Source organism: Halorubrum sp. CGM4_25_10-8A, from assembly GCF_005435025.1.
In the GTDB taxonomy this organism is placed as follows: Archaea; Halobacteriota; Halobacteria; order Halobacteriales; family Haloferacaceae; genus Halorubrum; species Halorubrum ezzemoulense.
The window spans coordinates 163,684-218,217 of record NZ_SGTX01000003.1 but is presented as its reverse complement, the minus strand read 5'-3'; the positions used below and the strand labels follow the sequence as shown (position 1 = coordinate 218,217).

Sequence of the window (54,534 nt, the reverse complement as noted above, 5' to 3'; positions counted from 1 at the left end):
CCCTTGCGGGGGCCGGCCCGCGGTTCTCGATGTCGACCGCGACCGTCAGGGGCTCGCCAGGCGCGACCTCCTCGTCGGAGAGGTTCGTCTCGGTCGGGGCCAGCGCCGGGCGCTCGGCCGCGACCGCGAACGCGGAGAACTCCTCGGTGGCGGCCCGCAGCCTGACCGTCTCGCTCCCCTCGTCGACGACGCGCATCTCGGCGCGCTCCCAGCCCGTCTCGGTCTCGCGGTAGGCGGCGACCCGCTCGGGGGCGACCCCGGCCGCGGCGAGCCGGTCGCGGTCCACGACGATCTCGGCGGTCGCCTCCGCGACCGGCTGGCCGGGCTCCGCGAACTCGACCGCGTAGTACCCGAGGGGGTCGACGCCAGGCGGTGGCGGCGGCGCCTCCGCAGGCCGGTCGCTCAGTCCCCGCACCGCGAACTCGACGTCGCCGGGCGACTCCCGGACGAACGTCAGCCGGTCGAGCCGGATCGCGGGGTCGCCGACGCGGAGCCCCCGCAGGTCGACCGCGGTCTCGTCCCCGCCGACGACCGACCGGAGCGTCACCTCTCGGACGCTCGGGGACGCGCGAGCGACCGAGACGATCGGGTCGGTGGTGAGGCTCGGGTCGTCGCCTTCGTCGCCGTCGTCGCTCGAGTCCTCCCCGCCGGACGGTTCCTCCGGCTCCGCGACTCTGGCGTGGACCGCAATCTCGTCGATGAGTCGGTCGCCCGGCGCGATCTCGGCGATACGGGTGTCGATTTCGACGCCCACCGGCACCGCGTCGTTCTCGGGCGTGAGCCGCGCGGCCCGCTCGGGGCTCTCGACCGACTCGCCGTCGACGACGAAGGTGACGCCCGTGCCCTCGTGTTCGATCCACGCCTCGGCGGTCGCGTTCCCGTCGTAGGTGATATAGAAGAGGCCGTCTTGGATGGCGACAGCGTCGACGTTGATGCCCTCGTGTTCGATCCGGGGGTTGTCCTCGGTGATGTCGATCGCCAGTTCGCCGTTCTCGTCGAGGTAGGCGTAGGGGTTGTCGCCGGGCTGGAGGGCGACGTCGTCGGTGATGGGGTCGGTGGGCTGGTCGACAAATGCGGCTCCTGTGGAGAGAATTAGGGCGATCGCTGTAATCCCGGCGAGCGTCACTAGCGTCGTCGCCGAACCCCGAGTCGTCATCACAGAGAGATAGAGGGATTATAGACACCAAAGTAATCTGTCCTCGATAGCGTATTGAGGATCGATTGTTCTCAAATAAGACACTAAGCTCCTGTTGAAATTTTCAACAGTGATAATTCTTGCCTCGGTGTTGTCAATACAGCATATGCGATGATTACTTGTCGTGTGGTGGCACGCCTTCAAGCGCCCAGTAGGGTTTGAGGAGTCCGCGAGAGACGCGACGACCGAAAGTGAGCCGCGACGCGTGGGGGCTTTGCGCCGCGGGATGGGATTCAAAATGGATGTTGATATCGGCTACTTGAGGCGAGTAATGCCTTACTGTCACGAGGAGCACACAGGCGACAGAAAGGTCGCAGGAAGCGAGCAACGCGAGTGACTGAGGGGACCAAAGCGAGCGTGTACGCTCCTCGCGACGGAGTATTAGAATCCTCAGCGACTAACCTCTGTGTCGTAGTACCGAGCGGCTGGGCTCTGGTTTCTGTCCTGAGCCTGCGGCGGTATTAACATAAGGTCGCAGAATGAGGCGGTAAAAAGATCAAGTGGTTCATGCGCTCGTTCGACCGCATCAAGAAGGGAGATTGATTGTACCGGTTTAGATTTTCTGGAGCGAGAAGCGACGCCCGAGCCGGTGATGAGGCTCGGTATCCAGCTCCATGTGGTTGGACTACCACTTCGGCATACCGTTTCCGTTTACGGCGCTAGACTGGAGATGTTTGTCTGTGCCTCAAGCGTCGTCGCATCCTGCTCACTGTACGCTTCGACAGCCAAGAACTGGCCAGAGAAAAGTTCATTTTCCTTCTCTGGACCGCTGAGTTCATACAATTCGCTGTTCACAATAACGCGTGCAATGACTTCGATGCTTTCACCAGCCCCAAGCAGGAGATGGCCCGTCTTGCTATCATCGCCGAGTGTGTTATAATTGCCTGCGTAGCTCGGGATCTTTGTCCGTGCTGAAACGTTACCTGACGGATCATTGAAATTACCGCTGTTGAAATTCGGTGCAGTGTCTCGATCGATGAGCGCCACACTGCCTCCCGAACTGTTTGGATCAATAAAATCGGAAGTAGCTGCAATGAACTGTACGTCAACTCCTGCAGGAACATCAACTTCTCGGTTGCCGCTTTGGCCCGTAAACGCGTCGTTAGTAGCAGGACTGGTGTATTCCGGGTTCCGGAGTGGGTTGGCGACCTCAACGTAGAGGTCATTGGTCGTCTGATTCTTTAGCGTGTACGCCGGGCGGGCTGACGTAACTCCGTCAGTGTTGACGCCTTTACCCCCGTTGTGGTCGCTAGCGAAATCAAGTCTGACTTGACCGTTGGTATTGACCGTGTCGACGAACTCGGAATCCGTGTTCGGAATAATACCGAGGTACGCTGCTCCGTCTCCTGCGACATCGACTGCCATCCCCCGTTCGGTACGGACGGTATCCAGCGCACCAGTCCCCGTTGCAGCTGCCCCGCCGGCAGCGAGCGATCCCATACCGATCAGGAATTTGCGTCGTTCCATGTCGTATCTCACCTGTGTTCGCGCACCCCCGCAACCCGGTCGTCCGGGCCGGGAGCGCTCGGATAATCCATACGGGGCATGGTACTTCGTTATGAAATTCTCGACACGATCACGCACCGGGCTCGATAACGCGACGTGAGCGCCTCAATACGGGTCGACCGCTCCTCGCGGCCCGTATCGAGCCGCGCTTGAACCCGACGTGGAGACGCTGAAGCCGGCACCTGAAGCGCTCGCCGCGTCTCAAACACTCCCTGAAAACCCGCGACGACCCCGCTCCGCGGTTCAACTGTCTCTCGAGGAACCGACGAGCCGAACGTTTTCTCATCACGTTTCTTAAATTAACAGGTTAATTATCCAACCTATTTATGATAGACACAATCACACATTATAAGCGAAAATCGCCGGTTCACGGGAGGGGGACCCGCCGGCGCGGAACCAGGTGATCACATCGATGCTCTCCACAGCGACAACGACCTACGGGGCGGGGCGAAACGGCGGCGGCGAACTGTCCGAAGACGAGATCTTCAAACTGCTGTCGAACAGGCGCCGCCGGTTCGTCATCCACGCGCTCAAGCGCGCGGACGAGCCGGTCGAGGTCTCGGATCTCTCCACGCACGTCACCGCGTGGGAGCGTGGCGTCGATCCGGAGGAGGTCCGGTACGAGGACCGACGGAACGTGTATAGCACCCTCCAGCGGACGCACCTGCCGAAACTGGAGGAGAAGAACGTGGTCACGATCGACGACGAGGAGAACCTCGTCGCGCCGACGCCCGAACTCGAGGAGCTCGACATCTACGTCGAGGTACTCCGGAGCAGAGAGATCCCGTGGAGCCTCTACTACGTCGGGCTCGCGGGCCTCGCCGCTTCGCTCCTGCTCGCCGTCGCTACGGGAACGCCGGGGTTCGCCGGGCTCGAAGCGATCGACGTGGGAGTGTTCACTGCAACCGTCTTCGGAATCTCTTCGGTCGCTCACCACGTGATCGGCCGCCAAGCACGCCTCGGAAACACGGAGAAACCACCCGAAATCCGCCGGCGAGAATGAGTATCCCGGCCCGGATGTCGTCGACCCGCGTGCGGCCCCTCCGCGCGCTGAGCCTCGTGCTCGCGTTCACCGCTGCGGTCGGACTGGTCTTCGGCACCGCCGGATTCACCGCGATGGAGGCCGAGCGGGGGCTCGCGGTCACCGTGACGAACGACACGAGCGCGTACCTCGGCTACGCGCCGCTCAGCGACGAGGTCCGCGACGGAGAGCTGACGGCAGTCGTCGAGTACCGCAACCGGTTCGGGAGCGGCCTCGACGACATCGACGTCGACGTATCGATCGCGCCGTCCGGATCGCCACGTGCGACGATCGAGTCAGTCGACTCCCCCTCGTCGCTCGACGAGGGCGCCGCCGCCGCGGTCGACGTCACCCTGCGCTGCCCGGTGCGGGAGCGAGTCCCGCTCGTCTTCGAGGTCGACGGGAACGGCGGCGGGGTGAGCGTCTCGCTCAGCCGCGTCCACACCGTCACCTGCGTCCCGACGAGCTCGATGGTGACCGGCGTCCGGTACGCGGGCGTCGGGAACGCCTTCGTCGAGGCGGGCGGGGAACGCGCGACCGTCGAGGCGACCGTTTGGCTCACCGACTCCGTCCCGGGTGCGAACGGTTCCGAGGGGAGTCTCCGGTCTGAAACTGTCGCGAGCCTGAATCCGTCGAGTCCAGTGCGGCCGCAGCTATCGACTAACGCGTCGAACGAGCGGATCGTCGGCGTCGCGTTCCCCGAGCAGGGGGTCGCGTACTTCCACCCGGGGTGGAACGGAGCGAACCACGTCGCTCCGAGAGAGGGCCCCGGCGTCAGACGAACGGGGGTTCCGCTCGACGCCGAAACCGTCCGGAACACGTCCGTCGTCGAGGACGAGTGACCCCGTTCACAGCTCGATTCGCTCGCCGACCTCGGGCGCGCTCGCGTCGACCCCGTCCGCGCGCAGGTCCGCGGCGAACGCCTCGCAGCGGTCGCCGTGGTTCACCAGCACGCGCGCGTCCCGGTACGCGTCGAGGAACGACTCCAGCCCCTCGCGGTCGGCGTGCGCGGAGAAGTCGTACGACGCCACCCGCGCGCTCACGGGCCTGACCTGCCCGTTCAGCTCCAACTGCCCGCGCTCCTGTAGCTCGCGGCCGGGCGTCCCCTCCACCTGATACCCCGTGAGCGTCACGAGGTTCGTCGGGCTCGTCCTGATCTCCGGGAGGTACGTCTGGACCGGGCCGCCCGCGAGCATCCCGGAGGTGGTGACGATCAGCGCGCTCTCGGCGGCGACCCGCTTCCGCTGGCCGTCGCGGCCCGTGACGACGCGCGCCTGCCCGACCGCCTCCCCGAACGCGTCGGCGTCACGGAGGAACGACGGGTACCGCCGGAGCGTTTCCGTCACCCCGACGCCCATCCCGTCCACGTACGGCGTGAGGTCGTTCGCGGCCGCGACGAGGAGCATCTCCTGCGTCCGGCCGATGGCGAACGCGGGCGCGACGACGGTGCCGCCCTCCCAGAGGGTCCGCTCGACGCGCTCGGCCCACGCCGACTCCACCGCGGCGCGGTCCTCGTGCGTCACGTCCGCGTAGGTGGACTCACAGATCACCGCGTCGGCGTCGGGGCGCGCCGTCGTCCCCGCGACCAGCCGCTGGTCGTCGGTGTGGAAGTCGCCGGTGTACAGCAGCCGAGTGTCTCCGTCGTCGACGAGGACGTGCGCCGAGCCCGGAATGTGCCCGGCCGAGAACAGCGTCACCTCGTAGCCGCCGCCGTCGATCCCGCCCGCGACCGGGAAGGGGTCGCCGTAGCCGTGTCGCACCTCCACTTCGCCCAACCGCGCGACGTGCTCGGCGCCGAACGGGCACAGCGGGCTGTTCCCGTGGAGCTTCAGCGTGTCCTCGGCGAGCGTCCGCGCGAGCTCCCCGGTCGGCGGCGTCCAGTGGATCGGCGGGCGGCGGTCGCCCTTCAGCAGCGCGGGGACCGCGCCGACGTGGTCGAGGTGTCCGTGCGAGACGACGACCGCGTCGGGCTCGGGATCGCGAACCGGGTACTGCGGCGGCTCCGCGGTCATCAGTCCGTAGTCCACGAGCAGCGCGTCGTCGACGAGGAGGGCGCTCCGCCCCACCTCGCGGGCGCCGCCGAGGAACTCGATCTCCATCGAGGGACCGTAGCGGCCGCTGGCGTTAGTGTCCGTCGGTCGGCCGAGCGGCGCTGTCGACCGCAGTGAGTCACTCACTTGGGCGACCGACCTCGCCGACCGCGGTCAGTCGATCCGCTCGGCGGCGTCGCGCTGGACGAGCGGATCGACGTTCTCGACGGGCAGTGAGACCACGTCCTCGCTCGCGAGCTCGTACTCCCGCTCGTCGACGCCGAAGATCGCTCCCACGTCGCGGGTGATCCGCACCGTGGCTCGCTCGGTGGGCCGGTCAGGCTTCGAACCGGCACCCGGCTCCGCAGCCGCGTCCGATCCGCCCCCTGCCGGCGACTCGGGGATCGCTCCCCCGTCCGTCGTCGCGCCGGGGTCGGCCCCCTCGTCCGTGTCTCCCGCGGGGCGATCGCCCGGGACCGTGCCGCTGTCGCCAATCGCGCTGTCGCCGATCGTGTCGTCGGCGTCGGCCGCGTCGTCGGCCCCGACCGCTCCCGGAGGCGCCGGTTCGGGGGGCACCGGCGTCGGACCCTCGCCGCCGTTGGACGCGGACTCGGGGTCGGGCGCCGGGCGGTCCTCGTTCGGCTCCGGCTCGGCGTCGGCGGAGGAGTCTCCCCCGTCGCCGCCCATCGCGCCGGCGAGGGCGCCGGCGTCGCCCGACGCCGTAGCGGCGTCCGACGGCTCGGGTTCCGGGTCGGCGGGAGCCGCGTCCGCGTCCGACGGCTCGGGGCCACCGTCGGGTGAGTCGGTGTCTGCCCGACTCGGGTCCGGCGTCCTCGCTTCGGGGGCCGAGGACCCCTCCTCGGTCCTGAGCGGCCGGTCGTCGCCGTCCGCGGTCGCGGACTCGTCCGGGACCGGCGACTCGCCCGCGAGCACGTCGAGCACCGCTGACTTGTTCGCGCTGATGCGCTCGACGAGGTCGTCGAACAGCCGCCGCTCCTCGGACGTCATTCCCTCCTCGTCGACGGACATGTCGGCCGCGGCGAAGGAGGCGAGCTTGACGACCTTCCCGACCCGGCGCTCGTAGAGCGCCTCGGCGACCTCCTCCGCGGTCTCCACCTCGTCGGAGAGCCGGCGGACGTCGTCGTCGGAGAACGGGTTCTCGACCTGCTCGGCGCGGCGGTCGCGCGCGGCGCGCAGGTCCGCGACGTACGCGCCCACGTCGTCGTAAAACGAGTCCCGCAGGTGCTGGAGGCTGTCCTTCCGGCGCTCCTTCGCCTGCGCGGATCGGAGTTCGTCGAGGTTCATTTGTCGTCGGTCATCGTTCGGGAGCTTTCCGCGCCTCGCCGCGGGCCATCAGGAAGGCTCCCGCGAACTCGGGCACGGTGTTTCTACCGGATTCAACTCTGACGCGCTCGCCGTTTAATTCTACCGTCCGATCCGCGTCCGTCTCGATCCGGATCTCGCGGCCGACGAACCGGTCCGGGACCGCGTCCCGGAGCGGGTCGAAGTCGGCGAGCTCGTCGCGGTCGAGCGGCGTGACGACGAGCGCGGAGCCGCCGTGGAGCGTCCCCGGGAGCCGGATGAGCCGCCGGGTATCGGTCGTCACCGGCTCGTCGATCGGCGCGGCGTCGGTCGCGGCGACGCGCGCGGCGAGCGCGGAGACGAGCCGGCGGACGCCCGGCCCGCCGGCCTCCACGTTGCCCTCGCGCACGGCGGTCGGGTTCCGGTCAAACGCGCCGCGGATCGTCTCCGCGCGCCCCTCGCCGATCCCGTCGAGTTCCATGAGGCGCTCGCGCGCGGCCTCGTCGCCCATCTCGCGGAGGTCGTCGGCGTACTCGACCAGCGCGTCGTGAACGCGCGCGCCCCACCCGCCCTCGGTGCGGAGGACGCGCTTCGTTGTCCCCCGGTCGGAGACCGTCCGGATCAGTCCGTCGCTGTCGAGGTCGATGGCGCGCACGTAGTCGACGATCTCGCGGCGCGCCTCGCTGTCCAACTCCCGCACGCTCTCGTCCCGGACGTGGACGTGGTAGCCCCGCCCGCCGGAGAAGACGACCGTCACGTCTTCGAACGCGAAGTCGTCGTCGATGAAGTCCAGCAGCCGCACGAGCGCGTCCTTACACGCCGCCAGCATCTCCGGGTAGGAGGTGGTCTCGGGGTCGACGCCGGGGAGGTGGTCGGCGTCCAGGTCGAAGACGAGGTCGGCGTTCCGCCACCCCTTCTGCCCCATCGTCGTCGCTCCGGGGTCGTCGTAGCGCGCGGCCGAGAAGTAGGCGTGCCGGGGCGCGTTGTCGGCGAAGAAGGTGTCCACGTCGCCGAGGTCGTACAGCGACTGGTGACGGACCATCGTCGTCCCCGACCCGGGGGTCCACGGGATGTGCCCCCACTCGCGGAGGTTCGCGTCGGGGGGGAGCGACAGCGACACCGACCGGTAGTAGTCGCCGAACCGCCCCCGGAGGTACTCGCGAGTCCGGTCGTCCATTCGTCTCCTCTTGTACCCGCGGTCGACGTATCAACGTTACCGTTCGCCGGTGTCCGCGACAGCACTCATCGAAAAGACGCGGCGGCGCGTGGCGACGAGCGCTCGAAGAGCGCGAGCCGCGAGGCTGGGGAGGCGTGGGGCGCTGCGCGGTACGGGCGCGGCCCCGCGGCTGGGAATTTGCGGTGTCCTCTGTCGAACTACGATCCATATGTGTAACCAGGCGGCCGTGATTTGGCCTCAGGCCCTCTCCTCGTCACTGACCGTCGACAGCATTTAGTCCGGCACCGTCGTCGGCCGAACACGGCCGGTCCCCATGCTCGACGAGACACTCGACCTGCTCATCGACGAGGTCGCAAAGCTGGTCCCCGATGTCGTGTTGGGCGCGATATTTCTGGTGACCGGTCTCCTGACGGCGATGCTCGGTGTGGCGACGCTTCTCGGCGTGGCGACGGTCGGGTGGTCACCGCGGTTCGGCGGGGTACTGACCGCCGTCGGCGCACTCCTCGTGGTCGGCGTGGTCGTCTGGTGGTATCGATGACCCTCCGGATCCGGTGAGCCCTCAGTCAGTCGCGAGAGTCTCGGCGACGGCGCCCCGTCAACCGCTCGACACCCTTCCGGCCACAACACTATCCGGGACCGCTCCGTACCGAGTGGTATGCGTTCGGAAGAGGAGATCAGAGAGCAGTACGAGTTCCTGCGCGAGCAGTTGGACGACGAAGAGATGAACCACCGCGGCGTCGAGGAGCTGTTCGCGCACTACAAGCGCGCGCTCGGCTGGGTGTTAGAAGAAGAACACATGTGAGCGGCGTACAACACGTTTATTACGCTCTACCTGCTATCGTCAGGTGACGCTTCGTCTGGAGGGCCGAAGCGTCAGCGGGGACCAATCGGCAGGCTCGACGCGGCTTTTTTCCGCGTCGGGCGTGCCTTCTTCGAGCGCGAATCCGACAGCGTCCGGCATATCCTGCTTCGATAGCGCCTCGCACGCCCTGATCCGATCGCGCCTCGCCTCCGTCTCGTCGCGCCCGATCGGAGCCGCTCGGTTTCTCTCCGATCGGCGCCCTGCTCCGACAGCCAGTCGTTCCTGTGAGCCGCGGGTTCCGGGCACGTATCAGGTAACCGTAACGACTTCCCATCGCCGAATACCCGCTCTATTTCGGATGACAGTTACGGAGTTGACAGAACGAACCCGTCGGTTACGGAGGCGTAGGTGCCGCCGGCTGGTCGTATGAGGACAGATGTAACGGTATATTTATTTATTTTCGGATAATATGTCTAAGCAGTCGTATGTATGACCTCACAGGTTTTCAGCGAGACCTGCTCTACGTGATCGCGGGGCTCGACGAGCCGCACGGGCTGGCCATCAAGGAGGAACTCGAAGAGTACTACGAAAAGGAGATCCACCACGGCCGCCTCTACCCGAACCTCGACACGCTCGTCGAGAAGGGGCTCGTCGAGAAGGGCCAGCGCGACCGCCGCACCAACTACTACACGCTGACCCGCCGCGGCCGCCGCGAGATCGAGGCCCGGACCGACTGGGAAGCCGAGTACATCGAGCACTGACCCGGCCGCCCGCCGCTCCCGCACTCGGTCGATAGCCGTCGGCCTCTCTTCTTCCTCGCCGTTTTTGCGATGCTCCTGTCGCGCCGCCTCGAACGGTTGGATTCAAGTCCGCCCCGGCGGAAGCGGAGCGTATGCAACCGGGAGATCGCGTCCGCGTCGAGCGCGGGGGCGTCACCAACGAGGGCGTACTGCTCCCCTCCACGACGCGCGACCACCTCGTCGTCAAGCTGGACGGCGGCTACAACGTCGGCATCGACCGCGAGGCGGCCGATGTCGAGGTGCTGGACTCCGCCGCCCGCGAGGTCGACCCTGCGGCCGAGACCGACGACGAAGCCGACGCCACCTCCGAGATCACCTTCGACGAGGACCTCCCCACCGTCTCGCTCATCTCCACCGGCGGGACGATCGCCTCCACCGTCGACTACCGGACCGGCGCCGTCACCGCGCAGTTCGACGCCGAGGACGTCCTCCGCGCCGTCCCAGAACTCGCCGGGCGCGCGAACTACCGCGGGCGCGTCGTCGCGAACATCCTCTCGGAGAACATGGAGCCGTCCATCTGGCGCGACCTCGCCGACGCGGTCGCCGAGGAGATCGAGGCCGGCGCCGACGGCGTCGTCGTGATGCACGGCACCGACACGATGCAGTACTCCGCGTCCGCGCTATCCTTTATGCTCGACTCGCCCGTCCCGGTCGTGTTCACGGGGAGCCAGCGCTCCGCGGACCGGCCCTCGTCGGACAACGTGATGAACGCGGTGTGCGCCGTCGAGGCCGTGAAGGCCGAGCATAGCGAGACCCTCGTCTGTATGCACGCCGACCCCTCCGACGACGCCTGCGCGCTCCACCGCGGCACGCGCGTCCGCAAGAATCACACCTCGCGCCGGGACGCCTTCGAGACGGTCGGCGCCGCGCCCCTCGGGCTGATCGACTACGAGCGCGCCGCGGAGGCGGGCGCCGACGGTGACACGGCCGACGCTGCGATCGAGTGGAACCGCGAGCCGCGCTCGCGGGGCGGAACCGACGGGAGCGACGCGGCCGACGGCGACGCGATCGCGCTTGAGCCCTACCTCGACGGCGACGTGGAGCTGGTGAAGTTCACGCCCGGAATGGACCCGGCCGCGTGGGCGTACCTCGACGACAAGGACGGCGTCGTGATCGAGGGCACCGGGCTCGGCCACGTCCACACCGACCTCATCCCGCGGATCGAGGAGCTGGTCGAGGGCGGGACTGTCGTCGCGATGACGAGCCAGTGCCTCGAAGGTCGGGTCTGCGACCGCGTGTACGACACCGGCCGCGACCTGCTGGACGCCGGCGTCGTCGAGGCGGGCGACACCCTCCCCGGAACCGCGAAGGTGAAGCTGATGTGGGCGCTCGCGAACCGCGCGGACCCCGCCGACGCGATGACGCGTGACCTCGCGGGCGAGCTGACAGAGGAGTCGCGGCCCTGGCGATGAGCGAGGCAGCCGACGACGCCGACGAGGCCGACGCAGCGCCGACCGTCGTCGTCCGCGAGGCGCGCCCGGCCGACGCCGACGCGGTCGCGGCGTTCACCCGCGACACGTGGGGCGAGCGCCACGAGGACTACATCCCTCGCGTGTTCCCGGAGTGGGCCGCGTCCGACGACCCGGACCGCGGCACCTTCGTGGCGACGCTCCCCCCGGACGCCGCCGACGTGGGCGACCTCGACGGCAGAGACGCGGGCGACACGCACGTCACGGGCGACGGCGACGGCGCCGCCGACGCGGGCGACCCCGAGGCGGTCGTCGGCTGTATCCAGGGCGCGCTCCTCAGCGAGTGGGAGGCGTGGGGACAGGGGATCCGCGTCGACCCCGCCGCGCGCGGCCACGGCGTCGGGACCGCCCTCTCGGAGGCGGTGCTCGACTGGGCGCGCGGACGCGGCGCGACCGTCTGCCGCAACATGGTGTTCTCGTGGAACGTCATGGGACTCGGCCAGTCGCGCGCGGTCGGCTTCGACCCCGCGACGGAGTTCCGGTTCGCGGAGCCGGCGCCCGACCCGGACGCAATCGACCGCGACGCCGCCGGTCTCGACCGTCTCCCCGACCCCGACCCGAACGCGGCGTGGGCGTTCTGGAGCGACAGCGCCGCCCGCGACCGCCTGCGCGGCCTCGCGCTCGACCCGGACGAGTCGTGGGCCTGCTCCCGGCTCACCCGCGACGAGCTCGCGACAGCGGCCGCCGAGGACCGACTGCTCGCGGTTGCCGACGCCGACGCGCTCGCCGGCTTCGCGGTCCGGACCCGCGTGACGGAGCGCGAGGTCGACGGCGAGCCCACGCGGACCGCGGTCTACGGCGTCGCCGCGTGGCGCGACGTCGGCGCGGCGGGCGCGCTGTACGACGCGATCGCCGCCGACGCCGCGGCGGCGGACGCCGACCGCGCTCGCGTGCTGATCCCCGAGACGGTCGAGCACGTCAGCGACACCGGCGCGAACCGCGTGCCGGTCGCGGCGGAGCCGGACTTCGTCATGTGCGCCGACCTCACCGGTGGAGACGGATGACCCTCTTCGGTCTCGCTCTCCCGTGGTCGCTGCCGCTCACGCTCGTGATCTACGGCGTCGTCGTCGCCGCCGCGGTGTGGATCTACCGCGACGCGAGGGCGCGCGGGAGCCGCTACGCGGTCGTTTGGGCCGCCTCGACGCTCCTCTTCACGATCGTTCCGGTGCTGGCGTACCTCTATCTCCACCGCGACGCCGGTCCGGCGCGCTAAATTGGTCGCGCGCGGCACCGGTCCGAGCCCCCCGCCGAACCCCCGGCCGCTTATGTACGCCGACCCGGAACGACCGACGGATGCCCTCCTCTCGCCCGCCCGACGGGTTGCGCGCGCTGGCCCGCGGCCGTCGTCCCCGAGTCCTCTCGGTCGCGCTCGCGAACCTGCTCCCGCTCGTCGGCGTGGTCTCGCTCGGCTGGAACGCGGCCGCGCTGATGACGCTGTACTGGTTCGAACTCGGGATCGCCTCCGGGTGGGCGCTCGTCCGCGCGCTGTTCGCCGGACGCCCGTCCGAGATAGAACGCGACGGGCTGCTCATCGGCCCGCTCGCACAGCGACGGGTCGCCCTGTCGATCCCGTGGACCGGCGTTCAGGTCCGGCTCTCGTCGCTGCTCGTCCTCCCCGTCGCCGCGCCGATCCTCGCGGTCGTCTGGCTGGTCGTCGGCACGCTCACGGTCGGCGTCGTCGTCGAGGAGGGGACCGTCTCGACCGTGGTCGACACGGTCGCGCTCGCGACGCTCGCCCTCTTCATCGGCGAGGGGGTCACGACGCTCGTCGAGTACTTCGGTCGCGGCGAGCACCGGGATCACAGCGCGCAGACCGCGATCCAAGGCGTGTTCGCTCAGGGCGCGGCGATCTTCTTCGGCGCGCTGTTCACCGTCACGATCGTCGGCGCGGGAACGCTGGAGGAGGACACGCCGATCTCTGCGATCGATCCGGACGCGATCGGGATTCCCCTCCTGCTCGGCATCGTCGCGGTGAAGTTCGCTTTCGACCTCGCGAGCCTGTACGGCGACCGACTGGCCGCGTTCGACGAGTCGTCGTCGCTCGATCTGGGGCTCTCCTACGACCCGCCCGCGGCCGAGCCGGTCGACGGATCGCTCGCGAAGCCGACCGAGACGGTCCGCCAGCCCCGCCGCGCTCGTCTCGCCGGGGCGCTGACGACGCCGCTCGGCCACCCGGGGCTCTGGTACGTCGGCGGGGGCCTCGCGCTCCTCGGCCTCCTGTTCGCGTTCGGCGGCGACTGGGGGACCGTCGCCCTCCTCCTCGCGGCCGCGCTCGCGGTCCCGCTCGCGCTCGCCGCGCTCGACCACGAACTCCGGCACGGGCTCGTCGAGTACCGCGCCGGCGACGGCGCGCTCGTCGCGCGCGACCGCCTGTCCGGCGCGACGATGTGGCGCGTCGAGCCGTGGGACGAGACGGATCTGCGGGTGGAGCGCCGGCGGCTCGACCGGCGGCTCGGGACCGAGACCGTCGTGATCGAACTGCGCGACGACGAGTACCGGATCCCGGGCCTCGACGACCCGGAGCCTGTCCTCGACGTGTTCGATCGGCGGCCGGACCGGCCGGACGGCTGACGGCTATCGATATCGATACGCGAACCCGAACGCCTAATTGGTCCCGTCTCGCCCGTGGAGACATGGTTGCGACGCTGCCGGACCTCCTCCGACTCGTCGTCGTCCCCGTGTTCGCGTGGGCGGCGATCCGGGACGTCCGGACCCGGCGCCTCCCGAACAGGCTGTGGCCGCCGCTGTACCTGTTCGGCGCGCTGCTTCTGGTCTGGGAGATTGTGACGATCTGGCCTCTCGGGGGGTTCGTGGAGATGCGATTCCTGGTGCGAGTCGCGATCAGTCTGCTTTTCGTCGCGCCGCTGGGCTACGCGTTCTGGTACCTCGGGGCGTTCGGCGGCGCCGACGCCAAGGCGATGATCGCGCTCGCGGTGCTCTTCCCGACGTTCCCGGCGTACGACCTCGCCGGGGTCACGCTCCCGCTCGTCGACACCCAGCTCGGCGTGTTCTCGCTGACGATCCTCACGAACACCGTCCTCCTCGGGCTCGCGTACCCGGTCGGCCTCGCCGTCTTCAACCTCGTCCGCGGCGAGGCCTCGCGGCTCATGTTCTTCGCGCGACCGGTCGCGACCGACTCGCTGCCCGACCGGCACGGGCGGCTGTTCGAGGACCCCGACGGGCCGACCCGGAACGGCCTCGATCTCGACGCGCTCCGGATGTATCTCCGGTGGCGCGGCCGCACGCTCGCCGACGTGCGGGCCGACCCCGACGACCTCCGCGACCCCGCCTCGGTCGGCGAGACGTTCGCCCCGACCGACGGCGGGACCCACGTCGGTCCGCGGACCGACGGGGGGCGCGCAGTTGACGACGCGCCTACCGACGGGGGGCGCGCAGTTGACGACGCGCCCACCGACGGAGGACGGGCAGTTGACGACGCGGCCCCGGACGGCGGGCATGCGGCCGACGCGGAGACCGACAGCGACGCCGACCGCGAGTCCGACGACCCGTGGGCGGCAGAGCGGTTCCTAGACGAGATCGATCACGGCGCGTACGGCACCGACGCCGCGACGCTCCGCGAGGGCCTCGACGTCGTCGCCCGCGAGGACCGCGTGCTGGTCTCGCCCGGGATGCCGTTCGTCGTCCCGATGGCGGTCGGACTCGTCGCCTCGCTGACGTACGGCGACGCGCTGTTCGCGGCGCTGGGCGCGCTCGGGCTGGTGTGAGCCGACACTGACGACGCCATTTATAAACATATGAGCGGTGCGGCGGCGTGTGCCGACGAGCGGCCGCAGGCCGCGAGTCGCACGCGCGAGGGAGTTGCTGGCCCCGGAGCGAAGCGGAGGGCGCCAGCGACGAGGCTGGGGAGGCGTGAGGTGCGGCTGCTGTGCGGTCGGGTGAGACTCAAAGGGGCAGTCGCGATTCCCGCGAGCGAAGCGAGCGGGAATCGCGGCTGGGGCTTTGGAGGCGTTCGCCGCCGATCGCCAATCGCTCTTTTATCGGCGAGCAGCTGCGACTTTAGCGGTTTTTACCGCCGATCGGCGATCGACGATCCGTAAGCGATCAACGACGACCTCCCCGTCTCGCTAGCTCCCAGCGCGGAGGGCGGCCGCCGTCAGTACCCGCGTTCCGACCGGGCGCTTCACGAACTCCCCGAGGTCGCGGCCGACGAGGTCGCCGACCCCGCGCTGGGCCGCCACGTCGAGCAGCCGCTGGTCGACGGTGCCGTCGACAACGACGGCTCGCGGCGCGGGCTCGGCCCCCTCCACCGCGTCGAACGCGTCTCCCGCGTCGACCTCATCGACGACGCCGAACTCGTCGCCGAGGAGCCGGGCGCGGCCGGTCTCGCCGTCGACGACCTCGTCGACGTGCGCCGCGATCGACCGCGGTTCGTCGTGCTCGCCGGTCGCGCCGTCCGTCGGTTCCTCGTTCGCGGTCGCGCCGTCCGAAGGTTCCTCGTCCGCGGTCGCGTTGTCGCTAGCCATCTCGTCCGCGGTCGCGTCGCCTCCGGACACCTCGTCGGTCTCTCCGGCGGCGTCGTCCGCGACGGTGTCGGTACCGCCGGCTTCTTCGGGAGTTGACGCCGAATCCGCCGGTTCTACTTCGCCACCGGAGGCGGACGCGCCGCTCGTTCCGGCGACTTCGGCGTCGGCGTCCGTCGCGTCGCGCGATTCGGTCGTCGACCCGGCAGTCGGCGGCTCGGTCGATTCGGGCGACGGGTCGACCGCGTCGCCGCCCGCGGAACCGCTCGGCACCGCGCCGCCGTCGCCGACGCGCGCGGCCGACTCGGGACCGTCGTCGTCGGGTGCCACGTCGTCGGTAGTCGTCCCGTCGCTGACGGACGCCCCGTCGCCGTCCTCGGGATCCTCGTCGCCGGCGGCCGCTCGGAGATCGCCGGCGTCCGCGAGGCTCGCGTACGGGACCTTCCCGCGGAGCGCCTCGAAGACGGCGTCGCGGTCGAGGTCCTCGACGGACTCGCCGGGCGGCGCGAACGCGACGTAGTCCACGTCGCCCACCTGCGCGAGCTCGCGGAGGATGAGCTCCCCGCCGCGGTCGCCGTCGAGGAACGCGGTGACGGTCCGGTCGGCGGTCAGCTCGGCGACCGCCTCGGGGACGTTCGTCCCCTCGACCGCGACGGCGTTCTTGATCCCGCAGTCGAGCAGCGTGAGCACGTCGGCGCGGCCCTCGACGACGATGACGGCGTCTGAGTCGCCGACGCGCGGCCCGGCCGGGAGCCCCTCGTAGTCGACGATGCCCTCGACGCGGGCGGCGTCGCGCACCTCGTCTAACACGTCGCTGCTCGCGAGGCTCGTCTCCTCGAAGCCGCCCGCGATCAGCTCCTTTGCGCGCTCGACGACCTCGCGGCGCTTGGCCGCCCGTACGTCCTCGATGCTCGTCACCTCGACGGAGGCGTGACAGGGGCCGATGCGATCGATCGTCTCCAGCGCGGCGGCCAGGATCGCGGTCTCGACCTTGTCCAGGCTCGACGCGACGGTGACCTCGCCGAACGACTGGCCGTTCTCGGACTCGACGGAGACGTCGATCCGACCCACGCGCGAGGACTCCTGGAGGTCCCGGAGGTCCAGCTCGTCGCCGAGCAGCCCCTCCGTCTGGCCGAACACCGCCCCGACGACGTCGCTCCGCTCGACGACGCCGTCGGCCGCGATGGTGGCGTGTATCAGGTATTTCTCTGTGTCTTTCATGAGTGGTGAATGGTGATAGCGGGCGGTAGCGCCCGTCCGTGTATCGTTGCGCTCCTCGCGGAAAATAGCTATCGCCACGTCCCTCCGGCAACAGTTATCGAAGAAAATTTCTCTTCGATATGTGTGTTCGAACTTATTCGATAGCTCTTTGTGTTTATAGTCGTAGTTTCATTGTACATGACGCGCTTACGGAGCGATCTCGTTTGGATACCGACGTTCGCGATACTCGTTGCGTTCGCGGTGCCGTGGCCGCTGTGGGGCGTCGACCGCGTCGCCGCCGGGCTCCCGGTGTGGATCTGGTGGCACGTGGCGTGGCTCGGGCTGTGTGCGGGCCTGTTCGCGCTGTTCGTCCGGAGCGGCGCGTGGGAGCGCGGGATGGGCAGGCGGGTGGGGACCGACGCCGTGGCCGCAGATTCCGCGGCCGCCGACACCGTGGCCACAGATTCCGCGGCCGCCGACACCGTGGCCACAGATTCCGCCGCCGTGGACGGCGCGACGAGCCGCGACCCGTCGGAGCCGACCGGGGGTGACCGCCGGTGACGCTCGGCCTTTCGCTCGGCGTCGTCGTCGGCTACCTCGTCGTCGCGCTCGCGCTCGGCCTCGTCGCGTACCGCGTCTCGGAGACGACCGCCGAGGACTACTACCTCGCGAACCGGTCGATCGGCACGCTCGTGCTGCTCTTCACGACCTTCGCCACCCTGCTGTCGGCGTTCACGTTCTTCGGCGGGCCGAACCTCGCCTACCGCGCCGGCCCAGAGTGGCTGATCGTTATGGGGACCTTAGACGGCGTCCTGTTCGCGGTGCTGTGGTACGTCATCGGCTACAAGCAGTGGCTGATCGGCGCTCGTAACGGCTACGTGACGCTCGGCGAGATGCTCGGCGACCGCTTCGGCTCGACCGGGCTGCGCGCGCTGATCGCCGGCGTCAGCCTCCTGTGGCTGTTCCCGTACGTCATGCTCCAGCAGATGGGCGCCGGGGAGGCGCTCGTCGGCCTCACCGACGGCGTCGTCCCGTACTGGGGCGGCGCGGCGCTCATCACCGGGTTCATGATCCTCTACGTCGCCGTTGCCGGACTCCGCGGCGTGGCGTGGACCGACACGCTCCAGGGGCTGTTCATGCTCTCCGTCGTCTGGGTCGCCGCGGCGTGGGTCGTCTCGGCGCTCGGCGGCGTCGGCGCCGCGACCGAGGGGATGCTGGCGGCCCGGCCCGAGTTTGGGGGCTTCGGCGGCGGCGCGTACACGCCGGAGTTCATCGTCTCCACGGCGATCACCATCGCGTTCGGAGTGACGATGTTCCCGCAGATCAACCAGCGCTTCTTCGTCGCGAAGTCGGCCGCGACGCTGAAGCGGTCGTTCGCGCTGTGGCCCGTCCTCGTCCTGCTGCTGTTCCTCCCCGCGTTCATGCTCGGCGCGTGGGCGGCCGGGACGCCGGTCGAGGTGCCAACGGATGCGAACGTGCTCCCGGTCGTGCTCGGCGAGTACACCCCTGCGTGGTTCGCCGCGCTCGTCGTCGCGGGCGCGATGGCGGCGATGATGTCCTCGTCGGACTCGATGCTGCTCTCGGGGTCGTCGTACTTCACCCGCGACCTGTACCGACCGCTCGTCGACGCCGACGCCTCCGAGCGACGCGAGGCGTGGATCGCGCGGATCGGCGTGGCGGCGTTCGCGACGCTCGCGTTCGCCGCGAGCCTGTTCCGCCCGGGGACGCTGATCGAGGTCGGCGACACGGCGTTCTCCGGGTTCGCGCTGCTCGCGCTCCCCGTGATCTGCGCGCTCTACTGGCCGCGGACGACCCGCACGGGGATGATCGCCGGCGTCGCGGTCCCCCAGGCGGCGTACCTGCTCGTCGTGCTGTCCGCCGTCGTCGGTGCCGTCCCGACCCTGCCGAAGACGGTCCTCGGCGGCTGGGACGTTGCGCTCGGGCTGATGGCGCTGTCCGGCGCGCTCACTGTGGGGGTCTCGCTGCTCACGGCGCCGACCGAGGAGGGCGACGCCTCGCGGTTCGCGGTGGCCGGGGACTGACTCGGCCGATCCCCGTCAGTCGGGATTCGACCGCCGTCGGTCTCACTCGCTCCGCAGGAACCGGAGCGTCTTCGGATCGGGCCCGTCGTAGTACCGGTCGAGCGCGGTCCCGAACGGACCGTCCCCGTCCGCGACCGCGTCGAACAGCGTCATCGACGACCGGAACTTCAGGTCGTCCGGCGACCCGAACACCTCGTGGGCCGACCGCCCCTCCAGCCCGTTGACGATCGCCGTACACTCCCGCAGCCGCGGCCCCAGCGTCGGGTGCGCGAGGTACGCGGTCGCCTCCTCGCGGGAACCGATCGCGTAGCGCTGCGACCTCCGACTGGTCCCCAACCCCTCGACCTGCGGGAACACGAACCACATCCAGTGGCTCCGCTTCCGTCCCGCGCGCAGTTCCCGCTTGGCCGACTCGATCACGCCGGCCTGCGCCTCGACGAACCGTCGGAGGTCGTGGGAGTCGTTCGGGTCGGCCATCTCCTCGGGGACGTTCTCGTCGCTTGTTTATAAGAGTGGCCGGCAGTGCCCGTTCCCGCCGCGTCGAACCCGGCGAAAGCCAAAAGACCGCTTCGCCCCGACAACGCGTATGAACGAGCCCGGCACCGAGGGCGTGCTGTTGGACCAAGAGACGCTCCACGATCGGCTCGACGACGCGTCGCCGTGGTTTCAGGAGCACTACCGGACCTTCCGGGAGTCGATGCTCGGCGAGCGCGACGGGTCCCCGTTCCCCTGCTACTTCGGGATCGAGGTCGAGCGCGAGGGCGACATGTTGTACGCCGCCTGCGAGTCGACCACGGACCCGGCCGCGCTGTTGCGGCTGCGCGATGTCCTCTCAGAGTACCTCGACACGTACCCGGACCACGCCGACCGCGCGCCGCTCGCGGTGTTCTTCAGGCCGCCCGACGACGACCGCGGCGAGGCGCACTACCACGAGCGGCTCTGGCACGTCCTGGAGTTCCTCCACGTCCACGACCCGGAGCCGTGGCCGGACGACATCCCGGTCGACCCCGACACCCCGCGGTGGGAGTTCTGCTTCGGCGGCGAGGCGCTGTTCCCGACCTCGCGCGCCCCCTTCTACGACGACCGGAAGAGCCGCTACTCGCCGGTCGGCTTAGAGATCACCTTCCAACCCCGGAGCGTCTTCGAGGGGATCACCGCCGACACCGAGGCGGGCGAGCGCGCCCGCGAGACGATCCGAGGCCGGATGGAGGAGTACGACGGGGTCTGTCCCCACGCCGACCTCGGCGACTGGGGCGCCGAGGGCGACCGCGAGTGGAAGCAGTACCTGTTCCGCGAGGACGACGACGCGAGCCCGGACGCCTGTCCGCTCGACCCGACGCGCGAACACCCCAAGGCGTCCGAGTCGCTGCTCGAACCCGGCGCGTGGCGGGCGTTCGACGCGGCCGACACCGGGAGCGAATCCGACGCGCCCGTCAGTTCCGGACTCGGCGATGACTGACGACGCGGTCCTCCTCCTCGTCGACTTCCAAGTCGGGTTCGACGAGCCGGGGTGGGGCGAGCGCAACAACCCCGACGCCGAGGCGGTCGCGGCCGCGCTCCTCGACCGCTGGCGCGAGACGAACCGACCGGTCGCGCACGTCCGCCACGCCTCGACGGAACCCGACTCGCCGCTGCGTCCGGACGCCCCCGGCTTCGCGTGGAAGCCGGAAACGGCGCCCGCCGGGGGCGAGCCGACCTTCGAGAAGTCGGTCAACGGCGCGTTCCTCGACTCCGGGCTCGACGAGTGGCTCCGCGAGGCCGGGTACGAGTCGCTCGTCGTCTGCGGACTCACCACCGACCACTGCGTCTCGACGACGACGCGCGAGGCCGAGAACCGAGGCTACGACGTGCGCGTGGTCGCCGACGCGACCGCGACGCACGCCCGCGAAGCGCCCGACGGGGAGCGGATCGACCCGGAGACCTCCCACCGCGTCGCGCTCGCGCACCTGAACGGCGAGTTCGCGACGGTCGTCGAGAGCGACGACCTGCTCGCCGACCGCTGAGGAGAACCGCCCGTACGGCCCGTCGGTGACGGCGTCGCGGTCGACCTCGAACGTCGAGGAATTCGGTATTCCGACGGAGCCACCAAGCGCGGGGATCTACCGCGACCCGCACAGCAGAGAACGGAGGGACGCCGCGCCGGTCGCGGCCGCTCCGTGCCCCGCACGCGGCCGCCCGGCGCCCGCGAAGGGAAACCTCTTAATGGACTACGCGCGGAGTTCGTGGTATATGAGCAACGGCGATGATGACCCGGCCGACGCCGCGGACGACGGCGAGCCGGCGGAGACGGCCGCTCCGACGCTCCCCGACGACGCGACCGAGGAGTCCCTCACCGAGTACCTCGACGAGATCGCCGACCGCCTCGAGGCCGCCGAGACGGAGGCCGACCTCGACGACGTTGAGGCGCTCTTAGCCGACGCGGAGACCGGTATCGATGAGGCCGACCTCCCCGAGCCGGACGAGGACGATGAGGACGCGGACGACCCGCGCGGCGACCTCGAAGACCGCGTCGCGGAGCTTCGCGACGGCGTGGACGACGCCCGCGGCCCCTACGGGGAGGACGTCGTCGACGCGATCGAATCCGCCGCCGGGACGGTCGAAGACACGGAGTGGACCGACGACGGGCGCGAGGACGTCGCGGCCGCCGTCGAGTCGTTCGTCGACGCGGCCGCCGACGCGATCGACGACGCGCTCGGCGACGCCGACGAGGATCCCGAGGCGCTTCTCGCGGAAGGCGAGGCGGCCGACGCCGCGGCGCCGGCCCCCGTCGATCAGCTCGTCGCGGCGCTCGACGCGGTCGCCGGCGCGGTCACTGACGCCGACCTCGACGCGGACGACGACGCCGACGACATCGCCGCGCTGCTGGACGCGACCGACGAGCTGGAGGCCGGCCTCGACGACGCCGAGGAGTGGGACGACCTCGAAACCCACGAGCAGCTCCGTGCGCAGGGATACTACGACGTGCTCGGCCACTACAAGGACTTCCCCGTCGAGTGGGCGGCGCTGAAGGAACACGAGGCGCGGGGCAACGTCGACATGATCCTGCTCGCGCTCGACTCGCTCCAGTCCGAGTTCATGGAGCGCCACTGCCTGGAGGCGTTCGAGCGGATGGGCAAGCGCGGCAAGACCGAGGCGTCGGTCGAGGAGATCCTCGGCCGCGCCGAGAAGCGCGACCAGCCCGCGATCCGGATCCTCGGGACGATGGCGGCCGAAGAGGCGACCGACACCCTCGTCGAGTACGTCCCCGAGGACTCGAACCCGCAGCTCCAGAAGGTCGTGTTCAAGGCGCTCGGCGAAATCGGCGCGTCCGAGGCGGTCCAGCCGCTCGCGAACCAGCTCGACCCCGACGGCGACACCGACGAGCTCGTCCGCCCCCACGCCGCCCGCGCGCTCGGGCTGATCGGCGACACCCGCGCCGTCGACCCCCTCGCCGACGCGCTCGAGGCGCACCCGTCCGACGACGTCCGCGCGGCCGCCGGCTGGGCGCTCCGCCAGATCGGCACCCGCGAGGCGCTCGAAGCGGTCGCCGAGTACGCCGACGAACACTCCTTCGTCGTCTCGACCGAGGGCGAGAAGGCCCGGGACGCGCTCGACGACGAGGCGGAACCGGCGCCGACCGCCTGACGCGGCCCGCGTGATGCGGACCGCCTGACCCGACCCGCTCCGCCCGCCGTTCGACCGACCCTTTTCACCGATACCGAGGGCACTCCCCTCGTGTCACCCGCTCCGTTCCGTGTCCCGATCCACTCGACCGCGAGCGTCGCCGCCGTCGTCGCGCTCGGACTGCTCGTCTCCGCGGCCGTCGTCCCGGTCGCCGTCGCTGGCGATGCCGGAACCGGCCCGGGAGTCGGCAGACTCGACCCCGGCGGCGCCGCCACCGCACCGTCGAACGAGAGCCCCGAGAACCTGACGCTCGTGTCCACAACGCCGCGGATCGTCGAGCTGTTCCCGAACCCGACGACCGCGGAGAACCGCGGCGAGTACCTCGTCGTCCGGCTCCCCGAGCGCGGGAACTGGTCGCTCGCCGACGGACACCACGAGGCGGAGGTCCCGGCGAACGCCAGCGGCGTCGTCGCCCTCTCGATGGACCCCGCGAACGCGACGCCCCTGCTCGCCGACGAGACCGCGGTCGCCGGCAACGGCGGCACCGGGGACCCGACGCTCCGCGCGCTCGACGACCACTTCCCGCTCGCCGCGTCGGGCGACCGGATCGCGCTCCGCCGGAACGGGACGACGGTCGCCGCGGTCGACTACGACCGCGCGCCCGAGGGACACCGGTGGCGCGCCGACTGGGGGGAGTGGCGACCCCGCGGGTACGAACGGCGGTCGCCGCGTCGGACCGCGAACGCCGCCGTGACGCCGTTCGTTCTCCCCGACAGCCCCGGCCTGCCGGTCGAGCCGCTCCGCGACGCCGAGGACCGCCTGTTCGTCGCCGGCTACACGCTGACCTCGGAGCGGGTCGCCGACGCGCTCGTCGCCGCCGCGGACCGCGGCGTCCGCGTCCGCGTGCTGCTGGAGGGGTCGCCGGTCGGCGGTTTCCCGGCGCGGAGCGCGGAGCTGATCGACCGGTTGACGGCCGCCGGCGTCGAGGTCCGGATCCTCGACGGCGAGGTCGAGCGGTTCCGGTTCCACCACCCGAAGTACGCGGTCGCCGACGACCGCGCGGTCGTCCTCACGGAGAACTGGAAGCGGTCCGGCACGGGCGGGCGGAGCAACCGCGGCTGGGGCGTCGTCGTCGGAAGCGACGACACCGTGGACGCGGGCGGTCCCGGGACCGAGCGCGACGCGCTCGTCGCGGAGGACCTCGCCGCGCTGTTCGCCGCGGACTTCCGGGCGCGGGACGCGCGCTCGTGGCGCGCCTTCCGCGCCGACACCGAGTTCCATGGCGGCGGGCGCGTGAACGGCTCGTACCCGACGCGGTTCGACGCGCCCGCGAAGCCCGCCACGGCGAACGTGACCGTCCTGACCGCGCCGGGGAACGCCGCCGACCGGATCGTCGCGCGGATCGACGCCGCGGACGAGCGGGTGCTCGCGGTCGTGCCGCGGGTCGGCGGTCCCGACGATCGGATCGTCCGCGCGCTCCGACGCGCAGCCGACCGCGGGGTCGACGTCCACCTGCTGCTCTCGGACGCGTGGTACGACCGGGAGGGGAACCGGAACCTCTCCGAGTCGCTCAGGGACGAGCCGATCGCCGTCGACCTCGCCGAGCCGCGCGGCCGGTTCGAGAAGGTCCACGCGAAGGGGCTGGTCGTCGACGACACGGCGCTCGTCGGCAGCCTCAACTGGAATCCGAGCGCGGAGACAAACAACCGCGAGGTGGTGCTCGCGGTCGAGAACGAGTCGGTCGCCGACTTCTACGCTCGCGCGTACGCGGCCGACTGGCGGGGCGGCGGAATCCAGCTTCCGATCGCCTTCGTCGCCGGGTTCGGCGTCGCGCTCGCGGGAGCCGGCGCCGTCGCTCGACGGGAGCTCGCGTTCGGCTGAGAAACGAGGTCGGTGCGAACGGCCGCGGCGGTCGGCTCAGTCGTCGAGCGCGATCGTCGACGAGAGCGCCTCGTCGATCTCCGCCCCCGCCATCTTCTCGACCAGCGTCTCGATCACTTCGCTGCGGCGGCGCTTCACGAACTTGATCGAGCCGACGACGAGGTGGCCGCCCCCGGAGACGCCGGCCTCGGGGAGTTCCTCGTTCAGCTCGGTCACCATGTTCGGGATGTCGAGCCGGACGCCGTCGGACCGGAGGACGCAGAAGTCGGGGCCGTAGCCGATGGTGATGACGGGGTCGCCGGTCTCTTTCACTCTCGTGTCGTGGAGCTCGCCGGTCGTCTTGCCCGGCGCGGGGTAGGTGAATCGGTGCGCGTACTCGTCTAAGTCGATCCGGTAGAGGTGCGCGCCGGAGGCGAGCCGCTCGTGGTCGACGTGGTCCTCGACGGCGTCGAGCTGGCGCTCCACGTCGCGCTCGGCGCGCTCCGAGAGGAACTCGACGAGCTCCTCGTGGCGCGCCTCGTCGTCGCAACCGACGTTGAGCGCGTCGTTGACCAGGGTCTTCCCCTCGGAGTAGCGGAGCCAGTGGGCGGCGTAGTCGAGCGCCTCGCCGATGTCGAGGAGGTCGGACTCGTCGTACCCCGCGCCCTCGGCGAGCGCGACGTAGTCGTCCATCGCCTCCGCCTTCGAGCGGTCGGAGAGGCCGGCAACCGCCGGCACGTGTTCGAGCTCCTCGGTGAGCGACGGGTCGACGAGCCGGGCGAGCTCGACGCACATCATCCCGGTGGTGACCCGGTAGTCCTCGCCGTGGAGGTAGGGGTTCACGTGGGCGTCGAGCAGCGGCCCGACCGCCTCGGGGTCGGGGTGGTGGTGATCGACGGCCGCGATGGGGATGTCGTAGTGCGCGAGGTTCTCGTAGGCCGGCACGTCCTCCTCTGTCGACCCGTTGTCGAGCATGAGGAGGAAGGGGAGCTTCTGCCCGTGGCGCGCGCGGCCCTCCAAGGCGAAATTGAGGTCGCGGGTGACGTCCTCCATCTCGTAGTAGGGCGCCTTGCTCGGGAGCCGCTTGAACAGGTGTCGGGCGGCGTCGGGGTCGCCGTGGACCTCCTCGATGAGGTTCTCAACGGCGAGCTGTACCGGGATCGCGGCGCACATCCCGTCGCCGTCGGCGTGGTGTCGGACACGGATCGGGCGGCCGGCGAGGACCGTCCGGCGGAGCAACCGCGCGAGCTCGCGGAGGTCCTCGTGGATCGGCTCGAACGCCTCCCAGTCGACGAGCGGCTCGACGTCGGCCGGCTCGGCGCGCTCGTCGAGGGCCGCCTCGAAGCGATCGCGGGCTTCGGCGGCGCGCTCGTCGGGGAGCCGCGTCAGCGAGTCGACCTCCAACTGGAGCGCGTTCTCGCGGCTCTCGATCGCCCCCGAGACGTGGACCATGTCGCCGACCTCGACCTCGGGGTACGCCCGGACCCCGGCGGACTCGAAGGCGGCACAGGAGAGGACGCCGGAGGCGTCCGCGACGGCGAAGACGGTGGGACCCCCCGTCTGTTTCGCCTGAACGACCTCGCCCTCGACGGTCACCTCGTCGCCCGGCGTGAGGCCCCGGACCCGAGAGACCGTCGGCTCGTGGGCGACCGTCTCGGTGCGGTAGTCGTCGGGGTCGACGTCGTCGAACGCCACGTCGCCGTTCTCCTTGACCTCGGTGAGCCGGACGATCAGCCGGTCGCCGACCGCGTAGTCGCCGTCGAGGTTCGACTCGTGGACCAGCCCGCTCACGGCGTCGGAGAGGTCGACGAACACGCCGTAGTCGACGACGCCGTTGACTTCGGCGTGGTACAGCTCGTCGACTGCGGCGTCTTCGAGGGTACAGTCCGGCGCCAGATCGTAGACGGTCGGCCGGTCGTCGGCCGCCCCCTCCGCCGCGTCGGCGTCGGGTTCGGGGCTCGAATCGCCCCGCGTGCCGGAATCCCCGGCGAAGTTTTCGCTCATGGGCAGCCTTCGGGAACGGCCGGTGTTAAGCCTGTTCTCTCGGGGCTCGGGCCGGGAGTCCGCGTCGCGTTCCGCGGTCCGGAACCCCTATGAGGCGACGGCGACTTATCCCGCTTATGCGACTGTTCCGCTCGGACGAGCTCCTCGGCATCGCCCGAGAGACCCTGGATTTCGTCCTCGAGGCGAGCGAGGAGACGCACCCCAACGAGTACATGGGGTTCCTCCGCGCGGACGACGCCCGGAAGCTCGATCTCGACCGGGACGGACAGGTGATCACCGACGTGCTCGTCATCCCGGGCACGGAGTCGAGCCCGACGAGCGCCAGCGTCCGGACACACATGAAGCCGAACGACATGCGCGCGGTCGGGTCGGTCCACTCCCACCCCAACGGCGCGCTGCGGCCGAGCGACGCCGACCTCGCGACCTTCGGGCAGGGGAAAGTACACATCATCGTCGGCGCCCCCTACGGCTGGGGCGACTGGAAGGCGTTCGACAACGAGGGGCGACAGACCACCCTCGACGTCCTCGACGTGGAGGTGCCCGACGAGCACTTCTTCGATTTCACCCAGGAGGACATCGACCGGGAGCTCGACGAGCGCGACCGCGGCGGCTTCCTCTCGTGGTTCCGATGACGCGGGTCGTCGCGCAGGGGACGTTCGACCTGCTCCACCCCGGCCACGTCCACTACCTGGAGGACGCCGCGGCCCGCGGCGACGAGCTCCACGCCATCGTCGCCCGCCGGACCAACGTCACGCACAAGCCCGCACCGGTGCTGTGCGCCCGCCAACGGCGCGACATGGTCGCGGCGCTCGACGCGGTCGACGAGGCGCACCTCGGCGATCCGGGGGACGTGTTCGTCCCCATCGAGCGGCTCGACCCCGACGTGATCGTGTTGGGGTTCGACCAGCACCACGACGAGGCCGACATCGCCGACGCGCTCGCGGACCGGGGTATCGACTGCCGGGTCGAGCGCGCGTCCGGCCGCGAGCCGAAGTACGAGGACGAACTGCTCTCCAGCGGCGACATCGTCGACCGGATCCTCCGAGAGCGCGGCGGCGAGGCGGACGCGGACCGGGACTGAGCGCTGACGGACGCCATCCACTCGGGTCCGCGTTTTCGCCCGCCGCTTGCCGCCGTTTTGTCGAAGCGCGGAACATATATGGGTCCGATTCGTAATTCACGCCACGTGACGCTCCCAGACAGATTCCCCGCGGTGTTGGCCGCGGCCGCGATGGGCGTGTACCTGCTCGTCGTCGTCGGCGCCACCACCTCGCTCACCGAGGCGGCGACCGCCTGCGGCGCCTGGCCGGCCTGCGGGAACGGCGCCGCCCTCCCGACGGCGACCGAGGGGTGGATCGCCCTCGGCCACCGCGCCCTCGCCGCCGTCGTCGGTCTCCTCGTCGCGCTCTCCGCCGCGCTCGCGTGGCGGGACGGCGCCGACCGCCGGGTCAGGGTCGCGCTCGCCGTCGCGCTCGTCGTCTATCCCGCGCAGGCCGGCGTTGGCGCGCTCGTCGCGCTCGGCGACCTCCCGGCCGCGCTCGGCTCCGCGCACCTCCTGATCGGTATCGGAATCTTCGGGGCCGTCCTCGCCGCGCTCGCCTGGTGGCTGGAGGCCGAGACGGGCGACCCGGACGACGCGCCCGACGAGTTCGAACCCGGGACCGACGACCTGCCGCCGGTCGAGGAGGCCCCGGAACCGGACATCCCGTCGGCGGCGCTCCCGCGGCTGAAGGCGACCGCGACCGCGTACTTCCGGCTGATGAAGCCGCGGCTGATGTGGCTGCTCTGCCTCGTCGCCGCGGCCGCGATGGCGCTGGCGGGCGGCTCCGGTTTCACGCCGCCCGTCGTGGCGGCGACGCTCGCCGGCGGTGCGCTCTCGATCGGCGCCTCCGGGACGTTCAACCACGTCCTCGAACGCGACGTGGACAAGCGGATGCAACGCACCAGCGACCGCCCGCTCGCGACGGACCTCGTGCCCGTTCCGCACGCCCTCGCGTTCGGCGGTCTGCTGACGCTCGTCTCGCTCGGCCTGTTCTGGACGGTGAACTCCTTGACGGCCGCGCTCGGGCTCGTCGCGATACTGTTCTACAGCGTCGTCTACACGCTCGTCCTCAAACCGAACACGGTCCAAAACACCGTCATCGGCGGCGCGGCCGGCGCGCTGCCGGCGCTCATCGGGTGGGCCGCAGTCACGGGCGAGGTCGGCGGCGGCGGGGTGCTGCTCGCCGCGGTCATCTTCCTGTGGACGCCCGCACACTTCTACAACCTCGCGCTGGCGTACAAGGACGACTACGAGCGCGGCGGCTTCCCGATGATGCCCGTCGTCCGCGGGGAGACCGCGACGCGTCGGCACATCCTCTGGTACCTCGGCGCGACGCTGGTCGCCGCGGTCGCGCTCGCCGCGGCCGCCGACCCGCTCGGCGCGCTGTACGCGGTCGTCGGCGTCGGCGTCGGCGGGGTCTTCCTCTGGATGGTCGTCCGGCTCCACTACGAGCAGACCGAGGGGGCCGCCTTCCGCGCGTTCCACGCCTCGAACGCCTACCTCGGCCTGTTGCTGTTCGCCGTCGTCTTCGACGCGCTGGTGGTCTGACACGGCGATATCGTCGCGAGCGCGCCGCGACCGACCGGGACCTGTCCCTTTAATCCTGTTCGTGTCCTACGCTGTGCCATGACACGCGTTGAAGTCGAGTACTGCGTCCCCTGTGGCATGTTGAACCGCGCCCGAGACGTCTCCGAGGCGATCCTCAAGCAGTTCGGCGAGAGCGTCGACGAGGTCGCTCTGGTGACCGGCGACGACGGCGTGTTCGTCGTCCGCGCTGACGGCGAGGTCGTCTTCGACAAGACCGAAGACGAGTACGACGTCGACGCCATCGTCCGCGCGGTCAAGCCGCACGTCGGCGCGACGGCGTAGTCACTCGGCTGTTCTCAGACTGGAGACGCCCGAGGAGGACTCTTCGACGGGTTACATTGATCACTGTTCTCACGCCGCAAGCTAATTACGACTCGCCGACAAATCTCGGTGACGATGTCGGACTCATCGGAACGGACCCGGACCGAGGCGGTCGCCCCCGGCGATCCGGCGGTCGACGCCGCCGCCGAGAACCGGTCGCGGCTCGCGCGGACGTGGTACCGGTCGCGGTTCGGCGTCGGCGTCATCGCCGCCGACGTGCTCCTCACCGTCGGCCTCGCCGCCGGGGCGCTGCTGGTGACCGACGGCCCGTTCCCCGGGTTCGCCGGCCTCGGTTCCGGAGTCGTTCCGCCGTTCGTCCCCCTGTTCAGCCTGCTCGGCGCTCTGGGGTTCGTGTTCACCGCCCTCGTCGAGCGGTTCGACGCCTCCGTCGGCACGCTCGTCCGGTACAACCTCCGGCTGCCGGCCGCCCTGCCGCTCGGCGTCGGGGTGTACCTGCTCTCCGACATCCTTCTCGGCGGGACGACCGGCGACGCGCCCCTCGTCGCCGGCGTCGTCTTCCTCTCGGGACTGTACGTGAACCTCGCGTACAAGCGCCTGGGGGCGTTGGCGCGCCGCCTCCTCCCCGCGAGCGCCGATCGGAGCGCGGGCTCGGGAGACGGGGAGAGCTGACCCCGGCCACGCCGGACTCAGTCGGGGTCGAACACCGCACGCGCGGAGTTGGTCACGACGAGGATGCTGCTCGACGCCATCGCGAGCGCGGCCAGCAGCGGGTTGAGGACGCCGGATAACGCCAACGGGATCGCGACCGCGTTGTAGACGAACGCCCAGCCGAGGTTCTGTTTCAGCCGTCGGTTCGTCCCGCGCGTGACGGCGAACAGTTCGGGGACCGCCGAGAGCCGGTCCTCCAGGAGGACGGCGTCGGCCGCGTCCGCGGCGAGGTCGGTGCCGGAGGCGATCGAGACCCCGAGGTCGGCCGCGGCGAGCGCCGGCGCGTCGTTGCTCCCGTCGCCGACCATCGCGACCGAGCCGTCGGTGCCGAGCCGCCGGACCGTCTCGCCCTTCGCCTCCGGCGGCACCTCGGCGAACACCTCGTCGATCGCGGGGTGCTCCGCGAACCGCCTCGCGGCCGCGGGCGCGTCGCCGGTGAGCACCACCACCCGACGGCCGTCCGCGTCGAGGTCGGCGACCACCGACTCCCACCCGTCGCGCACCTCGTCGCCGACCGTCAGGACGCCGCGGCCGCGACCATCCCAGCCGACGTAGACGGGCACGTTCCCGCGGTCGCGGGCGGTCGCTCCCGCCTCGCGGAGCGTGTCCGGTATCGGCCAGCCGCGCTCGTCGAACAGGCCGGGGTGGCCGACGACGACCTCGTCGCCGTCGACGCGCCCCGCGACCCCGCGGTCGAAGACGTCCACGTCCGTCGCTGACGGGCCGCTCGGGGCGGGCGCGTCGTCGGTCTCGCCGACGCCGTCGGCGGTCGAGTCCGCCGCGGTCGCCGCGCCGCCGTCGGTCGCCGGCCGCTCAACAGTTCGCCCCTCCGAGTCCCCCAGCACTCCGGAGACGATCGCCTCGGCGACCGGGTGGACCGAGGCGCGCTCGACGGCGGCGGCGCGGTCTCGCACGCGGTCGACCGGCGTCCCCGCCGCGGCCGTCGCGTCGAGCAGCCGCATCTCGCCGTCGGTGAGCGTCCCGGTCTTGTCGAGGACGACGGTGTCGACGTCGCTCGCCGACTCGAAGACGGCGTCGGAGACGACGACGATGCCGCGGTTCGCGGCGTCGCGGATCCCGGCGGCGACCGCGAGCGGCGTCGCCAGGCCGAGCGCACACGGACACGAGACGATGAGCACCGTCAGCCCGACGAGCGCGGCCTCGATCGGCGCCGACCCGAGCGCCAGCGTCGCGGCGGCGCCGACGGTCGCGACCGCGACGACGAGGGGGACGAACACCGTCGCCAAGCGGTCGACGAGCCGCTGGACGCCGGACCGCGAGCTCTGGATCTCCCACAGCAGCCGCACGAGGGTGTCAAGGGTGTTCGCCGCGTCCTCGCCGACCTTGACGACGACCGGCGAGTCGGTGACGACGGTCCCGCCCCGGACCGCGTCGCCCTCGCGTTTCGTGGCGGGGAGGGACTCGCCGGTGACGAGCGCCTCGTCGACAGCGGCCGTTCCCTCGGCGACGGTCCCGTCGAAGGGCACGCGCTCGCCGGGGCGCACGAGCAGCCGGTCGCCGGGGTCGACCGCGTCGGCGGCGACGGTCTCGCCCGCCTCGGTCCGCACCGTCCGGTCCTCGGTCGTCGTCAGGTCGGCGAGCATGCCGGTCGCCCGCCGCTTGATGATCGACTCGTAGTGGTTGCCGGCGGTGACGACCAGGATGACGGCGATGGTCACGTCGAAGTAGAGGTCGGTCCGGCCGACGAACAGCGCGAGCGTGCTGTAGACGTACGAGCTCGCGGCCGCGAGCGACACCAACAGGTCCATGTTCGGCTGCCGGGCCCGGAGGCTCACGTACGCGCCCCGCAGGATCGGGTAGCCGGTGTAAAACAGGACGATGGAGGCGAACACCCAGATCTGCGCGAACAGGTACGTCCCGGAGACGCCGCCTAAGTCGAGTATCGGCTCGTACCCGAAGTAGGTCGGATACAGGAAGAGGACGTACCACAGCATCGCCATCATGCCGAAGAACCCGCCGCCGATCAGGAATCGCACGACTGCGTCGTTGTCCTCCGCGTCCGGGTCCGCACGGTCGCTCGCCGAGTAGCCCGCGACCGAGAGCTGCCCGGGAAGCTCCTCGGCGCTCACGGCGTCGGGGTCGTAGTCGACCCGGATCGTGTCCGTGGCGTAGCTCGCCTCGGCGGCCGCGACCCCCTCCTGCTCGCCGGCCGTCATCTCGAGGAACGACTCGCAGGTGGCGCAGTGCATCCCGTCGACGTGGAGGAACGTCGTCTCGCCGTCGAACTCGTCGCCCGGCGTCGCGTCCGGCCGCTGCTCGTCGAGGTCGTCGAGGTCCTCGACGTCGTCCAGCGACCGCGCGACGGTCAGACAGCCCCGGCAGCAGAACTCGCCGTCGACGTCGGGCGCGGTGTGCGGGTCGTCCCCAGTCGGGAGGTCACAGAGCGTACAGCCTGTCATTGGTGGTCCGTTCGCGGTCGGTGGGGCGGTCCGCGGACCGGGGGCGGCGGGTCCCGCGGTTCGTGATCGATTACGCGTGCTCGGAGTCGGCCGAGTCGCCGGCGAACCCCGGGAGGGCCCCGCCGGTCGCGATCCGGAGGCTCCCCCAGATGAGCAGGACGTTCACCAGCGTCACCGCCACGACGAACTCCGCCCGATCGGCGATGAACACCATCGCGGGGACGAGTCCGCCGAGGACGAGGAGTACGGCCTGTTGGATCGAGAAGTCCATGCCGTAACCATGCGCTCGCCGGAAATATATAACACCCGTGTTTTCAGGGTGCGAGAACGGGTAGATCTTATATGGCTCTCTACTGTCAAAGTCGCCTATGGGCCAAAGTGAGGCAGCAAACGCTCCGACTGACGATGTCGGCGGCGAGGGAGAGGATTTCGACCCGATCGGCACGCTCACGCTCATCGGAATTTACTTCGCAATCTTGGTACTCGCGTGGGTGTACATCTACTTCGTAGAGTTCCTCGGCCGGGATCTCGTCGTGGTGGGGTGATCACACGTGCACATTCACGCCTACGAGAAGCTCTGGCTCGCGCTGTCGATCGTCCTGATTCTCGCGCTCATCGGCACCGTGACCTACGGGGCGGTCGGTCCCGGCGTGGCGATGGTCGCCGACTCGCAGTCGACGGTCGACGCCGCGGCGCTCGACGAGGACGAGCGGTTCTCCGAGCCCCGCGTCGAGCAGGTGGGCGAAAACGAGTACGAGGCGTACATCGTCGCCTACCAGTTCGGCTTCGAACCGTCTCCGATCGTCGTGCCGGCGAACAGCACCGTGACGTTACACGTCACCTCTCGCGACGTGATACACGGCTTCGAGGTCGTCGGCACGAGTGCGAACACGATGGCCGTCCCCGGCGAGGTCTCGGAGATCACGGTCGAGACCGAGGAGCCGACGGAGTACGGGCTCGTCTGTAACGAGTACTGCGGCGCCGGTCACCACGTCATGGAAGGAAAGATCAACGTCGTGAGCCAGTCGGAGTTCGAGAGCCGCGGAGGTGACTCAGAATGAGCACCGCCATCGAGTCCGAACAGACGTTCGTCGACAAGTTCCCGGACGAGGCGAGGGTCGTCCGCGCGGCCTTCCTGAGCTCCTTCTTCGCCCTGTTGCTCGGCGCGATCTTCGGGATCATCCAGACGCTCCACCGGACCGACGTCGCGCGGATCATCCCCTCGACCGACTACTACACCGTCCTCACCGCGCACGGCGTGTTCATGGTGATCAGCTTCACGATATTCTTCCTCGTCGGGCTGTTCACCTGGGCGCTGACGCGCAGTCTGGACCGGCCGCTCCTGAACATCAAGATCACGTGGACGTGGTACGGGCTGATGGCGACCGGCATGACGCTCACGGGGATCTCGATCCTCGCCGGGTTCGTCGATTCCATCGACATGAGCGCGGACGTGCTGTACACGTTCTACGCGCCGCTTCAGGCGCACCCGCTGTTCTACGCCGGGCTCACCGTGTTCATCGTCGGGACGTGGATCGCGGGCGCCGACTGGTTCCGGACGTTCCTCGCGTGGCGGCGCGAGCACCCCGACGAGCGGATCCCGCTCCAGACGTTCATGGTGCTGACGACGATGACGATGTGGTACATCGCCTCGTCCGCCGTCGCCGCCTCCGTCCTGCTGTTCCTGCTCCCGTGGTCGCTCGGCTTCATCGACCAGGTGAACCCGACGCTCACCCGGACGCTGTTCTGGTTCTTCGGCCACCCGGTCGTCTACTTCTGGCTCATGCCGGCGTACATGCTCTGGTACACCGTCCTGCCGAAGATCGCCGGCGGCCGCCTCTTCAGCGACCCGCTGGCCCGGGTCGTGTTCGTGCTGTTCGTTCTCCTCTCGACGCCGGTCGGGATCCACCACCAGTACCTCGACCCGGGGATCGCCGAGGGGTTCAAGTTCATCTCGATGACGAACACGATGTTCCTGCTGTTGCCCAGCCTGCTCACCGCGTTCACGGTCGTCGCGAGCGTCGAGTACGGCGCCCGTCAGCGCGGCGGCACCGGGCTGTTAGGCTGGCTCACGAACCTCCCGTGGCGCAAGCCGGAGTTCACCGGCATGATGCTTGCCGGCCTGATGTTCGCGGCCGGCGGCTTCTCGGGCATGGTCAACGCCGGGATGAACATCAACTATCTCATCCACAACACGCTGTGGGTGCCGGGTCACTTCCACCTCACCGTCGGGACCGCGGTCGCGCTGACGATGATGGCCGGGACCTACTGGATCTGGCCGCAGATCAGCAACAAGCCGATCTACAGCAGCCAGATCGGGCTGTTCCAGGTCGTCCTCTGGTTCATCGGCATGGCGCTGATGTCGAACGCGATGCACGCGCAGGGGCTCCTCGGCGTCCCGCGACGCACCGCCGAGCCGGAGTACTCCGGCTTCGACTACCCGACGATGTTCGGCGGCTTCGAGGAGCTCAACATCCAGATCGCGATCGGCGGGACCCTGCTCTTCGTCTCGACGATCCTCTTCCTCGGGAACCTCGTGTTGACGATGGGGAACCCGAAGGTGTCCGGGCTCGCGGAGCCGCTCCCCAGTCCGGTCTCCGGCGCGGAGGACGCGCCGCAGGTGCTCGATAACCTCCGCCTGTGGGTCGGCATCGCGCTCACGCTCGTCGTCCTCGCGTACGCGCTGCCGATCGCGGCGATCATCAACCGCGGCGGACTGCTCGGACCGGGCGTCGGCACCTATCCGGTGTGGCTCGCGCCGCTGTTCGACGCGCTGGCGGACGCGGCCGCCCCGCTGTTCGGCGCCGTCGCCGACCTCTCGGCCTCGCTCATTGAGGTGGTCCGATGAGCGTCGACATCTCTCGCGGCGGGCTGCTCGTGACGCTCGCGATCTTCGGCGTGATCGTCTACGAGCTCCGGACCGTGCTCGACTTCGTCGGTGTCGAGCTGCCGATCATCCCGTACATGGGGGCCGTCTTCGTCCTCGCCGGGGCCTCCGTCTGGTACGTCACGCTGAAGGGCGGGTGGCGGACCGAGCCCGAGCCCGACGAACCGGCGTAGCGACGCCGGTCATTCCCGCCGACGCGCCCTCGCGCTCTTCTCTCCGACGCCGACCGCGTCGACGGAAGCAGTTATCACCGTCGACGCCCAATAATGCGTATGGAATCCAATACTGCCTCGAACGCCTCCGAGGCGCCCTCCTCCGGATCGTCCGGCACCGACCGGCCCGTTTCGCTCGCGGACGAGGACGCTCTCGACGCCTTCGTCGCCGACGCGGACGCCGCGCTCGTGGAGTTTTACACCGACGGCTGCGGCATCTGTGCCAGCATGGAGCCGGTGATCGGGAACGTGGCCCGCGGCGCCGAGGCCGACTTGGCGGTCGGCCTGGTGAATCCCCGCGACGACCCGCCGCTGGTCGAGCGGTTCGACGTGCGGAGCGTCCCGCTGTTCGTCCTCTTCGTCGACGGCGAGCCGGTCGCGCGGCGCGCCGACGGGTTCATTTCGGGCGACGACCTGACGGCGTGGGTCGACGAGCACGCGGCCTGACCGAGGCTGATGTGTCGGTTCGGACTCGTTCCGGGGGTCGCCGACGGACACCACTGAAGCCCCAGTCGCGAGCCGGGCGCACGCTCGTTGCGTTCCTCGCTCAGTCGCTCCACTCTGTCGCTGTGGTACGTACACCGCCTTTGCCCGCCTCACGACTGCCCCTTCGAGTGCCACCCCGTACCGCTCGGCCCCGCACCTCACACCTCCCCAGCCTCGGCGGACGCACCGGCGCGGGCGCCGCCGCGCCGGCCCGCCGCCTCCCTCGCGCGTGCTGGCTTCGCGGCCGCCGCTGACGGCCGCTCGCAGGTGCGCGCCACCGCACTTTCCGTACTCACTCGTCGTTTGGCTCTCACCTATTTATAAACGATCGCGCTCGACGGAACCCTTTTGAGCCGGAGCGGCGTACTGTGCGCCAGTATGGGACTGGGCTCGGACATGTACCGACAGCAGATCCTCGACCACTACAAGAACCCGCGAAACTACGGGGAACTCGAGGATCCGGACTTCACGCACGTCGGCGAGAACCCCTCCTGTGGCGACACGATCCGGATGGACGTGGACCTCGACGACGAGGAGCAGACGATCGAGGCGGTGCGGTTCACGGGCGACGGGTGCGCCATCTCGATGGCCTCCGCGAGCATGCTCTCGGAGCGGCTCCACGGGATGAACGTCGACGAACTCGACGGGCTCGACACCGACGACGTCACCGAGATGCTCGGCGTCGACATCTCGCCGATGCGCGTGAAGTGCGCGGTGCTGGGGCGACAGGTCGCGCAGGACGGCGCGAAGATCCACCGCGGCGAGCTCGACCCCGACGACCGGACGGTCACCGAGGAGTGAGCCCGCGGGCCGACGGCGCCCGTCGGCTCCCGCCACGGCTCGTCCCGAGCCCACCGGACTTTTGCCCGCGAACCACGTTCGTCAGCCCATGAGCGACGACTTCGACAAGGAGGCGGAACGCGAGAAGCTCCGCGAGAAGTTCGCGGACGACGAGCAGAAGCGCGAGCACACCCAGCGGATGTCCGAGCTCCTCCTGAAGGGCGCGACGATGACGAACCGCCACTGCGAGGAGTGCGGCGACCCCATCTTCCGTCACGACGGTCGCGAGTTCTGTCCCACCTGCGGGAACGAGGCCGGCGGCGCGGCGGGGGCGAACGAGGCGACCGGGACCGCGGCGGAGCCGGACGCGGCGGGAGGCACCGAGGCGACGGGAGCCCCGCCGGACGTGGACGCCGGCGCGGCGGACGGCGTCGCCGAGAACGGCTCGGTGGGTGCCGACTCCGGTGTGACCGATCCCGCCACGACCGAGTCCGGTGCGACCGAGAGCGCGGGGCCGCGGCCCTCCCGCTCGGCCGCCGTGCAGTCACAGGGGTCGGCGCCGCCGCAGGGGTCAGCGCCGCCGCAGCAGTCCGACTCCCAGCGGCCCGAGCCGCGGCGGCCCGACTCCCGACCGCCCGAGTCCGGGCGACCCACCCCGCCTCAGTTGACGGACGACGCCGAGGGCGTCGGCGCCGCCCGCGCGTCGCTGACCCGGACGCTGACGCGGTTCGCCCGTGCCGCCGAGGAGACGGACGACCCGCGGCGCGCCCGCGACCACCTCGAAGCGGCCCGCGAGGCGGCCGAGGCGCTGGCGGCGCTGGACTGACGCTACTTATAAACACGTCTCCGTGTCGCGGCCGCGGTCGAGGTCTCGGCTGTCGGTTAACAACCTGATCCCGGTAGATCGGCGGCGAGCCCCACCAGAGTCTCGGCCGACCGTTTATGAGTAATCGACTGCGGATCGCCGGCAATCACCGCCAAAGCCCCGCGACCGCGCCTCACGCCTCCCCAACCTCGCGGCTCCCTCCGCTTCGCTCCGGTCGCCGCGTCCCTCGCGCGTGCTGTCTCGCGGCCGCCGGTGGCGGCCGCTCGTAGGCACGCGCCACCGCAGTTTCGATTATCAAATAGCCTGCGCTACCGCCCGCTCTCGACGGCGACGCGCATGTCCGCCGCCAGCCGCTCGGCGCGGTCGGCGTCGGCGGACTCGGCGTAGATCCGGATCTTCGGCTCGGTGCCCGAGGGGCGGACCAGCACCCACGCGTCGCCGTAGTCGAGCCGATAGCCGTCCGTCGTGTTCGGCTCCGCGTCGGCGGTCTCGACGTAGGCGCGGGCGGCCGAGAGCATCTCGTCGCGCTCGTCGTCGTCCGCGTACTCGACGTTCTCCCGCACGAAGTGGTAGTCGGTGTACGGCGCGACGACCTCGCTGACGGGCGCGCCGTCCGCGGCCGCGAGCAGTTCGAGGAAGCGCGCGCCGATGTACGCCCCGTCCCGCGAGAGCCGGTACGGCGGGAAGAACAGCCCGCCGTTCCCCTCGCCCGCGATGGGGACGTTGACCCCCTCGTCGTGGAGGTCGCGCGTCCGGGTGATGATGTTCGTCGCGCCGATGGGCGTCAGTTCGAGGTCGGCGTCGTTGGCGGCGCAGACGTCGACGAGCCGCTGGGAGACGTTGACCGCGCTAACGACTGCGTCGCCCGGTTCGAGACAGGCGTCCGCCAGCGCCGCGAAGGAGGTGTCGCCGTCGACGAACCGCCCCCGCTCGTCGACGAAGACGGCACGGTCTGCGTCGCCGTCGTGCGCGATCCCCACGTCGGCGTCGGAGGTCGCGACCAGCCGCGAGAGGTCCGCGAGGTTCTCGGGGACCGGCTCGGAGTCGCGGCCGGGGAAGTGGCCGTCCGGCGTCGCGTTCACCGTCAACACCTCGCAGCCGAGTTCGCGGTAGATCCGGGGGGACGCGACCGAGGCCGCGCCGTGACCGGGGTCGACTGCGACCGTGAGGTCGGCGTCCGCGACCGCCTCGCGGTCGACCGCAGCGGTCAGTTGGTCGGCGTAGTCGTCGACGGCGCCATCGATCGGCGTCGTCGCGCCGGCCGACCGCCAGTCGGCGTGGTCGTACTCGTCGTCGAGGACGCGCCGCTCGATGCGCTCTAACACGTCGACGGAGAGCTCGACGCCGTCGGCGCCCACCAGCTTGATGCCGTTGAACTCCGGCGGGTTGTGCGAGGCGGTGACGAGGACCGCGGGGACCCCGTCGGCCTCGCAGTAGTTCCCGACCGCGGGCGTGGGCACGACGCCGAGGCGGTCGACGTCGCAGCCGACCGCGGCGAGGCCGCTCGCGGCCGCGTTCGCGAACAGCTCGCCGGTGGTCCGCGTGTCGCGCGCGACGGCGACGCGGTCGGCGTCCCACACCGTTCCGGCCGCCTTCGCGATGTCGAGGACGAGCGCGGGCGTGAGGTACCGCAGCGCGACCCCGCGGATGCCACTCGATCCGAACAGCTCCATGCGGGGCCATCCGCCGGCCGAGGGGAAAGCGGTTCCGAACCGCTCGGCCGGTCGCGTGTCGCTCGACCGACATCCGCGGTCGTTCCCGCGACGACGCGTGCGGTTCATGCCGGTGGCGTTCGTTCGACCCGTATGGACCACACGCGACGCGACGCGCTCGCCGGGAGCGCGCTCGCCCTGTCCGTCGCGACGGCGGGCTGTCTCGACTTCGCGGCGGGCGACGGACCGCAGGGCCCGGAGGGAACGCCGGCGACGCTGACCTGCGACGACGACGGGTTCGTCCGCCTCGGTCAGCCGTTCGAGGCGTCGGTCACCGAGACCCTCGTCGAGACGGACGAGACGACCGTTGAGCTCTCCACGGAGGGAGCGACCGAGACGTACGGCCAGTCGCTCCGGCTCGTCCTCCGGAACACCGGCGACGCTCCCGCCGCCACGCTCGGCGAATCCGCCTACTCGCTCCAGCGCGAGACGGGGGAGGGGTGGCTCGACATCCGCGGCTCCACCTCGGGCGAGGCGGTCGAACTCCTCCGGACCGAGGCGTCGCTCGACACGAGTTCGGCGTACTCCTGGGACATCACGTTGACCGAGTCGGCGATCGCCGACGCGGTCGACGGCGTCGACTTGGAGGTCTGCCCGCCGCTGGGCGACGGCACCTACCGGTTTGTCTACTGGGGGCTCGTCGACGCGCCCCCGATCGGCGCGGAGTTCGAACTGGTGGGGTGAGGCCGGTTCGACGCGAGCCGCGGGGATCTCGGGCCACGGTGCGGCTCCCGGCTCAGAAGGGCTCCCAGTCCGACGGCTGGCCGACCCGGCCACGGACGCGGAACTCCCGCGCGTCGTCGTCGACGCGGGTCTCGACGACGACCTCGAACGGCTCGTGGAGGGTGTGAACGACCTGTTCGTCGTGGGCGGTCGAGCCGACGACCCCGACGAACGGCCACCCCTCGCCGGAGGTCTGCGAGGTCATTACCCGGGTGAACCGGTAGATACGCTCTGGCTCCCAGTACATCAACAGCTGGGACAGCGAGTAGACGCCGACTGCGCGGTCGCGGCCCACGGAGGACTCGACGATGTCGGTAAACTTGATCCCGATGTCGGTGAGGTTGCCGGCGCTGGCGACGTACTTCGTCGCCGGCGTGTCCTCGCGCTTGTCGCCCTGCTCGTGGGTGACGCAGTCGATGACGACCACGTCGTCGCCGTCCGCCCCCGTCAGCTCCTCGTAGTCCTCGCGGACCTTCTCCGCGGTCCGTCCCGTCGAGATCACGACCGGGCCCGTGGACCACCCTGCGAGCAGCCGGTTGAACAGGTCGTACTTCCCGCTCATCGGCGGACCGCTGATGAGGACGCTGTCGGCACCGCGGACAGCGTCGGGAAGCACAGTCATTTTGTGGACGTGAGAGTGTGTCGGGTAAAACCCTTCCGAGGGATCACTTTCGAAGCATGGAGGGGAGGTCGAGCGACGAGGGCGGGCCCTCCCGCGGCCCGTCGGTGAGTGTCAGTTCGCGTATCGCCCCGGGGAGCGCGGCCGGCACCGGAGACTCGCGCGGTGCGCCGGCGCCGTCGACGAGCGACGACCAGACAGCCTCGTCCTCCGGGTCGTCCCGCTCCGCCTTCGCCTCCAGCGCCTTCGTTCGCCCCTCGTCGTAGGCCAGCTCGACGATGCTCCGGTCGTAGCTCCCCGAGAACGTCTCCAGCACGCGGTCGAGCTCTTCCGGGCGGGGGTTGTCGACGCCGGCCGCGACGCCCAGCGCGAAGGCGCGCTCGACCGCCTCCTCGCGGGAGAGGTCGTCCCACTCCGTGCCGAACGTGCGGTCGTACATCAGTGCGTCACCGTCGCCGCCGGGCCGACGCGGAGCCCGCCGTCGGTGAACTCCACGTCTTGGATGTCGGTGTCGACGTCCGTTCCCCGCATTTTCAGCACCTGGACCCCGCGGCGCATCCCCTCGTCTTCGAGGTAGTTGTGCATGAAGACGACGCCGTGCGCGAGGTAGTGCTCCTCGGAGTACGCGCTCGGGTCGGTCATCTCGGAGATCAGAAGCGTCGTCGCGTCGGTCCGCTTCAGCGAGGAGAGCAGCTGGATCATCGTGTCCTCGTCGTCGTCTAAGAGGAACCGCAGCAGCATCGTCGAGTCGAAGACGACGCGGTCGATGTCGCGGGAGTTGATGAACCCGGTGAGCCGGTTGGTGACCCCCGAGCGGTCGCGGCGGTCGCCGGGGAGCCCGAAGAAGCGCCGGCCGTCCGACGAGAAGGAGTCGAGGAAGGTGACGCGGTCGGAGTCGAGCGCGCGGTCGAACCCGAAGTCGTAGCCGCTCATGTCCTCGCGGATCCCGTCCTTCGTCTCGTGCATGCTGATGTAGAGGACGTCCTCGCCGTTCCGAGCGCCTTGGGCCGCGAACTGTGAGCAAAACGTCGTTTTCCCGCTCCCGGGCGGGCCGCTGACAACGTAGAGGCGGTCCTCGGGGAACCCGCCGTCGACGAGGTCGTCGAACCCCGGGACGCCGCTTGAGACGCGCATACGTAGGGACCCGTTGGACGGCTGATAAGCGTTGGCACCCGGTTCTCACCCGTGAGAACCGATCGCCGGCGGACGCCGACGGGGTCGCCGACGCGGTCGCCCGGCGCTCGCTCCGCCCTCTCGGCTACGCTTCCGCGGCCTCGACGTCGTCGAGGTCGCCTGCGATGGCCTCGTCGACGTCCGGCGAGACCCACACGACAAACCGGTCGTCCGACTTGACGATACCGCGGACGCCCTCGTCCTCGACGGTAGTGCTCTGATCGACGTCCTCGGGCGAGACGTCGCGAACCTGGAACACCTCATCGACCATCCAGCCGACCGTGCCGCCCTCGTCGATCTCGTCGTCGTCGAAGACGACGATCCGCTCTCGCGGACCGGCCTCGTCGATGTCGAACAGCGTCTTCGGGTCGACGATCGTCGTCGTCCGGCCGCGGAGGTCCATGACGCCCTCGACGTGGTCCGGCGAGTTGGGGATCCGCGTGAGCTCGCCGGCGTCGACGATCTCGTCGATGACGCCGATGTCCAGACAGTACGTCCCGTCGCCCAGGCCGAACTCCAGCACCTTGGTCGGTTCGGCGTCCGCCTCTGTGGCTGCCATGCCCGTACCTGCGGTGAACCGACAAATAACCGTGTTCCCTGAATTATCAGGGGTGATTACTGGGTCCGTGGATTTATGCTGATTCTGGGCGCGCTGTGGAGTATGAGCAGGACGACGGATCGGCGCGGCGGTCGGGACGGGTCGCCGCGGGTGGTGGTCGTCGACGATTCTCCGTTCATGCGGGGATTGATAAGCGACCTCTTGAGCGACGCCGGGGTCGCGGTCGTCGGCGAGGCGGGGGACGGAGAGGAGGCGCTCTCGGTGGTGGCCGAGACGCGCCCCGACGTCGTGACGATGGACGTCGAGATGCCCGGAATGGGCGGGCTCGAAGCCGTCGAGCGCCTGATGGAGGAGACGCCGACGCCGGTGTTGATGCTGTCCGCGCACACGGACGAGGGGGCAGAAGTCACCTTCGAGGCGCTCGACCGGGGCGCGGTCGACTTCTTCGCGAAGCCGGGCGGCGAGGTGTCTACCGGCGTCTCGCGGGAGTCGGACCGGCTCGTCGAGGCGGTGCGCTCGGTTGCGGACGCCGACCTCGACGCCGCGACCCGCGAGCGTGACGATCCGAGCGCCGCGGCGTCGCGCTCGCCGGGCGCCGCGTCGGAGGCGGACGCCGCGGACGTCGACGGCCCGCTGACGGTCGTGATCGCGGCCTCGACCGGCGGCCCGAACGCGGTCGAGCGCGTGCTGTCGGCGCTGCCGATGGCGGACTGCCGCGTGGTGATCGTCCAGCACATGCCCGAGGCGTTCACCTCGCGGTTCGCGAACCGGCTCGACGAGGCCTCAGCGTACGACGTGCGGGAGGCGAGCGACGGCGCCCGGATCGGCGCCGGCGAGGCGCTCGTCGCCCGCGGCGGAAGCCACACACGCATCGACAGCTACCGGTCGGGGCGGCTCCGGGTGAAGCTCGACGAAGACGACGACTCCCACACTGTCACCCCCGCGGCGGACGTGACGATGCGCTCCGCGGCCGAGGTGATCGACGACCCGCTCGTCGGCGTCGTGCTGACCGGCATGGGCTCGGACGCGGCCGAGGGGATCCGCGCGATGGCCGACGCCGGGGCGTACACGCTAGCGCAGAGCGAGGACACCTGCGTCATCTACGGGATGCCCAAGCGCGCCGTCGAGACGGGCGGCGTCGACGCGGTGTGCGACCTCGACGACGTCGCCGGCGCGATAGTGGGGGGTGAGGCCTGATGGACTCCCACCGCGCCGCGTTCGTCGCCGAGGCCGAAGACGGGATCACCGACCTCAACAACGCCCTGCTCGCGCTCGAAGCGGACCCCGAGGACGCCGAGGCGATGGACGACGTGTTCCGCGTCGCTCACACCCTGAAGGGCAACGCCGCGGCGATGGGGTACGAGGGCGTCTCCGACTTCGGGCACGCCCTCGAAGACCTGCTCGACGCGGTCCGGCAGGGCGAGCGCGAGGTGACGCCCGAGCTGATGGATCTCCTCTTCGAGGGGGTCGACACCGTCGAGGCGATGGTCGACGAGATCGCCGACACCGGCGAGGTGTCGACGGACCCCTCCGACCTCGAATCGCGCCTGCGCGAGATGGAGGAGCACGGTACCGTCGGCGGGAGCGACGCCGGCGGAGACGGCGATTCGGCCGGCGGCGCCGGCGATGCCGCGGCCGACGAAGGCGACGCCGGCGGTGACGATGATGGCGGAACCGAAGCCGACGCGGACGGGGAGGCCCCCGACATCTCGGTGCCGGAGCCGCCCGCGGCCGCGGACGACCTCCCGGGCCCGGTCGCGTACGCGGACGTGACGATCGGCGAGGCCCAGATGCCGGGCGTCGACGCGGCGCTCGTCCTCCAAGCCCTCGACGAACAGTTCGACGGGCACGCCACCGACCCCGCGCCCGAGGCGCTGGAGGACGGCGAGTACGACGAGGGGTTCGACGCCTTCGTCGGCGGCGCCGACCCCGAGGTCGTCGCCGAGGGGCTCCGGGCGCTCACGCAGGTCGAGGCGGTGACGGCGGCCGCGGTCGGCGGCGGCGACGCCGCCGAGGTCGAATCGAGCGACCCGGACGCCGAATCGGCGGCCCCCGAGCAGTCCGCCGCCGAGTCGGGCGACGCCGGGCCCGAACCCGCCGACCCCGGCGACGCTGACTCGGGCGAGATCGACGCCGAAGGCGCGGCGAAGCCGGCCGCGGCCGACGCGGACGACGAGCCCGACCAGTCCGACGACGACGGCGAAGCCGAGCCGTCCGCTGACGACTCCAGTTCGCCGTCGGACGACTCCAGTTCGCCGTCGGACGACTCCGGGTCCGCCGGCGGGACCGACTCCAAGTCCGGCGACGAGATCAAGTCGATCCGCGTCGACGTCGATCAGGTCGACGAGCTGTACGGGCTCGTCGAGCAGCTGGTGACGAGCCGGATCAAGCTCCGCCGCGAGATCGAGGGGACGGACGCGGAGTCGGACGCCTTAGACGAGCTCGACAAGCTCGCCTCCAGTCTCCAAGACACGGCGATGGACATGCGGCTCATCCCGTTCTCGCAGGTGTCCGACTCGTTCCCGCGGCTCGTCCGCGACATCTCGCGGGACCTCGACAAGCGGATCGACTTCGAGATCGAGGGCGACGACGTCGAGCTGGACCGCACGATCCTCACGGAGATGCGCGACCCGCTCGTCCACGTCCTGCGGAACGCGGTCGACCACGGGATCGAGTCGCCCGAGGAGCGCGAAGCGGCCGGCAAGGACCCGACCGGCCACGTGTCGCTCACGGCGGAGCGCGAGCGCGACCACGTGATCATCGAGGTGTCGGACGACGGCGGCGGGCTTGACCCCGACCAGCTCCGCGAGAAGGCGGTCGACGAGGACGTCAAGAGCCGCGAGGCGGTCGAGGCGATGGAGGACGACGAGGTGTACGACCTCGTCTTCCACCCCGGCTTCTCGACCGCGGAGGAGGTCACCGACGTCTCCGGCCGCGGGGTCGGGATGGACGTGGTCCGGACGACCGCGCGCGACCTCGACGGCTCCGTCTCGATCGAGAGCGAGCCCGGCGAGGGGAGCACGGTCCGGTTCCGGCTCCCGGTCACCGTCGCCATCGTGAAGGTGATGTTCGTCGACGTGGGCGGCACGGAGTACGGCATCCCGATCAAGTCGATCGCGGAGGTCGCCCGCGCCGACGACGTCGAGGAGGTCCACGGCGACGAGGTCGTCAGACACGAGGACGACCTCTACCCCGTCGTCCGGCTGAACGAACGTCTCGGCGAGATCGATCCGACCGCGGCGGAACGGCCGACCGAGACGCCAGCCGCCGACGGCGGCGTCGCGGCCGACGAGCCGGGAGACGACGGGTTCGTCCCGGCCGACCCCGCGGCGCCCGACGGGTCCGGCGAGGGCCCGAGCGACGACGGCATGCTCGTCCGGATCCGCGAGGAGACGCGCAAGGTCGCGCTCCACTGCGACGCGGTGCTAGACCAGGAGGAAGTGGTCGTCAAACCCCTCGACGGCCCGCTCTCGGGGACGCCGGGCCTCAGCGGCACGGCCGTCCTCGGGGACGGGGACGTCGTGGCCGTCCTCGACGTGGTGAGCCTATGAGCGGGTCGGCGGACGACGGCGAGACGGCGTTCGAAGGCGTCCTCCGGCAGATCGACGACACGGTGCCGTTCGAGCCGGGGTACTACAACGAGTCGTACCTCGACCGCCGGATCACGGCGCGGATGCGGCGGCGCGACACGGAGTCGCACGCCGAGTACGAGCGGATCCTCCGCGAGGACGCCGACGAGCGGCAGGCGCTGATGGACGCGCTCACGATCAACGTGACGGAGTTCTTCCGAAACCCGGAGATGTGGGACGTGCTCCGGGACGTGCTCCGCGAGCGGACCGCAGACCAGCGGCGCGTCCGCGTCTGGTCCGCGCCCTCGGCGGACGGCCGGGAGCCGTACTCCGTCGCGATGCTGGCCCGGGACGACCCGGAGATCGACGAGTCGCGGATCGAGGTGCTCGGCTCCGACATCAGCGAGGAAGCCCTCGAAAACGCCCGCGAGGGCGTCTACCACACGACGCGCACAACGGACATCGCCGAGGAGCTGGAGCCGCTCTCCGACCCCGACAAGTACGTCGAGCGCGACGAGGACGCGTTTCAGGTGCGCCCGGCGGTCAAGCGCCTCGTCGACTTCGAGACGCACGACCTGATCCGCGACGGCGCCCGCGACCCGTTCGACGTGGTGCTGTGCCGGAACCTGCTGATCTACATCGACGTGGACCACAAGGCCGCCCTGTTCGACACGCTGGAGGCGTCGCTGGCGGACGACGGCGTCTTAGTGTTGGGGATGACGGAGAGCGTCCCCCCGGACCGCACCGACCGCTACGAACCGATCGACAAGCGACGACGGGTGTTCGGGAGGCGCTGATGTCGCTGTACCAGCACGCCCGGGACGGGAACGCGGAGCGCCTCCGGGACGCGCTCGGCAGCGACAGCGCGGCCGTCAGGCGGCGGGCGGCGGAGTTCCTCGGCGAAGTCGGCGAGGAGAGCGATCAGGCGACGGTCGACGGGCTGCTCCGCGCGGCGACGACGGACGACGACCCAGAGGTCCGCGGGTCGGCGGTCGACGCGCTCGACGCGATCGGCGAGGAAGCGCTCCAACAGCTCCTTGAGGAGCTCACGGGCGGCGGCGGCGACGCCGAGGCCGAGTGGGTCACCGCGCGGAAGTTCGCCCGCGCGCTGAAGGCTGACCGCCCGGAGCTCCGGATGGCGGCAGCGAACGCGCTCGGGCGGCTCGACGACGCGAGCGGGGTCCAGCCGCTCGTCGGCGCGCTCGACGACGAGGACGCCCGCGTCCGGCTCCGCGCGGCGCAGGCCTGCGGGACCTTCGCGGACGCCCGAGCGGTCCCCGGCCTCCGCGAGCGGCTGGACGACGACGACCCGCGCGTGCGCCGCGCCGCGGCCAACGCGCTGGGGACGATCGGCACCGACGAGGCGCTGTCGCCGCTGTTGGACCTGCTCGACGACGGCGACGAGTCGATCCGCCGGATCGCGGCCGGGGCCCTCGGGAAGGCGAGCACGCCCGAACCGGTCGAGCCGCTCGCGCGGGCGCTCGGCGACGAGAGCGCGGTCGTGCGCAACGCGGCGGTGTACTCGGTGATCGAGCTGCTCTCGAACGTGCCCACCCAACAGAGCCACGCGGTCCGCGACCAGGTGGTCTCGGAGCTGAAGGCGGCCGACGACGCGACCGTCGTCGAGCCGCTCGTCGAGATCCTCACCGACGGCCAGCAGAGCCGCCAGCGGCGGAACGCGGCGTGGATCCTCGGCCGGGTGGCGGACCCGGACGCGTCGACGGCGGTGGAGGCGCTCGCCGACGCGCTCGCGGACGACGACCCGCAGACCGCGCAGTTCGCGGCCACGAGCCTCAAGAGCCTCGGCGGGCCGGTCGTCGAGGACCGTCTGCTCGACAAGCTGAGCCCCGAACACCCGGAGGACGCCCGCGCGAAGGCGGTGTTCGTCCTCGGACAGATCGGCGGACAGGAGACGCTCAACCGCTTGGAAGAGTACGCGGACGACGACAGTCAGGCCGTCAGGAAGCGCGTGTTCTCGGCCGTCTCGAAGCTCCGCGCGGGGGGTCCGTAAATGGCGCAGGACCAGGGCGAGTACAAGATCACCGACACGCAGGCGAAGTTCGCGGTCGCGGTCCGCGAGGGGCGGAAGGTGAGCGACGTCTCGTGGACGCCCGGGCGCGTCCTGCTCTCGAACCGGCGGCTAATCCTGGCCGGCAACGACGGGAAGCGGACGATTCCGCTGTCGAAGCTGGAGCGGCTCGGCGGCCGCCACGACGCGAACCAGTCCGTCGCGCGCGTCTCCAACTACGTGAGCTTCGACTTAGGCGATCAGGTCATGCTCGTCGCCGCCTCCGACCACGAGTCGTTCGAGCGCGACGTCTACCGCGCCCTGCTCGACCAGAAGACCGTGATGGCGAAACACCCCGCGATCGAGGGGGGCGTCGTCCAGGACACCGAGTGGGAGCAGGCCCGCGTGAAGATCGACGAGAACGGGCTCAACGCCGCCTTGGAGCGCGGCGCGTTCGTGAAGTTCGACCTCGACGACATCAGCGGGCTCGACGCCGCGAAGCGCACGGTGAACGGCGAGAAAAAGCCCGTCATCGAGGTGTCGCACACGGACGACGAGGGGACGAGCATCGAGACGCACGTCGCTGGCGACCCGAGCCGGATGCGGTTCGTCGAGTCGTGGCTCCGGAAGGGCGAGGAGCGGTCGTCGACGAACGTCGACCTCTCTAGCCGCGACCGCGAGGTGCTGATGGCGCTGTACTCCGGCGTCTCGCCGTTCGAGATCCCCTCGTTCCTCGGGATGGACGTCGACGACGTCGAGGAGACGTTTGAGCGGCTGGTCGAGCTCGAAGTGGTCGAGGAGGTCCGGATCCGCCGCGAGGTGGCGCTCAACTCCCGCGGCCGCAACATCGCCAGCGAGGCGATGAACGAGCAGTGAGGCGCGGTCTCCGCTTCTCGACCGCGCGGTGTCGCCGCGTCGAATCACAGTTAAGTCGGTGCCGCGTCGAGTCCGCCCATGAGCTACGAGGCGGTCCTCTTCGACCTCGACAACACGCTGTACCCGTACGCCCCCTGTAACGAGGCGGGCAAGCGGGCCGCGCTCGACGCCCTCCGCGAGCGCGGGTACGAGCTCGACCGCGCGGCGTTCGACGACCTCTACGCGACCGGTCGACGGGAGGCGAAACGCGAGACGCGAACCACCGCCGCCTGCCACGACCGGCACGTCTACTTCAAGCGCGGGCTGTACCGTCGCTCCGGCGAGCCGGACGCCGCGGCCGCGCTGGCGGCCGGCGACGCCTACTGGGACGGATTCCTCGCGGAGATGTCGCCCTGCGACGGCGTCGAACCGGCCTTCGACGCGCTCGACGCGGCCGGGATCGACGTCGCGGTCGTGACCAACCTCACGACGCGGATCCAGCTGCGCAAGCTCACGGCGCTCGGGGTCGACGACCGGATCGACTTGCTCGTCACCTCCGAGGAGGTCGGCCGCGAGAAGCCGAGCGCGCTCCCGTTCACGACCGCGCTCGCCGAGCTGGACCGCCGGCCGAGCGAGGCGCTGGCGGTCGGCGACAACCCCGAGACGGACGTCGCCGGCGCGAACGCGGTCGGTCTCGACACCGCCCTCTTCGTCGCCGACGGCGACGCGCCCGCCGAGGCGGACCTCTCGGCGCGGCAGCGCCCCGACCGTCGGCTCGACGCGCTCACCGACTTGACGGAGGTGGCGGCGTGACCCGCGACGACGCCGGGGGAGACCCCGAGCCGGGAGCGAACCCCGACCTCCTGCGCGAGGCGCGCGACGCGGTCGTCGAGTACGCGCCGGCGCTCGCCGATCTGACGCCCGGCCGGACCGGAAACCTGAGCGTCCGCGACGGCGACGCGGTGGCGGTCACGCCCACCGGCGTCCCCTACGACTCCTTCGACGCGGGGGACGTGCCCGTGGTGTCGCTGGACGGTGAGCGGCTCGCCGGGCGCATGGCGCCGTCGAGCGAAGTGCCGATGCACACGGGCATCTACGGGCACGACCGGCCGGGCGCGATCGTCCACACCCACTCGCCGTGGGCGACGACGATGGCGACGCTCGGCCGGAAGCTCCCGCCGGTCCACTACATGATCGCCGCGGTCGGCCGTGAGGTGCCGCTGGCCGACTACGCGCCGTACGGGACCGAGGAGCTGGCCGCGAACGTCGTCGCCGCGATGGCCGAGGCGGACTCCGACGCCGCAATCTTAGCCAACCACGGGCTCGTCGTCACCGGCCCGGACGTGGAGACGGCGGTCGAGAACACCCGCCACGTCGAGGACATCTGCCGGCTCTACCTGCGCGCGTCCGCGGTCGGCGAGCCGCACGTCCTCACCGACGAGCAGATGGCGACCGTCGAGGAGCGGTTCGAGAGCTACGGCCAGCAGCCGGACGCGGAGTAGGGGCGGCGGCGCCGGCAGTCGGCCGGTTTTATAAATACACGGGCGGCTACCGGATCGGTATGACAGACACGGAGCCGGCGCCGGCGGTCCGTGAGACCGCCGAGTCGATCGCGACGATGGAGATCCGCGGCGCGGCGACCATCGCCTCCGCGGCCGCCGAGGCCCTCGCCGAGCAGGCGGAGGCGGCGGCCGCGGCGGACGCGACCGCGAGCGACCCCGCGGCGTTCCGCGCGTCGATGCGCGCCGCGGCCCGCACGCTCCGCGAGACGCGCCCGACCGCGGTGTCGCTGCCCAACGCGCTCCGATACGTCCTCCAGCGGATGGAGGGCGACTCGGTCGACCGACTCCGCCTGAGCGTCGCCGACGCGAGCGAGGCGTTCGTCCGCCAGCTCGACCGCGCGCAGGAGGACCTCGGGCGGGTCGGCGCGAACCGCCTCGCCGACGGCGACACGGTGATGACCCACTGCCACTCCACCGACGCGCTCGCGTGTATCGAGGCGGCCGTCGAGCAGGGGAAGTCGATCTCGGCGGTCGTCAAGGAGACGCGCCCGCGCCAGCAGGGCCACATCACCGCCGAACAGCTCCGCGACGCGGGCGTCCCCGTCACGCTCATCGTCGACTCCGCGGCGCGGCGGTACCTCGACGAGGTCGACCACGTCGTCGTCGGCGCGGACTCGATCGCCGCCGACGGCGGCGTCATCAACAAGATCGGCACCTCGGGGCTCGCGGTCAACGCCCGCGAGCGCGGCGTCCCGATCATGACCGCGGCACAGACGATCAAGCTCCACCCGGAGACGCTGACGGGCCACACCGTCGAGATCGAGATGCGGGACGAGAGCGAGGTCATCGACGCCGAGACCCGCGGGGAGATCGGTGAGATCGCGGTCGAGAACCCAGCGTTCGACGTGACGCCGCCGCGGTACATGGACGCGATCGTCACCGAGCAGGGGCAGTTCCCGCCCGAGAGCATCGTGACGCTGATGCGGGAGCTGTTCGGCGAGGGCGCGGCCGAGCCGTGGGCGGAACCATGAGCGGACGCGACGGCGCGGGCGACGACGACATCGCGTCCGAACCTGGCGACGGCGAGGGCGTCGACGACTGGGACGAGACGGTCGCGGCGTGGGGCCGCGAGGTCGACGAGTGGGAGGGCGAAGGTTCCGAGGATCGAGGGGACGGCGACGGCGGCACCGCGACCGACGGGGCAGCCGACGACGGCGCGGGGAACGACGGCGCGGGGAACGAGGCCGCCGACGGCGGTGCGCCCCCCGCCGGCGACGGGGTCGACCCGTCGGTCGACCGCGACCCCGACCTGAACCCCGACGACGCCGACCGCGTCCCGAAGGTCGTCTCGGCGGGCCACATCAACTGGGACGTGACGATCCACGTCGACCGCCTCCCCGAGCCCGACGGCGAGACGCGGATCGACCGGCTCGAACAGTCCGGCGGCGGCAGCGCCGCGAACGTCGCGGTCGGGCTCGTCGACCTCGGCGGCCAGTCGGTCGTCTACGGCAGCGTCGGCGGTGACGAGTCGGGCGCGCTGGCGCTGCGCGAGCTCGCCAGCGCCGGCGTCGATCCCGGCCAGGTACTCGTCGACGCCGCCGAGCCGACCTCGGTGAAGTACGTCATCGTCGACGGCGGCGGCGAGCTGCTCATGCTCGCGAACGACGGCGCGAACGAGTCGTTCTCCGCGGCCGGGCTCGACCGCGACACGCTCGCAGCTGCCGACCACCTCCACCTCACCGGCCAGCAGCCCGAGACCGCCGCGGCGCTCGCGACCGCGGCCGCCGAGGCGGGTGCGACCCGGAGCTTCGACCCCGGGCGCCGCGTCGCGGACCGGGAGTTCGACGCCGCGCTCCACGCGAGCGACGTGCTCTTCGTGAACGACCGGGAGGCCGACGCGCTCGCGGCGGCCACGGACGTCGATCCGTGGGAGCCGGAGGACCGCGTCGTCGCGATCAAGCTCGGCGACGAAGGCGCGACGGTGCGGACGCCGCACGGCAGCGTCTCGCACCCCGGGTTCGACGTCGACCCGGTCGACACGACCGGCGCCGGCGACGCCTTCGCGGCCGGGTTCCTCGCGGCCGCGCTGCGGGAGCCGGAGATCACCGGCGACGGGTTCTCGCACGACCCGCGCGACTACCAGGTCCCGATCCTGGTCGGCAACGCCTGCGGCGCGGTCGCCACCGAGTCGGTGACCGCGCGCACGGACCTCTCGTGGGACCGCGTGCGGGACCGGATGGGCGAGTCGCCCGAGACGGACCTCCTCATCGAGGTCCGCGGCTGAGACGCCGCGGTTTGACGCCGGGCCGCCGCGTCAGTCCTCGTAGTCGAACGCGACGGCGAGGTCGTCGGCGCCGAAGAAGACGAACCGATAGCGGCCGGGAACGAGGTCCGGACAGACCCGGAACGCGTCCGCCTGCGGCCCGTCCCCGACGAGCCCGGACTCGCTCATCTCGAACTCCCACGTCAGCGTCCCCCCGGGCGGGACGCCGATCGCCACGTCGTCGTAGCCGACGGCGGGGTCGCCCTCTGTCGCGCGGAGCTCGGTCCAGCCCGCCTCGGTCAGGACCTCCAGGTTGTACTGCCCGCGACTACCGACGTACGCCGTGCGACCGGAGACGTTCGTCAGTTCGATCCGGAACGCAGTCCCGCGGCCGATCGCGAGCGGATCGGACCCGGGGGCGTCGTCGCCGGGGATCACAACGCGGAGCGCGAGCGGGCCGTCGCCGCCGGCGCTAGTGCCGACCCCGCCCGCGCCGCCCCAGTTGACGCCGCCCTCGTAGAGCTGTGGGTGACGCTCGGCCCCCTCCGCGTCGCAGTCGAACGAGGCGGGGACGTTCGACGGCCCGTGGTCGGGTCGGATCTCCCCGGCGAGCCCCTCCGGGTCGCGGATTCCGTCGGCGTCGCGCACCGTCCCGGTCTCGCCCCAGCCGTCGGTGACCGAGAGCCGCGCCGCCTGGGGGAGGGGATCGCTCGTGACCCGGAGCAGCGCGGCCGAGTAGGTGATCGCCTCGCCGCAGGTGACATCGTCGCCCCCCGGCCCCTGAACCGTCGCGTTCGCGACGAGGGTCCCGTCCTCGACCGCGACCCCGCCGAACGCGATCTCGTCGTGACAGGTGTCCGGCCCGACGGACTCGACGTAGCAGAGCCTCGACGCCGCGAAGTCGGTCTCCTCGACGAACGCGCGGACCCGTTCGGGCGCGTCGTCGAACAGCCCCGCGCCCTCGCCGTGCTCCTCGGTGATCAGCGCGCAGAACCCGCGTCGCTCGTTCCGGTTCCACGCCGGCCCGGAGAGGGCCGCGCCGACCTGCTGAACCGCCGTCGTCACCCCGTCGCCGCCGTCCCCGCCGTCGCTCGCGTTACCGTCGCCGTCGCGTCCGTCGCCGCCGTCCGTTCCGTTTCCGCCCGGGATCGGGTCGCCCGCCTCGGTACACCCCGCGAGCGCGGCGGCGCCTCCGACGGCGACGCCGTGGAGGGCCGCTCGCCGCGTGAGACCAGTCATACCTCGCGGTACGCTGTCGATACGTAAGTCCCTCCTGTAGACGCAAACGCGCGTCTAACCAACCGGTCCGCGGCCGGTCCGGGAGCGCGGGACGCGTTCCGGCCGGCCTACGCCGGCGGCGCGAACAGCGCCTCGATCCCCTCGGCGTCGAGGTCGGCGGCGAGGCCGAGCGCGAGCGCGACGCGCGCCTTCGGGGCCGGGAGGTCGCCGGCGAACGTGACGCCGTGGTCGGCGAGCGTGACGGCGCCGCCGGCGGTCCCGTACACCGGCTCCGTCGGCCCGGCGGGCGGGCGCCCGGCCACGACGACCGGCACGGACTCGACCGCTTCGCCGATCGCCTCTCCGAGCGCCCCGGTGACGTTCCCGAGACCGGTCCCCTCGACGACGATCCCGCCGACCCCCGCGTCGAGCGCGCGTTCGAGCGCGCCCGCACCGACGCCGGTGCCCGAGTGGATCACCGGGACCTCGGGCACGTCCTCAGCACCCTCGACGGCGTCTGCGAGGGGATCGACCGAGACGCCGCGCTCGGGGGTGCGGACGACGCGCGAGGCGGCGCGGGTGAACGTCGCGACCGGACCCGCGCCCGGCGA

The 54,534-nt window shown here is 70.8% G+C and carries 55 protein-coding genes and 2 pseudogenes (2 of these 57 cut by a window edge); 39 read left to right on the top strand and 18 right to left on the bottom strand.

Annotated elements, in window-relative coordinates; genetic code table 11:
• Positions 1–1,156 carry the 5' portion of a DUF1102 domain-containing protein gene (locus tag EXE52_RS05255; protein ID WP_089308328.1) on the bottom strand. Its footprint begins 422 nt before the window's first position, so 1,156 of the gene's 1,578 nt are visible here — the first part of the coding sequence; the start codon lies at positions 1,154–1,156; the stop codon falls past the left edge of the window.
• Positions 1,157–1,702: 546 nt separating this feature from the next.
• Between EXE52_RS05255 and EXE52_RS19125 the strand changes: the two are divergent.
• Positions 1,703–1,847 (top strand): annotated as a pseudogene (locus tag EXE52_RS19125) (IS6 family transposase); the annotation flags it as partial.
• Here EXE52_RS19125 and EXE52_RS05250 read toward each other — a convergent pair.
• The gene (locus EXE52_RS05250; RefSeq protein WP_137703501.1) at positions 1,847–2,662 is read right to left on the bottom strand and encodes a hypothetical protein; all 816 of its coding nucleotides are present in this window, start codon (positions 2,660–2,662) and stop codon (positions 1,847–1,849) included. The pseudogene EXE52_RS19125 and the gene EXE52_RS05250 overlap by 1 nt on opposite strands.
• A 451-nt stretch (positions 2,663–3,113) precedes the next feature.
• Between EXE52_RS05250 and EXE52_RS05245 the strand changes: the two genes are divergently transcribed.
• Positions 3,114–3,704: a transcriptional regulator gene (locus EXE52_RS05245; protein ID WP_089308413.1), complete on the top strand. Its 591-nt coding sequence runs from the start codon at positions 3,114–3,116 to the stop codon at positions 3,702–3,704.
• Complete coding sequence (locus tag EXE52_RS05240; protein ID WP_241988199.1) at positions 3,701–4,564, top strand: hypothetical protein; 864 nt, start codon at positions 3,701–3,703, stop codon at positions 4,562–4,564. The genes EXE52_RS05245 and EXE52_RS05240 overlap by 4 nt, the downstream gene beginning before the upstream one ends.
• 6 nt (positions 4,565–4,570) lie before the next feature.
• Here the strand turns inward: EXE52_RS05240 and EXE52_RS05235 are convergent, their stop codons facing one another.
• The 3 genes from EXE52_RS05235 to priS form a co-directional block, all read right to left on the bottom strand.
• Complete coding sequence (locus EXE52_RS05235) at positions 4,571–5,821, bottom strand: MBL fold metallo-hydrolase (protein ID WP_089308326.1); 1,251 nt, start codon at positions 5,819–5,821, stop codon at positions 4,571–4,573.
• A gap of 105 nt (positions 5,822–5,926) precedes the next feature.
• Positions 5,927–7,057: a hypothetical protein gene (locus EXE52_RS05230; RefSeq protein WP_089308325.1), complete on the bottom strand. Its 1,131-nt coding sequence runs from the start codon at positions 7,055–7,057 to the stop codon at positions 5,927–5,929.
• A 10-nt stretch (positions 7,058–7,067) separates the two neighbouring features.
• Complete coding sequence (gene priS, locus EXE52_RS05225; protein WP_089308324.1) at positions 7,068–8,231, bottom strand: DNA primase small subunit PriS; 1,164 nt, start codon at positions 8,229–8,231, stop codon at positions 7,068–7,070.
• A gap of 313 nt (positions 8,232–8,544) precedes the next feature.
• Here priS and EXE52_RS05220 point away from each other — a divergent pair, with 313 nt between their 5' ends.
• The 8 genes from EXE52_RS05220 (at position 8,545) to EXE52_RS05190 (ending at position 15,027) form a co-directional block, all read left to right on the top strand.
• On the top strand, positions 8,545–8,769 hold the full coding sequence (locus EXE52_RS05220; RefSeq protein WP_049930346.1) for a hypothetical protein: 225 nt from the start codon (positions 8,545–8,547) through the stop codon (positions 8,767–8,769).
• Positions 8,770–8,886: 117 nt separating this feature from the next.
• Positions 8,887–9,033 (top strand): hypothetical protein, encoded by a 147-nt coding sequence (locus EXE52_RS18455; RefSeq protein WP_167373080.1) that lies wholly within the window; start codon positions 8,887–8,889, stop codon positions 9,031–9,033.
• A 485-nt stretch (positions 9,034–9,518) separates the two neighbouring features.
• Positions 9,519–9,794, top strand: a complete 276-nt coding sequence (locus EXE52_RS05215) for a PadR family transcriptional regulator (protein WP_004597247.1) — start codon at positions 9,519–9,521, stop codon at positions 9,792–9,794.
• A gap of 131 nt (positions 9,795–9,925) precedes the next feature.
• Positions 9,926–11,245, top strand: coding sequence for a Glu-tRNA(Gln) amidotransferase subunit GatD (gene gatD / locus EXE52_RS05210; protein WP_137703500.1), 1,320 nt, complete (start codon positions 9,926–9,928; stop codon positions 11,243–11,245).
• A complete protein-coding gene (locus tag EXE52_RS05205) occupies positions 11,242–12,306 on the top strand; it encodes a GNAT family N-acetyltransferase (protein WP_089308322.1) in 1,065 nt (354 codons plus the stop codon). Before gatD ends, EXE52_RS05205 begins: the two co-directional genes overlap by 4 nt.
• Positions 12,303–12,515: a hypothetical protein gene (locus tag EXE52_RS05200; protein ID WP_049930351.1), complete on the top strand. Its 213-nt coding sequence runs from the start codon at positions 12,303–12,305 to the stop codon at positions 12,513–12,515. Before EXE52_RS05205 ends, EXE52_RS05200 begins: the two co-directional genes overlap by 4 nt.
• Before the next feature lie 80 nt (positions 12,516–12,595).
• Positions 12,596–13,873, top strand: coding sequence for a DUF6498-containing protein (locus EXE52_RS05195; protein WP_089308321.1), 1,278 nt, complete (start codon positions 12,596–12,598; stop codon positions 13,871–13,873).
• Positions 13,874–13,935: 62 nt separating this feature from the next.
• Positions 13,936–15,027, top strand: coding sequence for an A24 family peptidase (locus EXE52_RS05190; protein ID WP_049930356.1), 1,092 nt, complete (start codon positions 13,936–13,938; stop codon positions 15,025–15,027).
• A gap of 360 nt (positions 15,028–15,387) precedes the next feature.
• Here the strand turns inward: EXE52_RS05190 and dnaG are convergent, their stop codons facing one another.
• On the bottom strand, positions 15,388–17,004 hold the full coding sequence (dnaG, locus tag EXE52_RS05185) for a DNA primase DnaG (protein WP_089308320.1): 1,617 nt from the start codon (positions 17,002–17,004) through the stop codon (positions 15,388–15,390).
• A 177-nt stretch (positions 17,005–17,181) separates the two neighbouring features.
• On the opposite strand from dnaG, the pseudogene EXE52_RS05180 reads away from it, so the two are divergent.
• Positions 17,182–17,388, top strand: a pseudogene (locus EXE52_RS05180) (hypothetical protein); the annotation flags it as partial.
• A gap of 152 nt (positions 17,389–17,540) precedes the next feature.
• The gene (locus EXE52_RS05175; RefSeq protein WP_049930359.1) at positions 17,541–19,025 is read left to right on the top strand and encodes a sodium:solute symporter; all 1,485 of its coding nucleotides are present in this window, start codon (positions 17,541–17,543) and stop codon (positions 19,023–19,025) included.
• A gap of 42 nt (positions 19,026–19,067) precedes the next feature.
• On the opposite strand, the gene EXE52_RS05170 is transcribed toward EXE52_RS05175, so the two are convergent.
• Positions 19,068–19,502 (bottom strand): DUF1810 domain-containing protein, encoded by a 435-nt coding sequence (locus EXE52_RS05170; protein WP_137703499.1) that lies wholly within the window; start codon positions 19,500–19,502, stop codon positions 19,068–19,070.
• 109 nt (positions 19,503–19,611) lie between these two features.
• On the opposite strand from EXE52_RS05170, the gene EXE52_RS05165 reads away from it, so the two are divergent.
• From EXE52_RS05165 to EXE52_RS05150, 4 genes are all read left to right on the top strand, one after another.
• Entirely contained in the window at positions 19,612–20,484 is an 873-nt protein-coding gene (locus tag EXE52_RS05165) for a YqcI/YcgG family protein (RefSeq protein ID WP_086215835.1), read from the top strand.
• Positions 20,477–21,028, top strand: a complete 552-nt coding sequence (locus EXE52_RS05160) for a cysteine hydrolase family protein (RefSeq protein ID WP_094494536.1) — start codon at positions 20,477–20,479, stop codon at positions 21,026–21,028. Before EXE52_RS05165 ends, EXE52_RS05160 begins: the two co-directional genes overlap by 8 nt.
• A gap of 226 nt (positions 21,029–21,254) precedes the next feature.
• Positions 21,255–22,649 (top strand): HEAT repeat domain-containing protein, encoded by a 1,395-nt coding sequence (locus tag EXE52_RS05155; protein ID WP_089308315.1) that lies wholly within the window; start codon positions 21,255–21,257, stop codon positions 22,647–22,649.
• Between the two features lie 90 nt (positions 22,650–22,739).
• Positions 22,740–24,509, top strand: coding sequence for a phospholipase D-like domain-containing protein (locus tag EXE52_RS05150; RefSeq protein ID WP_089308314.1), 1,770 nt, complete (start codon positions 22,740–22,742; stop codon positions 24,507–24,509).
• 36 nt (positions 24,510–24,545) lie between these two features.
• Here EXE52_RS05150 and EXE52_RS05145 read toward each other — a convergent pair whose 3' ends face one another.
• Positions 24,546–26,492, bottom strand: a complete 1,947-nt coding sequence (locus EXE52_RS05145) for a DHH family phosphoesterase (protein WP_049930369.1) — start codon at positions 26,490–26,492, stop codon at positions 24,546–24,548.
• 116 nt (positions 26,493–26,608) lie between these two features.
• On the opposite strand from EXE52_RS05145, the gene EXE52_RS05140 reads away from it, so the two are divergent.
• From EXE52_RS05140 to EXE52_RS05120, 5 genes are all read left to right on the top strand, one after another.
• Entirely contained in the window at positions 26,609–27,124 is a 516-nt protein-coding gene (locus EXE52_RS05140) for a Mov34/MPN/PAD-1 family protein (RefSeq protein ID WP_049930371.1), read from the top strand.
• Complete coding sequence (locus tag EXE52_RS05135) at positions 27,121–27,573, top strand: adenylyltransferase/cytidyltransferase family protein (protein WP_049930683.1); 453 nt, start codon at positions 27,121–27,123, stop codon at positions 27,571–27,573. The genes EXE52_RS05140 and EXE52_RS05135 overlap by 4 nt, the downstream gene beginning before the upstream one ends.
• 105 nt (positions 27,574–27,678) lie before the next feature.
• Positions 27,679–29,082, top strand: coding sequence for a heme o synthase (locus EXE52_RS05130; RefSeq protein ID WP_049930373.1), 1,404 nt, complete (start codon positions 27,679–27,681; stop codon positions 29,080–29,082).
• A gap of 78 nt (positions 29,083–29,160) precedes the next feature.
• Positions 29,161–29,403 carry a SelT/SelW/SelH family protein gene (locus EXE52_RS05125; RefSeq protein WP_049930374.1) on the top strand — a complete coding sequence of 81 codons (243 nt, stop codon included), beginning with the start codon at positions 29,161–29,163 and terminating at the stop codon, positions 29,401–29,403.
• Positions 29,404–29,517: 114 nt separating this feature from the next.
• The gene (locus EXE52_RS05120) at positions 29,518–30,072 is read left to right on the top strand and encodes a hypothetical protein (RefSeq protein WP_049930375.1); all 555 of its coding nucleotides are present in this window, start codon (positions 29,518–29,520) and stop codon (positions 30,070–30,072) included.
• Positions 30,073–30,089: 17 nt separating this feature from the next.
• On the opposite strand, the gene EXE52_RS05115 is transcribed toward EXE52_RS05120, so the two are convergent.
• Positions 30,090–32,531, bottom strand: a complete 2,442-nt coding sequence (locus tag EXE52_RS05115; RefSeq protein WP_089308313.1) for a cation-translocating P-type ATPase — start codon at positions 32,529–32,531, stop codon at positions 30,090–30,092.
• A 70-nt stretch (positions 32,532–32,601) separates the two neighbouring features.
• On the bottom strand, positions 32,602–32,802 hold the full coding sequence (locus EXE52_RS05110) for a hypothetical protein (RefSeq protein WP_049930378.1): 201 nt from the start codon (positions 32,800–32,802) through the stop codon (positions 32,602–32,604).
• Between the two features lie 97 nt (positions 32,803–32,899).
• Here EXE52_RS05110 and EXE52_RS18450 point away from each other — a divergent pair, with 97 nt between their 5' ends.
• From EXE52_RS18450 to EXE52_RS05090, 5 genes are all read left to right on the top strand, one after another.
• The gene (locus EXE52_RS18450) at positions 32,900–33,076 is read left to right on the top strand and encodes a hypothetical protein (protein ID WP_007345353.1); all 177 of its coding nucleotides are present in this window, start codon (positions 32,900–32,902) and stop codon (positions 33,074–33,076) included.
• Positions 33,077–33,082: 6 nt separating this feature from the next.
• On the top strand, positions 33,083–33,592 hold the full coding sequence (locus EXE52_RS05105; protein ID WP_007345352.1) for a cytochrome c oxidase subunit II: 510 nt from the start codon (positions 33,083–33,085) through the stop codon (positions 33,590–33,592).
• Positions 33,589–35,379 (top strand): b(o/a)3-type cytochrome-c oxidase subunit 1, encoded by a 1,791-nt coding sequence (locus tag EXE52_RS05100; RefSeq protein ID WP_086215828.1) that lies wholly within the window; start codon positions 33,589–33,591, stop codon positions 35,377–35,379. The genes EXE52_RS05105 and EXE52_RS05100 overlap by 4 nt, the downstream gene beginning before the upstream one ends.
• Positions 35,376–35,591: a hypothetical protein gene (locus tag EXE52_RS05095; RefSeq protein ID WP_049930382.1), complete on the top strand. Its 216-nt coding sequence runs from the start codon at positions 35,376–35,378 to the stop codon at positions 35,589–35,591. Before EXE52_RS05100 ends, EXE52_RS05095 begins: the two co-directional genes overlap by 4 nt.
• A gap of 99 nt (positions 35,592–35,690) precedes the next feature.
• Complete coding sequence (locus EXE52_RS05090; RefSeq protein ID WP_049930383.1) at positions 35,691–36,077, top strand: co-chaperone YbbN; 387 nt, start codon at positions 35,691–35,693, stop codon at positions 36,075–36,077.
• Positions 36,078–36,274: 197 nt separating this feature from the next.
• Here the strand turns inward: EXE52_RS05090 and EXE52_RS18255 are convergent, their stop codons facing one another.
• Positions 36,275–36,412 carry a hypothetical protein gene (locus EXE52_RS18255; protein ID WP_158093601.1) on the bottom strand — a complete coding sequence of 46 codons (138 nt, stop codon included), beginning with the start codon at positions 36,410–36,412 and terminating at the stop codon, positions 36,275–36,277.
• 82 nt (positions 36,413–36,494) lie between these two features.
• On the opposite strand from EXE52_RS18255, the gene sufU reads away from it, so the two are divergent.
• A complete protein-coding gene (sufU, locus tag EXE52_RS05085) occupies positions 36,495–36,917 on the top strand; it encodes a Fe-S cluster assembly sulfur transfer protein SufU (protein ID WP_049930385.1) in 423 nt (140 codons plus the stop codon).
• An 88-nt stretch (positions 36,918–37,005) separates the two neighbouring features.
• The gene (locus tag EXE52_RS05080; protein WP_089308312.1) at positions 37,006–37,722 is read left to right on the top strand and encodes an Sjogren's syndrome/scleroderma autoantigen 1 family protein; all 717 of its coding nucleotides are present in this window, start codon (positions 37,006–37,008) and stop codon (positions 37,720–37,722) included.
• Between the two features lie 308 nt (positions 37,723–38,030).
• Here the strand turns inward: EXE52_RS05080 and glmM are convergent, their stop codons facing one another.
• Complete coding sequence (gene glmM / locus EXE52_RS05075; RefSeq protein WP_049930388.1) at positions 38,031–39,395, bottom strand: phosphoglucosamine mutase; 1,365 nt, start codon at positions 39,393–39,395, stop codon at positions 38,031–38,033.
• Positions 39,396–39,527: 132 nt separating this feature from the next.
• On the opposite strand from glmM, the gene EXE52_RS05070 reads away from it, so the two are divergent.
• Entirely contained in the window at positions 39,528–40,118 is a 591-nt protein-coding gene (locus EXE52_RS05070; RefSeq protein WP_089308311.1) for a hypothetical protein, read from the top strand.
• A 52-nt stretch (positions 40,119–40,170) separates the two neighbouring features.
• Here EXE52_RS05070 and EXE52_RS05065 read toward each other — a convergent pair whose 3' ends face one another.
• The 4 genes from EXE52_RS05065 to EXE52_RS05050 form a co-directional block, all read right to left on the bottom strand.
• Positions 40,171–40,779 (bottom strand): hypothetical protein, encoded by a 609-nt coding sequence (locus EXE52_RS05065; RefSeq protein WP_086215825.1) that lies wholly within the window; start codon positions 40,777–40,779, stop codon positions 40,171–40,173.
• Positions 40,780–40,822: 43 nt separating this feature from the next.
• The gene (locus tag EXE52_RS05060) at positions 40,823–41,215 is read right to left on the bottom strand and encodes a hypothetical protein (protein WP_049930392.1); all 393 of its coding nucleotides are present in this window, start codon (positions 41,213–41,215) and stop codon (positions 40,823–40,825) included.
• Positions 41,215–41,910 carry an ATPase domain-containing protein gene (locus tag EXE52_RS05055; protein WP_049930394.1) on the bottom strand — a complete coding sequence of 232 codons (696 nt, stop codon included), beginning with the start codon at positions 41,908–41,910 and terminating at the stop codon, positions 41,215–41,217. The genes EXE52_RS05060 and EXE52_RS05055 overlap by 1 nt, the downstream gene beginning before the upstream one ends.
• Positions 41,911–42,034: 124 nt before the next feature.
• Positions 42,035–42,508, bottom strand: a complete 474-nt coding sequence (locus tag EXE52_RS05050; RefSeq protein ID WP_049930396.1) for a chemotaxis protein CheW — start codon at positions 42,506–42,508, stop codon at positions 42,035–42,037.
• Between the two features lie 102 nt (positions 42,509–42,610).
• Between EXE52_RS05050 and cheB the strand changes: the two genes are divergently transcribed.
• From cheB to EXE52_RS05005, 9 genes are all read left to right on the top strand, one after another.
• On the top strand, positions 42,611–43,705 hold the full coding sequence (gene cheB, locus EXE52_RS05045) for a chemotaxis-specific protein-glutamate methyltransferase CheB (protein ID WP_176450746.1): 1,095 nt from the start codon (positions 42,611–42,613) through the stop codon (positions 43,703–43,705).
• Positions 43,705–46,059 (top strand): chemotaxis protein CheA, encoded by a 2,355-nt coding sequence (locus tag EXE52_RS05040; RefSeq protein ID WP_089308309.1) that lies wholly within the window; start codon positions 43,705–43,707, stop codon positions 46,057–46,059. Before cheB ends, EXE52_RS05040 begins: the two co-directional genes overlap by 1 nt.
• Positions 46,056–46,874 carry a protein-glutamate O-methyltransferase CheR gene (locus EXE52_RS05035; RefSeq protein ID WP_089308308.1) on the top strand — a complete coding sequence of 273 codons (819 nt, stop codon included), beginning with the start codon at positions 46,056–46,058 and terminating at the stop codon, positions 46,872–46,874. Before EXE52_RS05040 ends, EXE52_RS05035 begins: the two co-directional genes overlap by 4 nt.
• Positions 46,874–48,088 (top strand): HEAT repeat domain-containing protein, encoded by a 1,215-nt coding sequence (locus tag EXE52_RS05030; protein WP_049930400.1) that lies wholly within the window; start codon positions 46,874–46,876, stop codon positions 48,086–48,088. Before EXE52_RS05035 ends, EXE52_RS05030 begins: the two co-directional genes overlap by 1 nt.
• Positions 48,089–48,961, top strand: coding sequence for a CheF family chemotaxis protein (locus EXE52_RS05025; protein ID WP_049930402.1), 873 nt, complete (start codon positions 48,089–48,091; stop codon positions 48,959–48,961).
• A 78-nt stretch (positions 48,962–49,039) separates the two neighbouring features.
• Positions 49,040–49,753, top strand: coding sequence for an HAD family hydrolase (locus tag EXE52_RS05020; protein ID WP_049930404.1), 714 nt, complete (start codon positions 49,040–49,042; stop codon positions 49,751–49,753).
• A complete protein-coding gene (locus EXE52_RS05015) occupies positions 49,750–50,442 on the top strand; it encodes a class II aldolase/adducin family protein (protein WP_089308307.1) in 693 nt (230 codons plus the stop codon). The genes EXE52_RS05020 and EXE52_RS05015 overlap by 4 nt, the downstream gene beginning before the upstream one ends.
• Before the next feature lie 59 nt (positions 50,443–50,501).
• Positions 50,502–51,473, top strand: a complete 972-nt coding sequence (locus EXE52_RS05010) for a ribose 1,5-bisphosphate isomerase (RefSeq protein ID WP_086215819.1) — start codon at positions 50,502–50,504, stop codon at positions 51,471–51,473.
• The gene (locus tag EXE52_RS05005) at positions 51,470–52,726 is read left to right on the top strand and encodes a carbohydrate kinase family protein (protein ID WP_086215818.1); all 1,257 of its coding nucleotides are present in this window, start codon (positions 51,470–51,472) and stop codon (positions 52,724–52,726) included. The genes EXE52_RS05010 and EXE52_RS05005 overlap by 4 nt, the downstream gene beginning before the upstream one ends.
• Positions 52,727–52,756: 30 nt before the next feature.
• Here the strand turns inward: EXE52_RS05005 and EXE52_RS05000 are convergent, their stop codons facing one another.
• Both EXE52_RS05000 and EXE52_RS04995 read right to left on the bottom strand, forming a co-directional pair.
• Entirely contained in the window at positions 52,757–53,944 is a 1,188-nt protein-coding gene (locus EXE52_RS05000) for a hypothetical protein (protein ID WP_089308306.1), read from the bottom strand.
• A gap of 107 nt (positions 53,945–54,051) precedes the next feature.
• Positions 54,052–54,534, bottom strand: partial view of an asparaginase gene (locus tag EXE52_RS04995; protein WP_089308305.1) — the 3' portion only. It continues 639 nt past the right edge of the window; the window shows 483 of its 1,122 coding nt (coding positions 640–1,122); its start codon lies beyond the right edge, outside the window; the stop codon is at positions 54,052–54,054.

Excerpts from the sequence above, each read along its gene's own strand:
- EXE52_RS05170 (WP_137703499.1), bottom strand. The coding sequence starts at position 19,502 with ATGGCCGACCCGAACGACTCCCACGACCTCCGACGGTTCGTCGAGGCG.
- EXE52_RS05140 (WP_049930371.1), top strand. The coding sequence starts at position 26,609 with ATGCGACTGTTCCGCTCGGACGAGCTCCTCGGCATCGCCCGAGAGACC.
- EXE52_RS05050 (WP_049930396.1), bottom strand. The coding sequence starts at position 42,508 with ATGGCAGCCACAGAGGCGGACGCCGAACCGACCAAGGTGCTGGAGTTC.
- EXE52_RS05190 (WP_049930356.1), top strand. The coding sequence starts at position 13,936 with ATGGTTGCGACGCTGCCGGACCTCCTCCGACTCGTCGTCGTCCCCGTG.
- EXE52_RS05070 (WP_089308311.1), top strand. The coding sequence starts at position 39,528 with ATGGACCACACGCGACGCGACGCGCTCGCCGGGAGCGCGCTCGCCCTG.
- EXE52_RS05060 (WP_049930392.1), bottom strand. The coding sequence starts at position 41,215 with ATGTACGACCGCACGTTCGGCACGGAGTGGGACGACCTCTCCCGCGAG.
- EXE52_RS05245 (WP_089308413.1), top strand. The coding sequence starts at position 3,114 with ATGCTCTCCACAGCGACAACGACCTACGGGGCGGGGCGAAACGGCGGC.
- EXE52_RS05030 (WP_049930400.1), top strand. The coding sequence starts at position 46,874 with ATGTCGCTGTACCAGCACGCCCGGGACGGGAACGCGGAGCGCCTCCGG.
- EXE52_RS05160 (WP_094494536.1), top strand. The coding sequence starts at position 20,477 with ATGACTGACGACGCGGTCCTCCTCCTCGTCGACTTCCAAGTCGGGTTC.
- EXE52_RS05155 (WP_089308315.1), top strand. The coding sequence starts at position 21,255 with ATGAGCAACGGCGATGATGACCCGGCCGACGCCGCGGACGACGGCGAG.
- EXE52_RS18450 (WP_007345353.1), top strand. The coding sequence starts at position 32,900 with ATGGGCCAAAGTGAGGCAGCAAACGCTCCGACTGACGATGTCGGCGGC.
- EXE52_RS05215 (WP_004597247.1), top strand. The coding sequence starts at position 9,519 with ATGTATGACCTCACAGGTTTTCAGCGAGACCTGCTCTACGTGATCGCG.
- EXE52_RS05120 (WP_049930375.1), top strand. The coding sequence starts at position 29,518 with ATGTCGGACTCATCGGAACGGACCCGGACCGAGGCGGTCGCCCCCGGC.
- EXE52_RS05200 (WP_049930351.1), top strand. The coding sequence starts at position 12,303 with ATGACCCTCTTCGGTCTCGCTCTCCCGTGGTCGCTGCCGCTCACGCTC.
- EXE52_RS05095 (WP_049930382.1), top strand. The coding sequence starts at position 35,376 with ATGAGCGTCGACATCTCTCGCGGCGGGCTGCTCGTGACGCTCGCGATC.
- EXE52_RS05100 (WP_086215828.1), top strand. The coding sequence starts at position 33,589 with ATGAGCACCGCCATCGAGTCCGAACAGACGTTCGTCGACAAGTTCCCG.
- sufU (WP_049930385.1), top strand. The coding sequence starts at position 36,495 with ATGGGACTGGGCTCGGACATGTACCGACAGCAGATCCTCGACCACTAC.
- EXE52_RS05250 (WP_137703501.1), bottom strand. The coding sequence starts at position 2,662 with ATGGAACGACGCAAATTCCTGATCGGTATGGGATCGCTCGCTGCCGGC.
- EXE52_RS05220 (WP_049930346.1), top strand. The coding sequence starts at position 8,545 with ATGCTCGACGAGACACTCGACCTGCTCATCGACGAGGTCGCAAAGCTG.
- EXE52_RS05090 (WP_049930383.1), top strand. The coding sequence starts at position 35,691 with ATGGAATCCAATACTGCCTCGAACGCCTCCGAGGCGCCCTCCTCCGGA.
- EXE52_RS05110 (WP_049930378.1), bottom strand. The coding sequence starts at position 32,802 with ATGGACTTCTCGATCCAACAGGCCGTACTCCTCGTCCTCGGCGGACTC.
- EXE52_RS05005 (WP_086215818.1), top strand. The coding sequence starts at position 51,470 with ATGAGCGGACGCGACGGCGCGGGCGACGACGACATCGCGTCCGAACCT.
- EXE52_RS05230 (WP_089308325.1), bottom strand. The coding sequence starts at position 7,057 with ATGAACCTCGACGAACTCCGATCCGCGCAGGCGAAGGAGCGCCGGAAG.
- EXE52_RS05025 (WP_049930402.1), top strand. The coding sequence starts at position 48,089 with ATGGCGCAGGACCAGGGCGAGTACAAGATCACCGACACGCAGGCGAAG.
- EXE52_RS05010 (WP_086215819.1), top strand. The coding sequence starts at position 50,502 with ATGACAGACACGGAGCCGGCGCCGGCGGTCCGTGAGACCGCCGAGTCG.
- EXE52_RS05020 (WP_049930404.1), top strand. The coding sequence starts at position 49,040 with ATGAGCTACGAGGCGGTCCTCTTCGACCTCGACAACACGCTGTACCCG.
- EXE52_RS05135 (WP_049930683.1), top strand. The coding sequence starts at position 27,121 with ATGACGCGGGTCGTCGCGCAGGGGACGTTCGACCTGCTCCACCCCGGC.
- priS (WP_089308324.1), bottom strand. The coding sequence starts at position 8,231 with ATGGACGACCGGACTCGCGAGTACCTCCGGGGGCGGTTCGGCGACTAC.
- EXE52_RS05240 (WP_241988199.1), top strand. The coding sequence starts at position 3,701 with ATGAGTATCCCGGCCCGGATGTCGTCGACCCGCGTGCGGCCCCTCCGC.
- EXE52_RS05000 (WP_089308306.1), bottom strand. The coding sequence starts at position 53,944 with ATGACTGGTCTCACGCGGCGAGCGGCCCTCCACGGCGTCGCCGTCGGA.
- EXE52_RS05065 (WP_086215825.1), bottom strand. The coding sequence starts at position 40,779 with ATGACTGTGCTTCCCGACGCTGTCCGCGGTGCCGACAGCGTCCTCATC.
- EXE52_RS05195 (WP_089308321.1), top strand. The coding sequence starts at position 12,596 with ATGCCCTCCTCTCGCCCGCCCGACGGGTTGCGCGCGCTGGCCCGCGGC.
- EXE52_RS18455 (WP_167373080.1), top strand. The coding sequence starts at position 8,887 with ATGCGTTCGGAAGAGGAGATCAGAGAGCAGTACGAGTTCCTGCGCGAG.
- cheB (WP_176450746.1), top strand. The coding sequence starts at position 42,611 with ATGAGCAGGACGACGGATCGGCGCGGCGGTCGGGACGGGTCGCCGCGG.
- gatD (WP_137703500.1), top strand. The coding sequence starts at position 9,926 with ATGCAACCGGGAGATCGCGTCCGCGTCGAGCGCGGGGGCGTCACCAAC.
- EXE52_RS05115 (WP_089308313.1), bottom strand. The coding sequence starts at position 32,531 with ATGACAGGCTGTACGCTCTGTGACCTCCCGACTGGGGACGACCCGCAC.
- EXE52_RS05145 (WP_049930369.1), bottom strand. The coding sequence starts at position 26,492 with ATGAGCGAAAACTTCGCCGGGGATTCCGGCACGCGGGGCGATTCGAGC.
- EXE52_RS05235 (WP_089308326.1), bottom strand. The coding sequence starts at position 5,821 with ATGGAGATCGAGTTCCTCGGCGGCGCCCGCGAGGTGGGGCGGAGCGCC.
- EXE52_RS05205 (WP_089308322.1), top strand. The coding sequence starts at position 11,242 with ATGAGCGAGGCAGCCGACGACGCCGACGAGGCCGACGCAGCGCCGACC.
- glmM (WP_049930388.1), bottom strand. The coding sequence starts at position 39,395 with ATGGAGCTGTTCGGATCGAGTGGCATCCGCGGGGTCGCGCTGCGGTAC.
- EXE52_RS05055 (WP_049930394.1), bottom strand. The coding sequence starts at position 41,910 with ATGCGCGTCTCAAGCGGCGTCCCGGGGTTCGACGACCTCGTCGACGGC.
- EXE52_RS05080 (WP_089308312.1), top strand. The coding sequence starts at position 37,006 with ATGAGCGACGACTTCGACAAGGAGGCGGAACGCGAGAAGCTCCGCGAG.
- EXE52_RS05165 (WP_086215835.1), top strand. The coding sequence starts at position 19,612 with ATGAACGAGCCCGGCACCGAGGGCGTGCTGTTGGACCAAGAGACGCTC.
- EXE52_RS05040 (WP_089308309.1), top strand. The coding sequence starts at position 43,705 with ATGGACTCCCACCGCGCCGCGTTCGTCGCCGAGGCCGAAGACGGGATC.
- dnaG (WP_089308320.1), bottom strand. The coding sequence starts at position 17,004 with ATGAAAGACACAGAGAAATACCTGATACACGCCACCATCGCGGCCGAC.
- EXE52_RS05125 (WP_049930374.1), top strand. The coding sequence starts at position 29,161 with ATGACACGCGTTGAAGTCGAGTACTGCGTCCCCTGTGGCATGTTGAAC.
- EXE52_RS05035 (WP_089308308.1), top strand. The coding sequence starts at position 46,056 with ATGAGCGGGTCGGCGGACGACGGCGAGACGGCGTTCGAAGGCGTCCTC.